This window comes from Rhodococcus sp. IEGM 1341 (genome assembly GCF_030056895.1).
In the GTDB taxonomy this organism is placed as follows: Bacteria; Actinomycetota; Actinomycetes; order Mycobacteriales; family Mycobacteriaceae; genus Rhodococcoides.
Genome location: NZ_JASHKV010000001.1, coordinates 461372 through 518209, shown reverse-complemented (window position 1 = coordinate 518209; position 56838 = coordinate 461372). Strand labels below are relative to the sequence as shown.

The following is a 56838-nucleotide window of genomic DNA, read 5'->3' as shown; positions in this document are numbered from 1 at the left end:
TGGCACTGGTGGCGCACACCGCGGCCGCGGGAGCCAAGGCGGGCAAGCCCGTCGGAGTCTGCGGTGAGGCCGCGGCCGATCCGCTGCTGGCCTGCGTGCTGGTAGGGCTGGGCATCACCTCGCTCTCGGCTGCGTCGGCTGCCGTCGCGCACGTGGGGTCGAAACTGGCAACGGTCACACTCGCTCAGTGCAAGGAAGCGGCAGCGGCCGCGCTGAAAACGGACAGCACCGCCGCTGCCCGCGAGGCAGTGAGCGCGATTCTCGGCTGATCCAATAGTGTTGCCTTCCATCATGAGAACTCTCGGTTGGACGCTGCACGGAAACGGAAAGACCGTCGACGCCGGGGCGGTGGTCTCGCCCGATGAGCGATTGACGTGGCCCCGCACCATCGGTATCGGAATGCAGCATGTGGTCGCGATGTTCGGCGCGACCCTGTTGGTTCCGACGATCACCGGATTTCCGGTGTCGACGACACTGCTGTTCTCGGGCATAGGGACGGCGCTGTTCCTGGTCATCACCCGAGGCCGGGTGCCCAGCTACCTGGGTTCCTCCTTCGCGTTTCTGGCCCCGCTCGGTGCCACCCAAGCCGACGGACCTGCCGCCCAGCTCGGAGCCGTGCTGTGTGTGGGCGTCGTACTGGCAGCAGTGGGCTTCGTGGTGAAGTTCGCAGGGCAGCGGGTACTCGACGCGGCGATGCCGCCCGTCGTGACCGGTGCCGTCGTGGTACTCATCGGGCTGAACCTGGCACCGGCCGCCACCACGTCGTTCGAGGCACAGCCGCTGATCGCAGCCATCACCCTGGTCGCGATTCTGTTGGCGACAGCGGTAGGACCTGGCCTGATCGGGCGACTGGGAATCCTGCTCGGCGTCGTCGTGGGTTGGGTGTTCGCCGCAGTCACCGGAGGGATCGCGCAACCGCGGCTCGACGCATTGAGCGCTGCGAGCTGGATCGGTCTGCCCGAGTTTCGTGGACCGTCGTTCGAGCTGTCGGTGATCCTCGTGGCGCTGCCGGTGGTGATCGTCCTGGTCGCCGAGAATGTGGGGCACGTCAAAGCCGTCGCCGCGATGACCGGCAAGAACCTCGACGATGTGGCCGGCGACGCCTTGATCGCCGACGGGCTGGCGACCACGCTGGCCGGAGCGGGCGGCGGTTCGGGAACCACCACCTACGCGGAGAACATCGGCGTCATGGCGGCCACTCGTGTCTACTCGACCGCCGCGTACTGGGTCGCATCGATCACCGCGACGGTGCTCGCGTTCTCGCCCAAGTTCGGTGCACTGATCTTCACCGTGCCCGACGGGGTCATCGGCGGCGCAACCCTGGTTCTGTACGGCCTCATCGGGCTGCTGGGCGTACGCATCTGGACCGACGCCAAGGTCGACTTCACCGATCCGGTCAATCTCATGGTCGTCGCTGCCGCGCTCGTCGCCGGAATCGGTGACCTGACGCTGTCCGTCGGATCGGTCGAGCTCGGCGGTATCGCGTGGGGTTCCGTCGGCATCCTTCTCGGGTACCCGATCGTCTCGGCGCTCGCGAGAAGGGCGGGCAAACGCGCACGGTAGCGGGGTCGGTCACGAATCGCGCGCGTTTTGGTCATCGACCTCCGTGACGTCCCGAACGTACTGTTGGAGCGTGACGTCAGTCGTACCGACGACCGCGAATGACACCGTTCACAGGTCGATGTCGGTATGCACCGAACAAGGAGATCTGCGTGGAACGCACACTTTTCGAGCCCGAGCACGAGTTGTTCCGGGAGTCGTACCGGAAATTTCTCGATCAGCACGTAGCGCCGAACCATGCGAAGTGGGAAGAGCAGAACATCGTCGACCGCGACGTCTGGGTCGAGGCCGGTAAGCAGGGCTTCCTCGGAACGGCAGCGCCCGAGGAATTCGGTGGCGGCGGAGTCAAGGACTTCCGCTACAACGCCATCGTCACCGAGGAAACCACCCGCGGCGGATACAGCGGTATCGGCTTCACCCTGCACAACGACGTCGTCGCGCCGTATTTCATCGACCTTGCCAACGACGAGCAGAAGCAGCGCTGGCTCCCCGGATTCTGCTCCGGCGAACTGATCACCGCGATCGCGATGACCGAGCCCGGCACCGGAAGCGACCTGCAGGGCATCAAGACCAAGGCTGTCCGTGACGGCGACGACTGGGTGCTCAACGGCTCGAAGACGTTCATCACCAACGGAATCAACGCCGACCTGATCATCGTCGTGGCCTGCACCGACCCCGAGAAGGGCGCACAGGGCTTCAGTCTGCTGGTCGTCGAACGCGACATGCCCGGATTCGAGCGCGGCCGCAACCTCGACAAGATCGGCATGAAGGCTCAGGACACCGCCGAACTCAGCTTCACCGACGTGCGCGTGCCCGCCGCCAACCTGCTGGGCGAGGAAGGCATGGGCTTCATCTACCTCATGCAGAATCTGCCCCAGGAACGCCTGTCGATCGCCGTCGTCGCGGCCGCCGCGATGGAATCCGCGCTCGAGATGACGATCCAGTACTGCCGCGACCGCAAGGCCTTCGGGAAGTCGATCGGCAAGTTCCAGAACACCCGATTCGTGTTGGCGGAGTTGGCCACCGAGACCACCGCCACCCGCATCATGGTGGACAAGTTCATCGAACTGCTCAACGAAGACAAGCTGACCGTGCAAGAAGCTGCCATGGCGAAATGGTGGACCACCGAGAATCAGGTCAAACTGATCGACCGGTGCCTGCAGTTGCACGGTGGCTACGGCTACATGAAGGAATACCCGATCGCCAAGGCGTACATGGACTCCCGTGTGCAGACCATCTACGGCGGCACCACCGAGATCATGAAGGAGATCATCGGCCGCGGATTGAATCTGTGATCCGCTGATCCGAAGCACGCTAAGGGCCGCAGCACATGTGCTGCGGCCCTTAGCATGTCACTGCCGTGACGATCTCTACAGCTTGCGCATCACGGTCACGACCTTGCCGAGGATCGCGGCGTTGTTGCCCGGAATGGGCTCGAACAGCGGATTGTGCGGCAGCAGCCACACCTCGCCCTTGGACCGCTTGAACGTCTTGACGGTGGCCTCCCCGTCGATCATCGCAGCGACGATGTCACCGTTGTCGGCCACGGACTGCTGACGAACCACCACCCAGTCGCCGTCGCAGATGGCCGCGTCGATCATCGACTCGCCGACCACTTTGAGCAGAAACAGTGAACCCTGACCTACCAACTCGCGGGGGAGCGGGAACACGTCCTCGACGGCCTCTTCGGCCAGGATCGGACCGCCGGCGGCGATCCGGCCCAGCACCGGCACGAACGTCGGGGTCGGCAACCGATCCTGTTCCTCGGACGCGGGCGAACCGTCGACCGCGGCGGCAGCCTGGTCGGCCTGCACCTCGTCGAGACCCCGGACGTCGACGGCACGGGGACGGTTGGCGTCGCGCCGGAGGAAGCCCTTGCGCTCGAGGGTGCGCAGCTGGTGAGCAACGGAAGAGGTCGATGTCAGACCGACCGCATCGCCGATCTCGCGGATGCTGGGCGGGTAGCCGCGCTCGGTGACCGACGCGCGAATGACCTCGAGTACCTTCCGCTGCCGCTCGGTCAGACCCGCACTGATGTCGGTGCCGACCTCCATTGCCTTGGACGTGGGTTCCGCGGCCGGCTTTCCTGCTGCGGCCTTGGTGGCGGTGGCCTTGGCTCCGGTCGTCCTGGAACGCGTCGTCGTGGAACGCGTGGTCGACCTCGTCGAGGTCTCGTCCTTCATGCTGTCGGCCTCCTGCTGGTGTCCTGGGATCCGGTCTGCGGGGTAGGTCTGCGCGGACTGGAGTTGATGGTGTCGACTCGTGTGGCGTGTGGTTTCTGACACGAATCTAGCGTGTATCAGCTGTTGAATCAAACATCTGTTCGACTCGTGTCGCGTTTTCTGCAGACTTTGTCGGAGGCTCGTGATAGAACTTCGAACAAGCGTCCATCGAACGCCTGATCGAACAATCGATCCAACGAGCGAAGTCGAGGTTCCGATGACCATCATCACCGATCGCCCCACCGCCGCCGGTGTCCGTGCCCGGTCCACCGTCGTCGAGCGTCGTCGCCGGGCCCGTCCCGTTCTGCGGAGTCCCCTCGGGATGCACGGCGTCACCACGGTGCCCCGCACACAGAGCGCACCGTGCCTTCCGGTCCTCGACCCGTCGTGGACCGACGTCACCGACCGCGAGGATGCCGATCGCGAGTTCGACGCGACCTCCGCGCACTTCGCGAGCCAGCCGGTTCGACTGCGATCGCTGGTGTTGTGGATGCTCGCAGTGGTCGTCGTGGCCGGTGGTCTGATCGGCATCGCGAACCTGCGAGCAGTTGCACCCGATGCAGGTGTGCAGCCGGCCGGTGTGGTCGAAGTGCACGACGGGGCTCTCGTCGAGTACACGACCGGCAGATGACCACCGCCCCCGTCGGGTTCGAGAAGGCTGAGTATCCTCGGTGGACTGCCCCGATGTGCGTGCTCGTCGTCGGAGCATCGGCTACGACGGAGGGTCCCTCATGCATTGCCCGTTCTGCAGGCATCCCGACTCACGCGTGGTCGACTCGCGTGAGATGGACGAGGGACAGGCAATCCGGCGGCGTCGCTCCTGCCCGGAGTGCGGTCGTCGTTTCACGACCGTCGAGGCAGCAGTGCTTGCAGTCGTGAAGCGCAGCGGCGTGACCGAGCCGTTCAGCCGCGAGAAGGTCGTCAAGGGAGTTCGACGCGCGTGCCAGGGCAGAGATGTCGACAACGATGCGCTGAACCTGCTGGCACAGCAGGTCGAGGACGCAATCCGTGCAGCGGGATCAGCGGAGATCCCCAGCAACGAAGTGGGATTGGCCATTCTCGGTCCGCTCCGTGATCTGGACGAAGTGGCGTACCTGCGCTTCGCTTCCGTGTACCGCTCGTTCAGTTCGGCCGAGGACTTCGAGAAGGAAATCCACGAACTGCGTAAGCACCGCGAGTCCGCCGACATCGACTGACAGTTCCGCCCGTCAGCGGCTCTGGTCCGAGATCGCCTTCTCGATGCGCTTCTCGGAGACCGGATACGCCGTACGAATCCCTTGGGCGAACAGTCCCACGCGCAGCTCCTCGATCATCCAGAACAACTCCTGCACCCCGGAACTGTTCTTTCTGCTCTCCGGAAGCGAATCCAGCAGTCGTCCGTACGACGCGTACACCCGATCGAGTACATCCATCGCCGCCGCGTCACGGCCTGCGCTGCTCGGCAGAGTGGCCAACCGCTTCGTCGCCGCCGCGAGATAGCGCGGCAGGTCCGCCAATCTGCGAGAACCGAACTCGGTGACGAATCCGCGAAAGATCAAGCCGTCGAGCTGCTCCCGAACATCGTCTGCCGGCTCACCCGAGGCTGATTGTAGTTGCGCCGACAAAGCCAGGGCAGCGGTCAGCACAGGACGAACCAGGGCGAGGACCGCGGCGGTACGCTGCGGAACCTCCGCGTGCACGAGCGCCCTGAGCTTGTCGAAAGCCTCGGGATCTCGTACCGGTCCACCGTGCGCGTCCATTGCTTCCTCGACCGCGAGAACCCGGCATTCCTCGAGCAGTGCATCGACTCCGCCGTACGGATTCTGGCCGAGGGCAAGCCGTTCCGCCGTCGGTAATCCGGCCAACAGTGCTTTGGTGCCCTTCGGCGCAGTCGACAGCAGCAGAGCCCTGGTTCCGGAACGCATCGCTGCCCGCTGCTGAGCAGGGGTGCTCAGGACTCGAACCGCCACGCCCGGTCCTTCCGGCACCAAAGCCGGATAGCCGGTGACCTTCTGGCCTCCCACATCTCGGGTGACGGTCGACTCCAACCGTCCCAGCGTGCTCGAGGTCCACGCCAGCGAGGGCGCACGCTCGGCGTCACCCACCGCGCTGGCCACCTGACGGCCGACCTCACCGGACAAACCGGTACGCAGAGCGGTCAGATCCTTGTTGCTGCCCAACACCTTTCCGGACGGATCGACGGCCGCGAACGTCATTCTCAGGTGCTCGGGGAGTGCCGCAACATCGAAGTCCTTCGCTGTGATGTGGCACTGGGCCGCCCGCGAGAGCTCACGGGCCAGTGCCGTCACCAACGTTTCGGCGCGGGGCCGCATGACCGCCAACGCCGCGGCTGCGAAGTCGGGGGCCGGTACGACATTGCGGCGCAACGCTTTCGGAAGCGTCTTGATCAGCGCGGTCACCAACTCGCCGCGCATCCCCGGGACCAGCCAGTCGAAGCCCACCGGCTGTACCTGAGCGAGCAGAGCGATCGGAATTCGTGCGGTGACGCCGTCGGCCGCCGTGCCCGGCTCGAACTGGTAGGTCAGGGGAAACTGGATCTCGCCCTGTCGCCATGCGTCGGGATACGCGCCGGTCAGTACCGAGGCCGCGTCGGAGTTGACGACGGTGTCGGTGGTGAAGTCGAGCAGCGCCGGGTCCTGTCTGCGGGCCTTCTTCCACCAGGTGTCGAAGTGCCGTGCCGACACCGCCTCCGGGGCGATGCGGGCGTCGTAGAAGTCGAACAGAGCGTCGTCGTCGACGACGATGTCGCGCCGTCGGGCGCGATGTTCGAGTTCACCCACGTCGTCGAGCAGCGCCCTGTTCTTGTGGAAGAACGCGTGCTGGGTCTTCCATTCGCCCTCTACCAGCGCATGTCTGATGAACAGCTCTCGGGACGCCTCGGGGTCGATACGGTGATAGTTCACCGGACGTTGCGTCACCAACGGAATGCCGTACAGCGTCACCCGCTCGTAGGCCATCGCGGATTCACGCTTGATCGACCAATGCGGTTCCGAGTACGTCCGCTTGACCAGGTGCGGTGCGAGTCGCTCGGCCCATTCCGGTTCGATGCGGGCGACCATGCGGCCCCACAGGCGTCCGGTCTCGACCAGTTCGGCGGCCATGACCCACCGCGGGGGCTTCTTGAACAGACCCGAACCCGGGAAGATCGCGAAGTGAGCTCCGCGCGCGCCGAGGAACTCGCGCTTGTCGCCCTCCCTGAGCCCGACGTGCGAGAGCAGTCCGGACAGCAGCGACTGATGCAGGGCGGTCTCGGTGGAATCGGCGTCGGGCACCGTCCACCCGAGTCCACGGGTGATCTGACGTAGTTGGCCGTGCAGATCCTGCCACTCCCGAATACGTAGGTAGTGCAGGAACTCGGTGCGGCACATACGTCGGAACTGGTTGGAGGACAGTTCGTTTCGTTGCTCGCGCAGATACGTCCAGAGTTTCACGTACGCCAGGAAGTCGGAGTTCTCCACTGCGAAGCGTGCATGCTTCTCGTCCGCTGCCTGCTGATGCTCGGCGGGCCGCTCACGAACGTCCTGAATCGACAGGGCCGCCACAACCACCAACGCGTCGCGAAGAGAGCCGTTGCCGTTGGCCTCGACGAGCATCCGAGCCATCCGAGGATCGACCGGCAGTGCCGAGAGTTCCCGGCCGATCGGGGTCAGCTCTGCAGTGCCGTCCTTGGTGGCCGGCTTCAGCGCCCCGAGTTCCTCGAGCAGTCCGATTCCGTCCCTGATACTGCGCGGATCGGGCGGTTCGACGAACGGGAACGCGTCGATCTTGCCCAGCCCGAGTGCGGTCATCTGCAGGATGACCGACGCCAGGTTGGTGCGCAGTATCTCCGGCTCGGTGAACTGTGGACGCGACTCGAAATCCTCTTCGGAATACAGCCGGATGCAGATGCCGTCGGCGACGCGGCCACAGCGGCCGGCCCGCTGCCGCGCCGACGCCTGGGAGATCGGCTCGATGGGGAGTCGTTGCACCTTGGTGCGCAACGAATATCGCGAGATTCGAGCGGTACCGGGGTCGACCACGTAGCGGATGCCGGGGACCGTCAGCGATGTTTCCGCGACGTTCGTCGAGAGCACCACGCGTCGGCCCGAGTGCGGGGAGAACACTCGGTGTTGTTCGGCCGCAGAGAGTCTCGCATACAAAGGAACGATCTCGGTGTTGCGGAGATTGCGATCGTTCAGGGCGTCGGCGGTGTCGCGAATCTCGCGTTCACCGGACAGGAACACCAGAATGTCGCCGTCGCCCTCGGCCATCAGCTCGTCGACGGCCTGACAGGTCGCGTCGACGGGGTCGAGATCGATCGTGGTGTCCCCGGCGTCGACGGTCAGTGGCCGATAGCGCATCTCGACCGGGAACGTGCGACCGGAGACCTCGATGATCGGGGCAGGCACGCCGTCCCGCGCGAAGTGCTGGGCGAACCGTTCGGGGTCGATCGTCGCCGAGGTGATGACGATCTTGAGGTCGGGACGCCGGGGGAGAAGCTGCGCCAGGTAACCCAGGATGAAGTCGATGTTGAGGCTGCGCTCGTGCGCTTCGTCGATGATCAGGGTGTCGTACTGTCGCAGCAGTCTGTCTCGCTGGATCTCCGCCAGCAGGATGCCGTCTGTCATCAGCTTGACGAGGGTCGAATCCGAGGACTGGTCGGTGAATCTCACCTTGTAGCCGATGGATTCACCCAGGGGCTCGCCCACCTCCTCGGCGATGCGTTCGGCCACCGTGCGGGCAGCGAGGCGTCGAGGCTGAGTGTGGCCGATCGAACCGCGAATTCCGCGGCCCAGTGCGAGAGCGATCTTGGGAATCTGAGTGGTCTTACCCGAACCGGTCTCACCGGCGACGATGACGACCTGGTGTTCGGCGATGGCGGCTGCGATGTCGTCCTTGCGGAGACTGACCGGAAGCGACTCGGGGAACTCGAGGGTCGGCACCGCCGCCCGGCGATTGGCCACTACCGTCTCGGCGCGGGCGACATCGCGTTCGAGAGCGGCGAACGCGTCGTCGGTACGAGCCTTGTCCAGTCGCCGCCGCAGCCGGTTCTCGTCCCGGATCGTGACGTCTGCCAGACGTGTGGCGAGAGATTTTCGCTGACCGGACAAATTCGAGTTAGACATACTCTGTCCAGGATATCCGCATCGACGCAACCGCCGTGAATGCCGGCCGAGACTGTGCCAGGATCGCCGTATGAGCATCGTGCACGATGTCACTGCCGAACCGCGTACGCCGGTACCGATCAGGACGCTGCGGGTGCTGTTCGCCGCGCTCACCGCCGCAGCGCTCGTCTCGATCGTTCTGGACGGACTTGCCGCCCCGACGTTCTCGTTGGTCAACTACTTCAGCTACTTCACCGTGATCAGCAACGTCCTGACGGTGCTCGTCCTCACGATCGGCGGCGTGATCGATCCGCGGACTTCGGGATGGCAGCTCTTTCGCGGAGCGGTGACGCTCTACATGGTGATCACCGGGATCATCTACGCGGTGTTGCTTGCGAACATCGATGTCGGTGTCGCGGATCCGTGGACCAACAACGTGGTGCATCGAATCATGCCCGTGGTCCTTCTGCTCGACTGGATTCTCGCTCCACCGCGTCGGCAGATCTCCGAGTCACGCAGCCTGACGTGGTTGCTCTTCCCGCTGGTCTACGGGATCTACACCCTGATCCGTGGACCCGTCGTCGACTGGTACCCCTATCCCTTCCTCGATCCGAGGGAACGGGGATACCCCGCGCTTGCCGTCGGGCTGGTGGTGTTGACCGTCGCCTTCGCGCTCATGGCGCTGGCAGTGAATGCTCTCGGACGGCTCGCGGGACGGTGGAGGCACGGATCGGTCTCGAGCGAAACGGACTCCACTACTGTGTAGCGCATGTCTTCCGACCTCGATCCAGCGGCCACCACACACTCCTCCGCGCTGTGGCACGGCTTCGCCGACATGGGCAACGTCACCGCCAGCGGGCCGTTCGTCGTCTCGCGAGGCGAGGGTGCGTACATCTTCGACAACAAGGGAACGAAGTATCTCGACGCGACCGCCGGTCTGTGGTTCACCAACGTCGGTCACGGCCGACGCGAGATCGCCGATGCCGTTGCCACACAGCTGAGCTCGATCGCCCACTACTCGAACTTCGGCGACTTCGTACCCGAGACCACGCTGGCCTTGGCCGATCGTCTCGCTGCCATCGCACCGGTTCCGGGCAGCAAGATCTTCTTCACCTCCGGTGGCTCGGACTCCATCGACACCGCCGCGAAGCTCGCGCGCCGCTACTGGGTCGAAATGGGGCAACCGGCCAAGAAGATCATCGTCGGACGGCAGAAGGCCTATCACGGCATGCACGTCGCCGGCACCGCGCTGGCCGGTATCCCGGTCAACAAGGAGAACTACGGTGAACTGATGCCCGACGCCAGGACAGTGGCGTGGGACGACGCGAAGTCGCTGCTGGCGCTGATCGAGGAGGTCGGTGCCGAGAACGTGGCCGCCTTCTTCTGCGAGCCGGTCATCGGTGCCGGCGGAATCTACCTACCGCCGGAGGGCTACCTGCGCGAGGTGCGGCAGATCTGTCGCGACAACGACGTGCTGTTCGTCGCGGACGAGGTCGTCACCGGGTTCGGTCGGATCGGCGGCAGCTGGTTCGCCTCCACCCGGTTCGAGCTGGAACCCGACCTGATGACGACCGCCAAGGGGTTGACGTCCGGGTACGTACCGATGGGTGCTGTCTTCATCGCCCCGATGATCGCCGAGCCGTTCTTCGCGGGCGGCGTGTGGTGGCGACACGGGTACACCTACGGCGGCCACGCCGGAGCGGCGGCGGCAGCGATGGCCAACCTCGACATCATCGAGCGCGAAGAGCTGCTCTCGCACTCCAAGCGCATCGAGGCGGCCCTGCACACCCACCTCGCGCCACTGGCCGCACACGAACGAGTATCGGAGATCCGCAGCGGAATCGGTGCTGTTGCCGCCGTGCAGCTCGCCGACCCGGCCGAAGCATTGCCTTTCGTCAAAACGCTTCGGGCACACGGGGTCTCCGGCCGCGCCGCCGGCCAGGGTGCGATGCAGATCTCGCCCGCATTCGTCATGACCGACGCCGAGATCGAAGAGCTGGCCGCGCGGATCCTCAGCGCGCTCGGCTGAACCGAAGTCTGCCGAGCAGCTGCTTCCCTCGCGACAGCGGGGGAGCGGGTGCCGGTGTCGGCTCGTCGGAGACAGCCGCGAAACGACGGTGCAGCTGCTCGCGCACTTCCTCGGGCGCGTAGGCACGACGCTTGCGCTCGGATCGAACCACCAACGCCCCGGTGGCCGCGACACCGACCATCCCGGCGAGACCGACAGCCTTCCACACGTTCATCCGGCCACCGTACCGTCACGAGATCTAGGGTGTGGACCATGAATCCGTCGCGAATCAGCCTCGATACCGCAGTCGAGGCCACCAGAACGGGGGACATCTGGATCTTCCGCGGACAGTCGAACGCCGATCGCGCAATCCAGGCACTGACCAACAGTCCGGTCAATCACGTCGGCATGTCCGTCGTGATCGACGACCTGCCTCCGCTGATGTGGCACGCCGAACTGGGGAAGTCGTTGCAGGACATGTGGACCGGCAACTTCCAGCGCGGAGTGCAGCTGCACGATCTGCGAGCGGCCGTGACCCAGTGGGCCACGAAGTACGAACAGCGGTGCTGGCTGCGACAATTGGACGGATACGCGGGTCGTTCTGCAGGCTACACCCCGTCCGTGACGAAAGAGCAGGAGGACGCCCTGCTTCGCACCATCGCCCGCTTGGACGGCACAGCCTTTCCGACCACCGCCTCGCTCGCCGGTCGTTGGTTCCGGGGCCGAGTCCCCACACTGCGTCGCAGCCAACGCGAGGGAGCAGCCCTCGAAACCGCCTACTGCGCAGAGGTGGTGGCCATGACCTACGACGCGATGGGTCTGCTCACCGGCAACAAGAAAGCCAACTGGTTCGACCCAGGAAAGTTCTGGAGCGGCGATCGACTCCCACTCGCCGACGGTGTTCGTCTGGGCGAGGAAATCGAGGTGGACGTACCCGTCAGAGGCTGATCGACGCGTCCGCCGCGGTACGTCCGCCCAGCTCCACCCATCCGGCTTCGAAGGTGGTGTGCAATCGAGATCCGGCTCCCTGCAGGATGTTCAGGCTCCGGCCGAGTTCACCGGTCAGCCGGACGGCGGCAGCGCCGGTCGCTTCGTCCTCGGCGATACCCATCATCGGTGCGAACATGCGTGATCGCAGCGCGCCGTGCTCCTCGTCGGTCCAGGCCCAGACGTAGTGGTGCCCGCTGTCGTACGCACTCGGGTCCGCTGCCGTCACCTCGGCCGCGTCCTGGACCTGATGAAAGGTGAAGTGCGGAGTCCAGTCGGCTCGGGCCCGAACCCAGGTGTGCTCGCCCTCGTAGCGGATGTTCAGCGGCGCGGCAGGAACTGTGAGCACATCGATCGGGTGTCCCTGCTCGCGAAGCCACCACGAGAGTCCGACCGTGGGATGCCCGGCGAAGGGCAATTCCACGGCGGGCGTGTAGATGGTGGCCGAGGCTGTACCGGAGTCGGTGCGATCGACGAACACCGTCTCGCTGAAGCCGAGCTCGGTGGCGAACTGCTGTCGGTCCGCCTCGGCGACGTCATCCGCAGCCACGATGCCGAGGGGGTTGCCGAACCTGCCGTCGGCATCGGTGAACACTCGGACGACGGACACGTCGGTAGCCATGCCCGGACGGTACCAAACGCCGAACGAGGGACCCGCGGTCGCGGATCCCTCGTTCGGTGATCAGGTCGGGTCGACGCTCAGACGGCGGCACCGTCGAGGATTCGCCCTGCTTCGATCGCTTGCGCGACACCCGCGACGATCGACGCGGCGCGGATGGCCTCGAAGATCTTCTCGCGGTCGACGCCCTCGGCGCGCAGCGTCTTCTCGTGTGCCTCCAGACAGTGGTTGCACCCGTTGACGGCCGAGACCGCGAGCGACCACAGCTCGAAGTCGGCCTTCTCCACACCGGGGTTGCCGATGATGTTCATGCGCAGACCGGCGCGCAAATCGTCGTACTTGCCGTCCAGGTATCCCTTGGTTCGGTAGAAGACGTTGTTCATGCCCATGATCGACGCGGCACCGAGGGCGGCGTTGTACGCCTCGGCCGACAGTGAATCGGCTGCGTCCTCGGCAATCTCCTTCAACGTCGTCGCGGACTTCGACGCTGCGGCCACCGACAGCAGGGTGCCCCACAGCTGCTGCTCGCTGAGCACCGTGGAGCGGGCGATGGAACCGAGATTGAGCTTGAGGTCCTTGGCGTACTCGGGGACGGCGTTCTTGAGGTTGTCGATCGTCATGTCAGACGCTCGCCGTCAGCAGTTCGCCTGCGTCGATGGTGGGATCACCCTTCTTCCAGTTGCAGGCGCACAGCTCATCGGACTGCAAGGCGTCGAGAACTCGCAGGACCTCGTCCACGTTGCGCCCCACCGAGCCTGCCGTGACCGACACGAACTGGATCTCGTTGTTGGGGTCGACGATGAAGGTGGCACGGTCGGCCACACCGTCGGCATTGAGAACACCGGTGGCAGCAGCCAATTCGCGCTTGAGGTCCGACAGCATGGGGAAGGGAAGCGTCTTGAGCTCGTCGTGCTGTGCCCGCCACTGGAAGTGAACGAACTCGTTGTCGACCGACGCGCCGAGGACCTGTGCGTCGCGGTCCTCGAACTCCTCGTTCAGCTTGCCGAACGCGGCGATCTCGGTGGGGCACACGAACGTGAAGTCCTTGGGCCAGAAGAAGACGATGCGCCACTTGCCCGCGTGATCGTCACTGGTGACGGTGGTGAAGTAGTCGTCGGGCTGCTGGGCGTTCACCTTGGAGAGGTCTCCGCCGATGACGGCGGTGAGGTTGTATGAAGGGAACTGGTCGCCAATTGTCAACAGTGCCATGTGGTCTCCTCGTGTCGAATGATCGCGTCGGTTCCGTATGTGGGCGGTTCGGATCGGTGGCGTGAATGCAGCCGTACGAGCCCGGCCGACCGGTACGAGTGTGCCAAAAATGTGGTGAAAGGTAAACGTGATGAGTGGCACTAGACTGATAGGCGTGACCGATCGAAGCTATCAGCCGACCCTGTCGCATCTGCGTGCCTTCGTCGCGGTCGCCCGACATCGCCATTTCGGCAGTGCAGCAACGCAACTGAACATCACTCAACCGTCTCTGTCGCAGGCTCTCGCCACGCTGGAGCAGGGGCTGGGGGTGCAGTTGATCGAGCGCAGCACCCGCAGGGTCTTGCTGACGTCGGCCGGTGGTCAGTTACTCGGTCGGGCGACTGCGGCACTCGACGCCGTGGACGGATTGGTCGCTACCGCAGCAGGATTGGGCGGTCGGCTGACCGGTGGTATGCGGCTCGGGATCATTCCCACCGTGGCGCCCTACGTGCTGCCCGCAGTGCTCCCGGCCGTGCGCGTCGAGTACCCCGACCTCGTACCGAGAATAGTGGAGGATCACACCGCTCGACTGCTCGACGGACTCCGGTCCGGTGCACTCGACGTCGCCGTTCTCGCGCTGCCCCTCGCCGATCCGGGTTTGATCGAAACGGCCATGTACACCGAGGATTTCGTGCTCGCGCTCCCCGCCGAGCACCCTCTCGCGGGGCGTCGGGATCTGACGGTCGCCGACCTCCGCGGTCTCCCACTGCTCCTCCTCGACGAGGGGCACTGCCTGCGCGAGCAGACCCTGGATCTGTGCCGCTCGGTCGACACCGCACCCGATGCGAGCGATACCCGGGCAACGTCGCTGACCACGGTGGTGCAGTGCGTTGCAGGAGGGCTCGGCCTGACGCTGCTGCCGCGCAGCGCCGTCGAGGTCGAGGTCGCTCGTGCGGGCTTGTCCACCGCAGAGTTCGCCCACCCTGCTCCCGGCCGCACCATCGGTCTCGTGCACCGAGCTTCGAGTGCGCGCGCCGCCGAATACAGTGCGCTCGCAGGTCTTCTCGCCGCAGAAGTCCTCGCCGACAACACACGTGGACTCAGCCGGGCGTGATCACGATCTCGTCGAACACGATCTCGCCTGCCGCATCGGACTCCGGCACATCGACGACGGCGTCGAGCGACCAGCCGTGGTCACCGTCGGGATCCTCCAACACCTGACGCACCGTGGTGGACTCCGCACCGACGTTCAGCGTGAACAGCGCGGGGCCGCGGGCCGATGGTCCGGTTCCGATCGAGTCGTACTCGGCGAAGAACGGTTCCAGTTCCGTCTCCCAGTCCGGGCCGTCGTCGAGGTCGTCGAGGGCGTTCCACTGTCGGCGCGCCGCCAGATCGACTCGGCGGAAGATCGCATTCCGCGCGAGAATTCGGAAGGCCCGCGGGTTGGCCGAGATCGGACGCGGCACATCGGATCCGTACGCCTCGACGAGCGCCTCCGGCTCGGCACCCGGGTCCGTCAGGTTCTCCCATTCGTCGAGCAAGCTCGAATCCACCTGCCGCACGAGTTCACCCAGCCACTCGGTGATGTCCTGTACCTCTTCGGTTCGAGACTCCGGCGGAACCGTCTGGCGCAGTGTGCGATAGGCGTCGGCGAGATAGCGGAGGACGAGCCCCTCGGACCGCATCAGACCGTAGTGGCTGATCAATTCTGCGAACGTCATCGCGCGCTCGACCATGTCGCGGACCACGGACTTGGGGGACAGGCCGACCTCGGAGAGCCACGGATGCGTGCCGCGATAGATCTCGAATGCCGGAACGAGCAGCTCTGCAAGAGGTTTCGGCCACGTGACCTCCTCGAGCAGTTCCATTCGCTCGTCGTACTCGATTCCGTCGGCCTTCATCTGCGAGACCGCTTCGCCGCGCGCCGCGTGCTGCTGGGCCATCAGGATCTGACGCGGATCGTCGAGGGTCGATTCGATGATCGAGACGACGTCGAGGGCATGGGTCGGTGATTCGGCGTCGAGCAGATCGAACGACGCGACCGCGAACGTCGACAGCGGCTGATTGAGCGCGAAGTCCGGCTGCAGGTCCACGGTCAGTCGAGCGTGTCGACCGTCGGCATCCGGCTCGTCGAGTTGTTCGACGATGCCCGCATCGACCAGACCGCGGTAGAGCGAGAGTGCCCGCAGAATGTGCTTGCGCTGAGCGGGCCGGGTCTCGTGATTGTCCTCGAGCAGGTGACGCATGGCATGGAAGCAATTGCCCGGCCGGGCAATGACATTGAGCAGCATGGCGTTGCTCACCGAGAACCGTGAGGTGAGCGGCTCAGGACTTGCTGTGATGATCCGTTCGAACGTCGGCTCGCCCCACGAGACGAAACCGTCGGGTGCCTTCTTGCGCTGTACGCGTTTGAGCTTCTTCGGATCGTCGCCGGCCTTGGCCACCAGACGGGCGTTCTCGATGTCGTGCTCGGGGGCCTCGACCACGACGGTGCCGAGGGTGTCGTATCCGGCTCGCCCCGCGCGGCCCGCGATCTGATGGAACTCGCGGGCTCGGAGCTTGCGGGTGCGGACGCCGTCGTACTTGGTCAGTCCGGTGAACAACACGGTGCGAATGGGGACGTTGATGCCCACACCGAGGGTGTCCGTTCCGCAGATCACCTTGAGCAGCCCGTCCTGCGCCAACTTCTCGACCAACCGTCGATACTTGGGCAGCATGCCTGCGTGATGCACCCCGATGCCGTGCCGAACCAACCTCGACAGCGTCTTGCCGAACCCGGTGGTGAAGCGGAAGGCACCGATGGCCTCGGCTATCTCGGCCTTCTCCTGCTTGGACGCAACGTTCACGCTCGTCAATGCCTGAGCGCGTTCGAGTGCCGAAGCCTGGGTGAAGTGCACGACGTAGACCGGCGCGAGGTGCGTCTGCACCAACTCTTCGATGGTTTCGCTGATCGGGGTGGTGACGTAGGAGAACATCAAGGGAACCGGACGCTCGGTGCCCGAGACCACGGTGGTCGTGCGTCCGGTGCGTCGGGTCAGATCGTCCCGGAAGAACGAGACGTCGCCGAGAGTCGCCGACATCAACAAAAACTGAGCGTTCGGCAGCTCGATCAACGGAACCTGCCAGGCCCACCCCCGATCGGGCTCGGAGTAGTAGTGGAACTCGTCCATGATCACCTGGCCGATGTCGGAGTCGGCACCCTGGCGCAGAGCGAGGTTCGCGACGATCTCGGCGGTGGCGCAGATGATCGGAGCACCGGAATTGACCGACGCGTCGCCGGTCATCATGCCGACGTTCTGAGCGCCGAAGATCTCGCACAGGGCGAAGAACTTCTCGCTGACGAGTGCCTTGATCGGCGCGGTGTAGAAACTCCGAACGCCTGCGGCCATCGCGGCGTAGTGGGCTCCGATGGCCACCATCGATTTGCCCGATCCGGTCGGCGTGGCCAGGATGACGTTGGAGCCGGAGACCAGCTCGATGAGAGCTTCCTCCTGCGCGGGATACAGGGTCAGACCGCGATCGGCAGTCCAGGTGGTGAACGTGTCGAACAGGACGTCCGGGTCGACGCCGTCGGACCGAGCGGCGGCGGCATCGGGAATCAGTTCGGTGAGAAGCACCTCTACAGGCTATGTGGGATCGACGGCCGAACCCGCATCGACACCGAGCGGCCGTCGCGACGCCTCAGGTCGCGCTGCGCTCGTCGGAACCCATCGCACCGAGAACGGCCATCCGAGTGCTGGCGCTTCCGGTGATCATGTCCTCACCGACACCGGTGATGAGCAGGTTGCGCCACCGCACCTCGTCGAAAGTCAGCGACGGGGTGGAATCGATGAAGTCCTCGACGACCTGCAGAAAGCGCATCGGATCGTCCCGGAACGGGAAGTGTCCGGAATTCTCGAACACCTCCAACGTGGAACCGGGCATGGCCGAGTGCGCGAGGCGCGCATGACTGACCGGAATCACCGAGTCCTGATCACCCCACACGAGCAGAACGGGAAGGTTCTCGGTGAGATAACAGCGGTCCAGCATCGTGACCACCTGGCCGCGCCAGTCCACGACGGCGCGCAGGGTCCGCAGATACGCCTCGTACGTCGTCGGGGCCGGGAGCTCGCTCAGCACGCGGATCAGATCCGGAGTGTCGTGCAGGAGCGATCCGGGTCGCAGGGGAGAGCTGTGCAGTTTGCTCAGCAGGCCGCCCGCCAGCTTCACCGCCGGGATCGCGCCGGGCAGGCGGAGCAGTTTGACGGCCTCGCTCAGAAACGGCATGGACGCCAGTCGAAGAATGGGATGTACGTCCTTGGTGACGCCGCCGGAGGACACCAGAGCCAACCTGTCGACCATGCCCGGGAACTGGTACGCGAACTGCATGGCGACGCCGCCGCCCAGTGAGTGCCCGACGACGGTGACGTGCTCGATGCCCAGCACCGAGAGCAAATCGCGCATGCCGTTGGCGTACGCGGCGACGGAGTAATCCGCACGCGGCTTGTCCGAGCGACCGTGACCGAGCAGATCCGGAGCGATGACGGTGTAGTTCTTCGCGAGGTGCGGGATGACTTCGTTCCACGTCTCGGAGTTGTCACCGATACCGTGGATCAACAGCAGCACCGGACCTTCGCCGGCCATGCGGAATGCCCGCCGGTATCCGTGAATGGTCCGGAAGATCAGCCGTGGTTCTTCGTCGGGAACCGGACGGAGCTTGCGACTGCGCGGATTGGTGCTCATCTGCGCCTCCTGAAATTCCCTGGTGCACCGCGCGATGCGGCACAGAACGGCGACGCCGTGCACGAGTGTGTGGACGTACGTACCGGAGTACGTGTTGCTACGACTCTCGCACGAGATGACGCTCGGGGCAGAACATCGAGCGTATTTGCGGTTACAGGTATGTTCCGATCGGCCCGGACTGTCCTATATGCCCGCCGAATCGATCATCTTCTGTGACCACTCACACTGTCACTGCTCGGTGTTGCCCTCACCCTCGTCGAGATTTGCCTGCTCGGCCAGGAAGCGCTCGAACTCGGCCCCGAGTTCGTCGCCGCTCGGCAGTGGCTCGTCACTGGCCAACAACGTCGACTGCTGCTCCTGCGCGGCGACATACGTGTCGTACTGACGCTCCAGCGCCTGCACCACCGATTGGACCTCTTCGTTCCCGGTGATGTGCTCGTTCACCTGTTCCCGAACTCGCGCCGCGGCCTCACCCAGGGCGGCAAGCGGCAGATCCAGGTCGGCGGCCTCACCGACGTTCTCGAGCAACGTCTCGGCCGCACCGGGGTAGTCCGTCTGTGCGAGGTAGTGCGGGACGTGCACAGAGAAGCCCATGGACTCGTGACCGTGCTGCGCCATCCGAAGCTCGAGCAGGGACGAGGCGCTGCCCGGCACCTGCAGATCACCTGCCCAGCTGTTGCCCTCCTTGACCAGCTCCTTGTCGCTGGCGTGAGCCGTCACACCGAGTGGCCGGGTGTGCGGAATGGCCATCGGGATCGAGCCGAGACCGATGGTGCGGCGCACACCGAGCTGTTCGGCGAGGAGCCTGACAGCGGTGGTGAACTTCTCCCATCGCAAATCCGGTTCCATACCGGCGAGCAGCAGGAACGGAGTCCCCGACTTGTCATTGACGGCATAGAGGTTCAGCTCGGGAGCGTCGTAGTCCGAGAAATGATCGGACTTGAACGTCATCGTCGGCCGCCGGGACCGGTAGTCGATCAACTCGTCGACGTCGAACGACGCGACCAGCTCCGACTCCAGACTCTCGCGCAGGTGGGTGGTGGCCAACTTCACCGCGTGACCCGCGTCGGAGAAACCCTCCAGGCCGTGCACCAGGACGGGTCCGACGCCGTCGTTGGAGAAGATTTGCGGTGCCGGAAACTCCAGCTCGTACATCTTCGACTGTTCGGTCATGGCCTGGCCCCTTTCGGATCGACTCGTCGGTACCTCGACGCGAGATTCGAGCCAGAATACGCCGACCCTCGGCTCGCGCCGTGTACGCGCCGACGTCGAACGTGGCGAATCACTACCGACAAGAACAACCGGTTGCCCGCCGTTCATTCCCGGACGGTCGCCGATTCTGCGCCGAGGGGCTCTCGGTGACTCGAGCCGATCAGCGGTCGAAGTTGGCCAGTGCACGAATCTTGTTGGTGACGTCGAGGGCTGCGACCTTGTACGCCTCGGACAGCGTCGGGTAGTTGAACACGGCATCGACGAGATAGTCGACGGTGCCGCCGCACCCCATCACCGCCTGCCCGATGTGCACCAGATCCGTCGCACCCGAACCGAAGATGTGCACGCCCAGAATCGACCGATCCTCGGTGGAGACGAGCAACTTCAACATCCCGTACGAGTCGCCGGCGATCTGACCCCGGGCGAGTTCGCGGTATCTCGATACACCGACCTCGTAGGGGATCGATCCCTTCGTCAGGTCGACCTCGGTGGCTCCGACGTACGAGACCTCGGGGATGGAGTAGATGCCGATGGGCTGAACGTCGGTCAACTTCGCGTCGGACTCGCCGAACGCGTGATACGCGGCCAACCTGCCCTGATCCATCGACGTCGCGGCCAACGCCGGGAACCCGATGACATCGCCGACGGCATAGATGTGATCGACCTTGGTCTGGAAATGCTCGTCGACGAAGATCCGCCCTCGGGCGTCCGCCTCGAGACCTGCGTTCTCGAGATCCAGCGCCGTGGTCAGCCCCTGCCGACCGGCCGAGTACATCACCGTCTCCGCCGGGATGCGCTTACCGCTCGCCAGCGTGGTCACGGTCCCGTTCGGCCCGACGTCGACCGCGGTCACCGCCTCGCCGAATCGGAACGTCACCGCGAGATCGCGGAGGTGGAACTGCAACGACTCGATGATCTCTCGATCGCAGAAGTCGAGCATCGAATCCCGCTTCTCGACGACGGTGACCTTCGTTCCCAGGGCAGCGAACATCGACGCGTACTCGATTCCGATGACGCCGGCCCCGACGACGACCATCGACGCCGGAATGAACTCGAGATTGAGGATTCCGTCCGAGTCGAGCACTCGATAGTCGTCGAACGCGACGTCGGCCGGACGGGCAGGAGCGGTGCCGGTGGCGATCACCACGTTGGCGGCCGCGACAGTGATGCGCTCACCCCGCGTCTCGTCCTCCACGACGATGGTGTGCGCGTCGAGAAACTTGCCGACGCCGGTGATCAACTCGATGCGGTTCCGGAGCAGCTGCGAACGCACCACCTCGATCTCCTTGCCGATCACGTGCTGGGTTCGGGCCAACAGATCGGCAGGAGTGATATCGGCCTTCACCCGGTAACTCGCCCCGTACAGCTCCCGTTGATTCATGCCCGTGAGATACAGAACGGCCTCGCGCAGCGTCTTGGACGGAATGGTCCCGGTGTTGACGCAGACCCCGCCGAGCATGTGGCCCTTCTCCACGATCGCCACCCGCTTGCCGAGCTTCGCAGCCGCAATGGCCGCCTTCTGCCCACCGGGGCCGGAGCCGATGACCACCAGGTCGTACTGCATGGGTTCAGACATTCGTCATAGTTACCGCTCGCACGCAAAGACTGCGTGCCCACCCGGTCACAACCTTGTGAACTCCACGATTCGGTGCGTCGAACCCATGCAGATGTCGCCACGTGCTGATGCGTTGTGCGAGGCTGAACAGAGCACGAAACACCCGATTTTCAGTGGAGGAACACATGCCGCAGCAGGTCCGCGCCGTCGTCGCCAAGAGCAAGGGCGAGCCCGTCTCCATCGAGACGATCACCATCCCCGATCCCGGGCCCAACGAGGTCGTCGTGAAGATCCAGGCCTGCGGGGTGTGTCACACCGACCTGCACTACCGCGAAGGCGGCATCAACGACGAATTCCCGTTTCTGCTCGGACACGAGGCGGCCGGAATCGTCGAGACCATCGGCGACCGCGTCGAGCACGTCGAGGTCGGAGACTTCGTCGTACTGAACTGGCGCGCCGTGTGCGGCGAATGTCGAGCCTGCAAGCGCGGCACTCCGTGGTACTGCTTCGACACCCACAACGCAGCACAGAAGATGACCCTCGAGGACGGTACCGAGTTGACCCCGGCGCTGGGCATCGGCGCATTCGCCGAGAAGACCCTGGTCCACGAGGGCCAGTGCACCAAAGTCGCCGCAGACGCCGATCCCGCCGTGGTCGGACTGCTCGGCTGTGGCGTGATGGCCGGTCTGGGAGCGGCGATGAACACCGGCAACGTCTCGCGCGGAGACTCGGTGGCCGTGATCGGCTGCGGCGGTGTGGGCGATGCCGCGATCGCCGGAGCACGCCTGGCCGGCGCGTCGACGATCATCGCGGTCGATCGTGACCCCGGCAAGCTCGAATGGGCACTGGGCCTCGGAGCCACCCACACCGTCGACTCGTCGGTGGTCGACGCCGTCGAAGCAGTCCAGGAGCTCACCGGAGGCTTCGGTGCCGACGTGGTCATCGACGCCGTCGGTCGCCCGGAGACCTGGAAGCAGGCGTTCTACGCCCGCGACCTCGCCGGAACCGTGGTGCTCGTCGGCGTGCCGACACCCGAGATGACCCTCGAGATGCCGCTGATCGACTTCTTCTCCCGCGGCGGATCGCTCAAGTCCTCCTGGTACGGAGACTGCCTGCCCGAGCGCGACTTCCCGCAGTTGGTCGATCTGTATCAGCAGGGCCGTCTGCCGCTCGAGAAGTTCGTCACCGAACGCATCACCATCGACGACGTCGAAGCCGCCTTCGAGAAGATGCATCAGGGCACCGTCCTGCGTTCGGTGGTCGTCCTGTGAGCGGGCAGTTCCGCGTCCAGAACGTCGTCACCTCGGGCACGTTCAGCCTCGACGGTGGCACCTGGGACGTCGACAACAACATCTGGCTGATCGGCGACGACGACGAGGTGGTGATCGTCGACGCAGCGCACACCGCGGCGCCGATCGTCGACGCGGTTGCCGGCCGGACGGTGAAGGCCGTCATCTGCACCCACGGCCACAACGACCACGTGACCGTGGCACCGGAACTGGCCGAGACCTTGGACGCGCCGATTCTGCTGCACCCCGCCGACGACATGCTGTGGGAGCAGACGCACCCTGGCGTCGGGCACTCGACCCTCGAGGACGGTCAGCGCATCACCGTGGCCGGAACCGACATCCTGGCGCTGCACACGCCCGGGCACTCACCCGGGTCGACGTGCCTGTACCTACCGGAAGCGGGGGAGTTGTTCAGCGGCGACACCCTCTTCTCCGGCGGCCCGGGTGCCACCGGACGGTCGTACTCGGATTTCCCGACCATCATCGGGTCCATCCGAGATCGGCTCTTCGCCCTGCCTGTCGACACCCGAGTCAACACCGGCCACGGTGACGGCACACGCATCGGCGACGAAGCACCGCACCTCGAGGAGTGGATCGCCCGCGGCAGCTGAATTCGCGACACTGCGGTAGGTCGCCTGCCGCGTTCGAGGTGGTCGGAATGAGACAGTGGTGGGACGCCGGAGCGTGTGCTTCGGCGTCCCATCGACCCGAAGAGGACGTCTTGTGAGCCCCGCCGCACGCAGAACCCGCCTGTCCATCGCCGTGACCTCGGCGGCGAGCGCAGCTCTCGTGCTGGCCGGCTGCAGCTCGACCGTCACCGGCTCTCCCGAGCCCAGTGCAGGTGCCACCACCTCGTCGCCGCAGTCCGGCGTGGATCTGAACACGCTGCTGATCGACCCGTCCAGCTTCCCGGCACCGTACGACGCCCTGGTGCTGCCCCAGCAGGCGATCTCGCAAGCCGCACCCGATCTCAGCGGAATTCCTGCCGGTGCCGAGGTCAGCCCGGCGGGATGCAAGCCCGCCGACCAAGATTTCGGCCCGACGGGCACGGCCATGATCGTCGGCACCGACAACGACAGCCGGTCCACCATCTCGATCGAGTTGACCGCGGTGGACGAACCGCTCTCGGCGCGCAAGGAGCAGCTCGAACAGTGCGGCGAGGTGACCGCAACCAAGTCCGGCGCGACCTCGACGGTGACCTCCACTCTGACGCCTGCACCGACCATCGATGCGGACGACACATTGGCCGTCCGGCAGACCGTCGCATCGGGAGCAGGCGGCGACGCCGTCACCCAGTCGATGCTGACACTGATGGCCCAGGTCGACGGAGTGCGAGTATCGGCCACGTTCATGTCGTTCGGCTCGGGCACGCCCGATGCGATGACCCTCGACGAGCTGTTCACCGCGGCAGTCCAGAAAGTCGGCCAGAGCTGACGCAGCACTAGCAGACGGCACCGACACGAATCGGTCGGACACAGCGCCGGCGTCGCGATTCATCCACAGCGCGGCAGTTCTCCACAGGGCAGTGCGAAAGCCCAGGTCGAGACTTTTTCGATCGTCGGGACCCCGGCCAGGATTCTCCGGTATGTACACACCGACGAACTCTCACGGCAACTTCGACTCCCGCCATCGCGTACGGCTCGGTCACCCGAGCGACCTGATCACAGCGGTACCGGCCATGCTCGGGTTCCACCCGCACCGATCGATGGTGCTCATCGCGGTCAAGGACGGCGGTGCGAGCGTCGGACCCACGATGCGTCACGACCTCGTCCTGGCCGGCGATCACATCGATCGGCGCGCGGGCAGTCACACCCGCGCGACCCCGGAGATGCTCGACGTCATCGCCTACCTGGCCGGCTACTGCGCGATGGAGAACATTCCCGCGGTCATGGCGGTGTTCGTCGACGACAGGCTCGATCGAACCGTCCGGACACCGCATCTACTCGACGTGGAAGCACTGGTGACCGAACTCGACGCCACACTCGCCTCGTTCGGAGTGCAGCTCGGTGAGGCCCTTGCGGCGTCGGAGATCGCCGAATCAGCCGACTGGTGGACGTTGCGCGGACCACAGCGGCACGGCCTGATGTCCGATCCGTCGGCGTCGCCGATGACCGTGGCCCGCGTGCTCGACGGCTACTCCGTCCGACGATCCAGGTCCGAGCTGGCCGAGACCATCGTGCCGGGCCCCGACGCGATCGTGCGGGCCGTTGCCGCCGAGATCGCGCGACAACGACGGGACGGGGTTCGATCTCGTACCGACGAGCTGACGTCGGTGCTGTCGTACGTCGCGCGAGCGCCGTACGACAGCGAATTGGATCCGACCGACATCGCTCGGATCGCACTCGCGATCGGTCATGTCCAGGTGCGAGACGCACTGCTGGCCCTGACTCTCGGTGACGACGCGGGATTCGTCGAAGAGTTCTGGGCGAGGATGTCCTGCGTCCTGCCGAAGGACGAACGAGCCATCGCCGCAACACTTCTGGCCTTCAGCGCGTACGTCCGCGGAGACGGACCGATGGCCCGCATCGCGATCGATGCGGCACTGGAAGCCGACGAGAACTACTCGCTGGCGCGACTGTTGGACCGGTCGCTCAGCGCCGGCGCAGGTCCCGAGCTCGTTCGGGAAGTGGCCGAGAGCGGCTTCGCGTGTGCTCGCGCCTGCGGAGTTCGGCTCCCCGGCGACCCCTTCGGGCGACGGTGACAGCAGTCGAGCACATCGACGATCGGCAGGCGAGTGGGTCAGCGCGCCGCGTGCGACCGATCGCCGAGCTGTTGCAGGAATGTCCACGCATCGGCCACGATCCGATCGAGATCGGTCAGCTCCGGCGTCCACTTCAACTCCTCGACTGCGCGCGAGCTCGAGGCGATCAAGACGGCAGGGTCACCGGCACGACGGGGAGCATGTTCGACGGCGATGGGCAGACCGGTGACGCGCTCGCAGGACGAGATGACCTCGTGCACGGAGAATCCGGTACCGCTGCCGAGGTTGTAGATGGTGTGCTCGCCCGGTTGTGCGGCATCGACAGCGAGTATGTGCGCCTCGGCGAGATCGGCAACGTGGATGTAGTCGCGAACAGCCGTACCGTCCGGAGTGGGCCAGTCGGTGCCGAACACCGAGATCTTCTCGCGCTGCCCGAGTGCGACCTGGAGCACGAGCGGAATCAGGTGGGTCTCGACGACGCGATTCTCTCCGAAACCGTTGTAGGCACCGGCGACGTTGAAGTACCGAAGGCTCGTGGCGGCGAGGCCGTAGGCCGCGGCGTACGACGTGATCGCGTGATCTATCGCGAGTTTGGTGGCACCGTAAGGGTTGGTGGGGCGGGTGGGTGCGTCCTCGGTGATGGGGGTCTTCTCGGGCTCGCCGTACGTGGCGGCGGTCGAGGAGAACACCAGCTTCGCGGTACCGGATGCTCGAATGGCATCGAGCAACGCCAGCGAGGTGACGACGTTTCCGCTCCAGTACTTGTCGGGCGAGACCACCGACTCGCCGACGAGAGATTGCGCGGCGAAGTGCAGGACAGCGTCGAACCCACCGCCGATCAGTACGTCCGCAGCGACGTCCTTGATGTCGCCTTCCACGAATGTGGCACCACCGGGCACGGCTTCCCGGTTACCGGTGGACAGGTTGTCCACGACCACGACCTCGTGACCGCGCTCGACGAGCACAGCCGCGCAGACGCTGCCGACGTAACCGGCACCACCGGTAACCAGAAGCTTCACTGTTCGTTCTCCCTCACACGCTTCCGACGCCGTCGTCGGTGTGAGGTCAGACCTTCTTCACCTGGACGGCGTGCGCCATTTCCTCGGATATGTCGACACCACTGTGTCCTGGCACCGTGATCGTGACCGACCCGGGCTTGGCTTCGACTGTAACCCGAGCATCGGGGACCACGCCTGCTTCGCGAAGCTGAGCGATGACCTCCGGGTCGGACTGAACGTGCTCGGCGAGGCGTCGCACGACGACAGCGGTCGGCTGGCCGACGGGCACATCCGTGAGGCGGATGAGAGCTTCCGGTGCCAGAGTCGACTGGCCGAGACCTAGTTCCTCCAGACCGGGGATCGGGTTGCCGTACGGCGAAGTGGTCGGGTTGTTCAGGACGGTGACCAGACGTCGCTCGACCTCCTCGCTCATCACGTGTTCCCAACGGCACGCCTCGGCGTGCACGTCTTCCCAGCGCAGACCGATGATGTCCACGAGCAGACGCTCGGCCAGACGGTGTTTGCGCATGACTGCGACCGCCAGGCTTCGGCCCTTCTCGGTCAGCTCGAGGTGTCGATCGCCTGCGACGGACAACAGCCCGTCTCGCTCCATCCGAGCAACGGTTTGGCTGACGGTGGGACCACTCTGTTCGAGCCGTTCGGCGATTCTCGCGCGGAGCGGAATCACGCCCTCTTCTTCCAAATCGTAGATCGTCCGGAGGTACATCTCCGTGGTGTCGACCAGATCCTTCACACTCAACCCCTTCGTCGGGCTCGATCCTACCGTCAGCGCCCCGAAATGAGCGCTGCACCCAGCCGCAGCGGGCGCGGCGCACCACAACGGCGTACGCCGTTTCCCATGGCTTCTCACAAGGGGACTGTGGGGACAACACCGGAACCCGGCAACACCATCCCGTCCGACAACGTAGTTTTGTCCGTATGTCTGATCAGGCGACACGCGCCGCCGCGTCCATCCCGAACCGCCCCGAGGACATCGTCGTGTGGAGCGCGGATTACCTCGGCTACCGGTGGAGCGACGACCACCCGATGAATCCGACTCGACTCGATCTGACAATGGCACTCGCCACCGACATCGGCCTGCTCGCGGGCGTCGAACTCGTCGAGCCCACTGCCGCGCCGGATTCCGAGCTCCTCCGATTTCACACCAGCGCCTACATCGAGGCCGTCAAACAGGCACCGTCGCAGGGCCCGGCTCTGCGTGATCCCGACGACGTCGTCCACGGACTGGGTTCCGACGACAACCCGGTGTTTCCGCAGATGCACGAGGCGAGCGCAATGCTCGCCGGTGGCTCTCTGGCCGCCGCCCGCGAAATCGCGTCGGGACGTGCTCGACGCGCGGTGAGCATCGGCGGCGGCATGCACCACGCGATGGCCGACTGGGCCTCCGGCTTCTGCGTCTACAACGACGCCGCGATCGCTATCTCGTGGTTGCTGGACAACGGGTTCGACCGGATCGCCTACATCGACGTCGACGCTCATCACGGGGACGGCGTTCAGGCGGCATTCCTCGGTGACCCGCGGGTGCTCACCGTCTCGTTGCACCAACATCCGGCGACGCTGTGGCCGAACACCGGATGGTCGACCGAGGTGGGAGCCGAACGCGGTGAGGGAACCTCGATCAACGTTCCATTGTTGCCCGGCACCGCGGATCGGTTGTGGCTGCGCGCGTTCCACGCGATCGTGCCGGGTGCGATCGCCGCGTTCGCGCCTCAGATCATCGTCAGCCAGTGCGGTGTCGACAGCCACCGCGAGGATCCCCTCGCGGACCTGGCCCTGACCGTCGACGGCCAGAATGCGGCATTCCTGGCCATGCGTGATCTGGCGGACAAACATTCCGAGGGTCGGTGGTTGGCCGTCGGCGGCGGAGGGTACGGCTTGGTGCGCGTCGTTCCACGGGCCTGGACCTACCTCATCGCTGCCGCGCTCGGTCGCGACATCGACCCGATGTCGGCGTTGCCGGACACGTGGCGGGAGCGAGTACGGACCATGGCACCGAGTGTCGACCTCCCGCAGACGATGGGTGACGGGGGAGACGTCGACTATCCCGCCTGGGACGGACCCGGGGGATCCCTCGCCGGGACCGACGGCACCGACAGGGCGCTCGAACGCGTCGACTCGGCCATCATCGCCACCCGTCGAGCAGTGTTTCCACTGCTCGGACTCGATCCGGAGGACCCGCGTGACTGATCCGACCGACAGCCCCTCGGACGAGGAGCCGGCCGTTGCGGCGTCGGACCCGAGTGACAAGGAACCGCGTGACCAGGAACCGAGCGACCAGGAACCGAGCGACCAGGAACCGAGCGACCAGGAACCGAGCGACAAGGACCTGGCCAGGGAGCGAGCGGAAACATCCTTTCCGCGGCACTGGGTTGCCGACGTCCTGACCTCCGACGGCGGTGTGGTGCACCTGCGTCCCATCGTCCCGTCGGACTCCGAACGGATCGTCGCATTCCACGGCCGGTTGTCCGAGCGGACGAGATACCTGCGGTATTTCGGCCCGTACCCCACGATGCCGCAGCGTGACGTGCTCAACTTCACCACGGTCGATCACCACGACCGGGTGGCGTTCGTCGCAGTGCTCGGTGACGACATCATCGCGGTCGGCCGCTACGAGCGACTGCCCGAGGGGGACGGCAACTCCGCCGAGGTGGCTTTCGTCGTCGCCGACGCGCACCAGGGCCGCGGGCTGGGTCCGATCCTGCTCGAACACCTCGCGGGAGCGGCCGCCGAGAACGGGGTGAACATGTTCGTCGCCGAGGTGCTCGCCGAGAACCGGAACATGGTCACCGTCTTCCGGGAGGCGGGGTACCAGGTCAGCAGGTCCTTCGAGGGTGGTGTGCTGCGACTGGAGTTCGCCATCGACCCCAGCGAAGCTCTGCTGTCGGTGCGCAATTCCCGTGAGCGTGCCGCCGAGGCCCGCAGTGTGCGCAACGTACTGAGCCCACGATCGGTGGCCGTGATCGGAGCGTCGACGGACAGCTCGAAGGTGGGCAACGCCGTTCTCGCGAATCTGCTGGCGGGCAACTTCACCGGGCCCGTCTATCCCGTCAACGCCGACCATCGTTCGGTTCGCGGGGTCCGCGCCTACGCCACGGTGCACGACATCCCGGATCCGGTCGATCTTGCGATCGCCGCGGTACCGGCCGATGCGATCGACGCGGTACTCGACGACTGCCTCGACAAGGGCGTCAAAGCGTTGCTGGTGGTGTCAGGTGGATTCGGTGAGACCGGACCTGCGGGGCAGGAGAGCGAGCGACGGCTGGTGCTCGCGGCGAGGGCGCACGGAATGCGGTTGATCGGGCCCAACGCGCTCGGTGTGGCGAACACCGATCCCGAGTTCGGTCTGAACGCCACTCTGGCTCCGCATCTGCCCACTCCGGGCAACGTCGGGTTCTTCTGTCAGTCCGGTGCCCTCGGCATCGCGATTCTGGACGAGGCCGCCAACCGCAGGCTCGGACTGTCGACCTTCGTCTCGGCCGGAAACCGCGCCGATGTGTCCGGTAACGATCTATTGCAGTACTGGGATTCGGACCCGGCCACCGAGGTGATCCTGCTGTACCTCGAGAGCTTCGGTAATCCCAGGAAGTTCACCAGGATCGCCCGACGGGTGGCGCGCAGCAAGCCCATCATCGCGGTCAAGAGCGGACGCGGGGCCGTGCCGCCCGCACACGCGATCGGTGCCGACATCGACGACTCGATCGTGCGCGCACTGTTCGCTCAGGCCGGAGTCATCCAGGTCGACACCATCTCGGAACTCTTCGATTGCGCGGTGCTCTTCGGAAACCAGCCGCTGCCCGTCGGACCGAGGGTTGCCGTGGTGGGAAACTCGACTGCGCTCGGCGTGTTGGCGGTCGATGCTGCGCGGGCCAAGGGCTTGCATGCGAGCAGCCCGATCGATGTCGGTCCGCAGGCCGGTCCCGAGGATTTCGCCGCGGCGGTGTCGTCGGCACTGGCCGCGTCGGACATCGACGCTGTCATCGTCGTGTTCGTACCCCCGGTGGCGGTGGAGGTGGAGCCGTTCGCGACCGCGCTCGGCAACGCCGTCCGTGGATCCGACAAGCCCGTACTCTCGACGTTCCTCGCTACCGAGGGCATTCCGGACGTCCTGGCGGTCCGCGGGCCGGGTGGATACCCCATTCGCGGTTCGGTGCCCTCGTACTCGAGCCCGGAGCGAGCGGTTGCTGCCCTCGCCGCCGCGTGGCGCTACTCCGCGTGGCGGTCGCGACCGGTGTCGAACCTGGTCCGCCCCAAGAGCATCGACTCCGAACGCGCCAAGCAGCTGGTCGAGGGCTGGCGTTCGGCAGGCAGTCACGGACGGTGGCTCTCCGATTTCGAAACCGCCGAGTTGTTGGGCTGCTACGGCCTCGACGTCGTTGCTTTCAGGACGGTGACCGACGAGGACGAGGCCGTCGCAGCGGCAGACGAACTCGGCTACCCGGTGGCGGTCAAGGCGACCGGTGAACGGTGGCGGCACCGGCCGGATCTCGGCGGAGTGCGACTGGACATGGCGGACGCGTCCGCGGTGCGGGTGGCGTATCGCAATCTGGCGGCAGACTCGGGCGAGCCGTTGTTGCACGTCCAGCGCATGGCGGTCAAGGGAATCGGCTGCGTCGTACGCGTACAGGACGACCCGTCGTTCGGATCGCTCATCTCGTTCGGTCTGGCCGGCGTCATCTCGGACCTGCTGGGCGACCGTGCCTATCGGGTACTTCCGCTGACCGAGGACGAGGCCGCGCAGCTGATCGACGCGCCCAAGGCGGCTCCGCTGCTGTCCGGATATCGCAATGCGGTGCCCGTCAACAAGAACGCATTGATCGACCTCGTACAGCGAGTATCTGCACTGGCAGAAGACATCGCCGACATTCGTGAGATCTCCTGCGAGCCGGTTCTGGCGTCCGCCGACGGCGCACAGATCACCGATGCTCGCGTCCGCATCGGTCCGGAACCGACCAAGGCCGATCTGGGCCCGCGTCGATTGCGCTGACCGAGACCGGCTTCGAAAAGGCAGAAGCCGAGTCGACGTCCCAGGGGGAGAGGACGTCGACTCGGCTACCGCACGAGGTGACGCGAGCGGGGATGATCACCGCTGCGCCACCGGTCGGTGGTGACGTTCAGCTGGCGTAGGACCGCAGCTTCTCGGCGCGGTCGCCCTGCCGAAGCTTCACCATCACCTCGCGCTCGATCTGACGGACACGCTCACGGGAGAGGCCGAAGAGCTTGCCGATCTGATCGAGGGTGCGGGGCTGTCCGTCGTCCAGGCCGTAACGGAGACGGATGACCTGCTGCTCCCGCTCGTCGAGAGTGCCGAGAACGACGCGAACGTCGCTGTGCAACAGTCCGGCGATGACGGCATTCTCCGCGGACGTCGCCTCGGAGTCCTCGATGAAGTCGCCGAGGGGTGCTTCCTCGTCGCTGCCCACCGGCATGTCCAGGCTCACCGGGTCGCGACTGTGGTCGAGCAGGTCGGCGATCTTCTCCACCGCGATACCCGATTCGCTCGACAGCTCCTCGTCCGTTGCCTCGCGGCCGAGCTGCTGATGCAGTTCACGCTTGATCCTGGCCAGCTTGTTGACCTGTTCGACCAGGTGGACAGGCAGCCGGATCGTGCGGCTCTGATCTGCCATTCCGCGGGTGATGGCCTGACGAATCCACCAGGTCGCGTAGGTCGAGAACTTGAAGCCCTTGGCGTAGTCGAACTTCTCCATCGCGCGGATGAGTCCGAGGTTGCCCTCCTGGATCAGGTCGAGCAAGGGCATACCGCGCCCGGTGTAGCGCTTGGCAAGAGACACGACCAGGCGAAGGTTCGCTTCGAGGAGATGGCTGCGGGCGGCACTGCCGTCGCGAACGATGATGGCGAGGTTGCGCTTCTTGACCGCGCTCAACCTCTTCGTGTTCTCGAGAACCTGCTTCGCATACAGACCAGCCTCGATCCTCTTGGCCAGATCTACTTCCTCGGCAGCCGTCAGCAACGCGGTGCGGCCGATTCCGTTGAGGTACACGCGAACGAGATCGGCTGCTGGGCTCTGGGCGTCCAGATCGGCGTCGGTCGGCCGTGGACGAATCGTGGTGCTGGGGCTGGTCATGACTTGCCTCCTGGTCGGTGGTGTCTCACAGGGTTCAACGCTCGGGAGACTCCGATAAGTTCCCACGCCGATCCGGTGGATACCCGCGTGACCAGGGATTACGTCATGTTCGTCCTGAGAAGTTGCTGAGAAGTGAAACCGCCGGGAACGGTCGCTCTCGTGGGGTGACGTCCGGGACTCATCGGGCCGGCAGAACCAGGCCGTGCCGGACGAGCCCCTGCATCATCGTCACCGCATGCTGTGCCAGTTCCTCTGCGTCCTCGTCGTGCGCAGCAGCGAGCAACTCCACCAGTTCACCGACCGGTAGGCCATCGGGTCGCAGCCCGGCGAGCAGAGCCGCACCGAGTTCGTCGACGTCGTGCTGCCACTGCGGGCCGTTTCCGCGATGGACTCGCACCGCTACCGGAGCCCAGCCCTCGTCGCCGGGGAGATATACCCGTTCGAGTGCGGTGTTCGGTTCCAGAGTCAGCACCGAGTCGAGGATGTCGTGCTCTCGCAGCCAGTCCAGCCGCGCGAAGTACTCGATCGCTTCGTTGCCCAGCGGGTCGGAGAAGCCGTGCGTGAGCTCCTCGGCCAGAAGGTCGGTCGGCGCATCGGTACTGCGGAGATAGACGAACCCGAAACCGATTCCTTCCACGTCGGCGGCAGCGAAGTGATCGAGCCAGGACTGTGCCACCGCGGCCGCGTCGGGATCGCGGGGATCGAGTCCGCCGTCGCGCATCCACGTGCCCACGTACAGCGCGGGATCGGCGACGTCGCGCTCGACGACCCAGGCGTCGATCCCGTGCGCGGGAAGCCACGACGCCACGCGAGCACGCCAGTCCTCGCCGCGGACGTGCACCCACGAGGCCAGGATGGCAGCGGTACCACCGAGCGTCAGGTGGTCCGGGGCCCGGCCGATCATCAGAGCGCTCGCGCCGTCGAGATCGAGGCCGGAATCGCGGTACGAATGCAGCACTTCGGCGCGGCCGACGACGAACGGCGGGTTGGCGACGATGCGATCGAATCGACGCCCGGTAACCGGCTCGAACCACGAACCGTGCAGAAACTCGACGTCGAGGCCGTTGAGCGCCATTGTCGCCGCCGCGAGGTCCATCGACCGCGGACTGATGTCCGTTGCGGTCACCTGCGCCGCATAGTCGCAGGCGTGGACGGCCTGGATGCCGCAGCCGGTGCCGACGTCGAGAACACTGGTCACCGGCGACGTGGGGGTTCCCCTCAGCAGCGACAACGAGGCCTGGCCGACGCCGAGCACGTGGTCGCGAGCAGTCTCCGCGACGCGCATGCTGCCGTCCGGATCCGAGACGATCCATCGGGTTCCGTGGCCGGCGTCGAGCGGTCGAATGTCGAGCAGCGTCCGCACCGTGGACCCGGAACGGGTCAGGATCCCGGCCGAGACGGCGTCGTCGACCGTCAACGGCGCGATGGCGTCGGCGACGTCGGACTCGGCGCAGTCGTCGACGAGAAGGAACAGGCGTACCAGAACACCCAGCGTGCCGCCGTCCCGACTGGCATTGCGGACCGGCACCGGTTCGCTGCGACCGAGGGCAGCATGGGCGTCGTCCCCGAGCAGCGTCAGCACGCCGTCGGCGTCGTACCCCGCCCGCTCGAAGGCATCACGAAGATCGGCGCAGGCGAGGACGAGCGGGGACGTGGAGTTCGGTGCAGTCACGACGCAAGTGTCGCATCGGCGAGAGCCGGTGCGTCAGTCGTCGCCCGCTTCGATCACCCGGTGGTTGCTCGATTCCAATTGCGGCCTGTCGACGGTCCGGTAGTCGTACCGGCTCATCTCGTCCTTGGTGCGGGGCGGCCGATCGTTGGCGATCAGCACAGCCATCCACGGCAGAGGAATGGACGCTCCGACTATTGCCATGGAGATCCACGGGTTCATCCACATCCCGTACGCGATGGCAGCCAACACCAACGCCGGGATGCGGAACGACATGATGAACATGTATTTGCGGACGCGAGCTTTGTGCTGCTCCTCGACCGACTGCTGCGCCTCGGTGATAAGGACGGGCCCATCCGGCGAGTCGCTGTACGCGCTTCCGTCGAACCCTGGGGTTCTCGTCATACCTCCACTGTGGCACTACTGCTCACAGAATGCTTGCAACGAGCTTGTGCAACCGGTTACCCCTCGATGGGGATCCACGGATTAATCTGTGTTCATGAGCACTCAGACGAAGGACCGTCCCGATATCGCACCGGACGAAACCACGGAAGACGACCGGCCGAAGTTCTTTCATTACGTGAAGAAGAACAAGATCGCCGAGAGCGCGGTGATGGGTACGCACGTCGTCGCGCTGTGCGGTGAGGTGTTTCCCGTCACCAAGTCGGCGAAGCCCGGATCACCGGTGTGCCCGGACTGCAAGAAGGTCTACGAGGGCCTGAAGAAAGGCGACTGAGCGCCGTCTCCCGGGTGTCGGTCGGGGGTCGGCTCGGGACGCCCCGAGCGGGCGCGGTCGCCGGACAGTTTGATCGGCCCCGTGGCCAGCCGTCGGGCGACAGCGGTCACCGGCCCCGACGGCTTGTCGTCGGTTGCGGTCTGCGCTGCGATCCACTCGCGCATCTGGTCCATTCGTGTTGCCCGTGCAGGCGAGAACTCCTGGATCGTCGCGTTGAACTCGGCCCCGAGCACGACGGCGAAGCCGAGGAAGAACGTGAACAGCAGAAACGCGATGGGTGTCGCCAGGGCGCCGTAGGTGTACCCGGTGCTCGTCACCCAGCCGAGGTATCGACGCAGGACCGCGCTCGCGATCATGAAGAACACCCCGGCCAGCAGAGCGCCGCCGAGGAGACGATGCCACGGCAGCGAGGTGTGCAGAGCAACCTTGTACAGCGTCGTCAAACCCATTATCAGCAGTAGACCGACGGCCGGATAGTAGAAGAAGTCGACGAGCTCGCTGCCCACCGTGATCCACGAATCCGGCAGGATCTGCTGCACGTACACCGGTCCGAGGGCGACGAGCGGAAGCACGAAGACCGCGATCACCAGGAAACCCACGTAGAGAAGCAGCGCGAAGAACCGCTGCCAGACGGGGTTTCGCGCGTCGGCCTGGCCGTGCGCTTCCACGATGGAATCGACGAACGTCGAGAGTGCCGACGACCCGGCCCACAACGAGAGCAGAAAGCCGACGGACACGATCTCTCCGCTGCCCTGAGCGAGGACGTCCTTGACCGTCGGAGCGATGATCTGGTCCACGACGCTGCCGCTGAACAGGGTGTTGCTGAACGTGATGATCTTGGACTCGATGATCTCGACGGTGTTGGGTCCGAACCATCCGCCGACGAGTCCCAGACTGCCCAGCACACCGAGCAGCAGCGGTGGCAGCGACAGCGTCTGCCAGAACGCGGCCGTTGCAGCCTTGCTGAAGATCGAATCGTCCCACGCTTTGCTCAGAGTGCGCACAGTCACTTTCCACACCGCGTGTAGCGGTTTTCTCGCCGACAATCGTTCCGGTGGTGGAGTTCCGCCTGCAGACTCGCTCATGGTTCCTCCAGCATTCCTGACGAAAGGCGTCTTCGCCTAACAGCCGACTCGCCGTGTCGCATCCGACTCGCCCCAGCGATGCGGGATCGGTCGGTGCGGAGCGATAGGCTCCTCCGCGGACACTGCAGGGCTACCGAGAGCGCGAGGAATTTACATCGATGCCAGGAACCGGCGGCCAGTGAGCGCTGACATGTTCGATCCGACACCACCATCGACCGAGCAGCCCGCCGCTCCCACGAGCGGGGGAGCACCGCTGCGCGCGTGGCAGCGACGGGCGCTGACGAAGTATCTCGTCGCCTCGCCCAAGGACTTTCTCGCGGTCGCAACGCCCGGCGCAGGCAAGACGACGTTCGCCCTTCGGGTGGCTGCCGAACTGCTGGCCCATCGCACCGTCGATCAGGTCACCGTCGTCGCGCCCACCGAGCACCTCAAGCACCAGTGGGCGGAGTCGGCGGCCAGGGTCGGCATCGCATTGGACTCGCGCTTCTCGAACTCGACCGGGCAGACCTCGAGCGACTATCACGGCGTGGTCGTGACGTACGCGCAGATCGCATCGCACCCGTTCAAGCATCGGGTGCGCACCGAATCGCGTAAGACTCTCGTGATTCTCGACGAGATTCACCACGGCGGCGACGCGAAGAGCTGGGGTGAAGGCATTCGCGAAGCGTTCGGAGACGCGACCCGACGGCTCGCACTGACCGGTACGCCGTTCCGCAGCGACGACAGTCCCATTCCGTTCGTCAACTACGAACCGGATCAGGACGGCCTGATGCGGTCCAAGGCCGATCACGCGTACGGCTACTCCGATGCCCTTGCGGACGGCGTCGTCCGCCCGGTCGTGTTTCTCGCGTACTCCGGAGAAGCGCGCTGGCGGGACAGTGCCGGTGAGGAGTACACCGCCCGGCTCGGTGAGCCGCTCAATGCCGAACAGACCGCGAGGGCATGGCGCACCGCACTGGATCCGCAGGGCGACTGGATGCCGGCCGTGCTGCTGGCGGCGAACACGCGTCTCGCGCAACTGCGGGCAGGCGGCATGCCCGATGCAGGCGGTCTGGTGATCGCGACCGATCAGACGGTGGCGCGGGCCTACGCGAAGCTGATCGAGGTGATCACAGGGGAGACACCGGCGATCGTGCTGTCCGACGACCCCACGTCCTCGGCTCGCATCGCCGAGTTCGGAAAGAGCGATCAGCGTTGGATGGTCGCGGTTCGCATGGTGTCCGAGGGCGTCGACGTTCCGCGACTGGCCGTCGGTGTCTACGCGACGAGCGCGTCGACCCCGCTGTATTTCGCGCAGGCCATCGGCCGCTTCGTGCGGTCTCGGCGCAAGGGGGAGACCGCGAGCGTCTTCCTGCCGTCGGTACCGGTGCTGTTGGATCTCGCGTCTCAGCTCGAGGCGCAGCGCGATCACATTCTCGGAAAACCGCACCGGGAGAAAGACGGTTTCGACGACGAGCTGTTGGCCGACGCCAACAAGCAGAAGGACGAACTGGGCGAGGAAGAGAAGGCGTACACCTCGCTGGGTGCGGATGCGGAACTGGACCAGGTGATCTATGACGGCTCCTCGTTCGGTACCGCGACGTTCTCGGGCAGCGACGAGGAAGCCGACTATCTCGGTCTGCCCGGCTTGCTCGACGCGAAGCAGATGCGCGACCTGTTGCGTCAGCGTCAGCAAGAGCAGATCGACAAGCCTGCTGCGGGCCCTGCGGTGCCGGCTCCTGCCGTCGTCAACGACAGGGCCACCAGTGCGGGCCAGTTGGCCGGCCTGCGGCGTGAATTGAACAGTTTGGTCGCGGTGTACCACCACCGCACCGGGAAGCCGCACGGGGTGATTCACGGCGATCTGCGTCGTATCTGCGGCGGCCCGCCGACGGCGATGGCGTCGGCCGATCAGTTGGGTGAGCGAATCGCGCAGTTGCGGAAGATGTAGCGCCTCGGGCGGAACCGGGCACGAAAAAGACGGACGGTCTGATGACCGTCCGTCTTCTTCGTGTTCGTCGATCGTGGCGAACCTGTTTCCCCCGACACAAAAGGTGGGTTACACCGTGGAGTCCGATTCGGTCATCACCGTTGCGTTCACTTCACGCAAACGGGCTTCGTGCTCGGTGGCGTGGTGACCGCAGAAGAGAAGTTCTCCACCGGTCGAGAGCACGACACGCGCGCGAGCCCCTGCACCGCACCGGTCGCACCGGTCCGCTGCTGTCAATTGTGGGCTGGTCAATGTTCCGGGCATGACTCCTCCGTACTGGCTTGCGGGTTGTCCCGTTCGCCTGGGGCCGGTCCGCCGCGTCGGTATGGCGCGGTTCGTTCACTCTGTCAGACGTATGGCGGTCACGCGTTGTTCCCGAGCGCGTTTCTTTGTGTTGTCACTAACACGAAACATGTCCCACGAGCAGGAACATCTCCCAGAGTGTTCGCTGAGAGCTGATACCGGTTCACGCGAGCCACGGCAGTAGGGTCGCCGATGTGTCTTCGACTTCCACTTCGCTCTCCGGCGCATCGAAGCTCGGTATTCCATCCCTGTTCGTCATCGGCGCGGTGTGTATGTACGTCGGTGCGGCGATCGGTGTGTTCCTGTTCGACGTCGTCGATCCGGCCGCGGTGGCGTGGCTGCGCGGCTTCGGTGCGGCGCTGGTGCTGGTGCTCTGGCGACGGCCGTGGCGGCGTAGGGCGGGCACCGGCGGGGCGTGGACCGTGCGACGGGTGATCACGGCTGCCGCGTTCGGCGGTGCGACGATCGGCATGAACGCGATGTTCTACGAGGCGATCGCCAGGCTGCCACTCGGCGCGGCGGTGGCCATCGAGTTTCTCGGGCCGATTGCGGTCGCTGCTGCCGGGTCCAGAAAGCCTGCCGATGTGTGCGCGCTGCTCCTGGTGGTGGCCGGCGTCGGTGCCATCGCTTCCGCGCAGTTCGAGGGCGGCGAGGTGGGCCTCGTAGGAATCGCATTCGCGCTGGGCTCGGCGGCCTTGTGGGCCGCCTACATCGTGCTGGGTAAGTCCGTTGCCGACGCAGGCCAGGGGCTCGACGACATGGCTGCCGGGTTCGCAATCGCGTCCGTTCTACTGGCCGTTCCGCTGTTCGGACCGTTCGCGGCCGCGCACTCGGATGCATTGGGAGACTGGCGGATCTGGGTTCTCGGATTGGGCGTCGGGCTGTTGTCGAGTGTTGTTCCCTACGTTCTCGATCAGTACGTCCTGGTGCGAGTGGGCCGGGCCCGCTTCGCGTTGCTGCTGGCTCTGCTCCCGGCGACGGCGACGGTGGTCGGTGCCGTGGTGCTGACCCAGATTCCGACGGCCCTCGAGGCTCTCGGAATCGTGGCCGTCATCGCGGCCGTGGTGGTCGGCGGCCTGCCGGCGCGCAGAGATCGCGGCGTTGCCGACATTCCACCGCCCTGACGCGCACTCGACACTGCAGAATGGAACTGTGACCAGCAAGCAGGACGACCTCGTTCACATCTGTACGGCAGGGGAGTGGCTCGCGATGCGTGGTCGGGCCGACTACACCCCCGACTCGTACGATTCCGTGGGGTTCGTGCACCTGTCCACACCCGAACAAGTGCACTTGCCCGCGAATCGGCTCTTCTCCGGCCGCACCGATCTGGTGTTGCTGCGCGTGGATCCGGCTCGTCTGACCGCACCCGTTCGGTGGGAGCCCGGGGTGCCGACCGATCCGGAGTCCATGCTCTTCCCACATCTGTACGGACCGCTGCCGATCGCGGCCGTGACCGCGGTCGTCGACTATCGGCCGGGGCCGGACGGAACGTTCGGGGTGCCGCAGGTGTGACGGCATCCACGCCGCAAAAAGCAACGACCGCCGATCGGAATGATCGGCGGTCGTTGTTCCAGGTGGATCGAACGAATCAGTCCAGGTAGTCGCGCAGTACCTGCGAACGCGACGGGTGACGCAGCTTGGACATGGTCTTGGACTCGATCTGACGGATCCGCTCGCGCGTGACGCCGTAGACCTGTCCGATCTCGTCGAGGGTGCGGGGTTGACCGTCCGTCAGGCCGAAGCGCAGACGAACAACGCCTGCTTCGCGCTCGGACAGCGTCTCGAGGACCGACTGCAGCTGATCCTGGAGCAGCGTGAACGACACGGCGTCCACGGCAACGACGGCTTCGGAGTCCTCGATGAAGTCACCGAGCTGGCTGTCGCCTTCGTCACCGATGGTCTGGTCGAGCGAGATGGGCTCACGCGCGTACTGCTGGATTTCCAGCACCTTCTCCGGCGTGATGTCCATTTCCTTCGCGAGCTCTTCGGGAGTGGGTTCGCGACCCAGATCCTGGAGGAGCTCACGCTGGATGCGTCCGAGCTTGTTGATGACCTCGACCATGTGCACCGGGATGCGGATGGTGCGGGCCTGGTCGGCCATGGCCCGGGTGATCGCCTGACGGATCCACCACGTGGCGTACGTGGAGAACTTGTAGCCCTTGGTGTAGTCGAACTTCTCGACCGCGCGAATCAGACCGAGGTTGCCCTCCTGGATGAGGTCGAGGAACGCCATGCCACGGCCGGTGTAGCGCTTGGCCAGGGAGACGACGAGTCGAAGGTTCGCCTCGAGGAGGTGGTTCTTGGCGCGGTTGCCGTCACGGCAGATCCACGTCATGTCGCGACGCTGCGCAACGGGGAGCTTTTCGCCCTTCTCCGCGGACTCACGCATCTTCTCGACCGCGAACAGGCCTGCCTCGATACGCTTGGCCAGTTCGACTTCCTCTTCGGCGTTGAGGAGGGCGACCTTACCGATCTGCTTGAGGTACGCGCGGACGGAGTCGGCGGACGCGGTGAGCTCGGCGTCCTTGCGGGCCTGACGCAGCGCCTCGGATTCCTCTTCGTCCCAGACGAAGTCGCCGGACGCCTTGTCCTCGGCAGTCGGCTCGGCGGTGGCGTCTTCCTCGGTGTCGTCACCGGCGGCGACCACCTCGACGACATCGTTGGCGGCAGCGGCGAGGTCGCCCTCGGAGATGTCGATGTCCTCGATCCCGGGAGTGCTCTCGTCGGCGTCGTCGGAAGCCGGAGCAGCTGCTGTCTTCTTCGCTGCGGCCTTCTTCGCCGGGGCCTTCTTGGCTGCGGCACGCTTGGCCGGTGCCTTTTTGGCCGGTGCCTTCGCAGCGGGTGCCTTGACAGCAGGTGCAGGTGTCGCAGACTCGGTTTCGGAATCTACGGTCTGACGGATATCGGTGGCTGCCACGTACGCCCTTTCGTGACGAAGTCGTGCGGCGTCACGCCAGAGTTGTTTCCGGCGGAGAGGTCTTCGGATTCGGCCGGCTGCGTACCGGCACACACCATTGTAACGACCTCTCAGGAGTTTGTTACCGACCCTCGCCCTACGCAGGTGGCAACCCGCGTGTCAGCCCAGCGATCCCGCGGACGTACCGGTCTCGGCGGACGGTACGGCGGAGTCCGCTGCGAGTGCGGCACCGACGATCCCGGCAGTGTTCAGCAGGGTTGCCGGAACCACGGGTGTGCGATTGGTCAGGTGCGGAATCCACTTCTCGCTCTTGCGGCTGATGCCGCCGCCGGCGATGAAAAGATCCGGCCACAGCAGCGCCTCGAACGTCTCGAGAACCTTCGAGACCTCCTTGGCCCACTCCTTGTAGGACAGGCCCTGGTTCTCCTTCACCGACGACGCCGCACGATGCTCGGCCTCCTTGCCGTCGATCTCCATGTGGCCGAATTCGGTGTTGGGAAGCAGAACGCCGTTGTGCAGCACGGCCGAACCTATCCCGGTGCCGAACGTCAACAGCACGACGACGCCGTCCCTGCCCTTGCCGCCGCCGTACTTGTCCTCGGCCACTCCGGCTGCATCCGCATCGTTGAGCACGGTGACGTTCTCGGTGCCGATGGCCTTCGCGAACAGCGCGCGGGCGTCGGTGTCGATCCAGGACTTGTCGATGTTGGCGGCCGAGCGAGCGACACCGTTGGTCACCACCGCGGGCAGGGTGACGCCCACCGAGCCGGTCCACTCGAAGTGCGCGACGATCTCGGCCACGGTGCGCGCGACGGCATCGGGGGTCGACGGTTGCGGCGTCTCGATCTTGTAGCGGTCGCCGACGAGCTCACCGGTGCTCAAGTCCACGATTCCGCCCTTGATGCCGCTGCCGCCGACGTCGACGCCGAACCCGTGGCGCGCTGCCGCAGCGGTGGTGTTGTCCGAACCTGCCTGTGTCATGTGGATGCCGCTCCTGGCGTGATCGAATCCGTGTGATGCCGTCGGTTCCGAACAATAGTGTGTTTCGGCGTTCGCGGGACGGTGACGTCACCGGCGGTCGCTGCGGTGGTGCTCGAACGTCGGTGTGTGTTGCGATGTACGTGTGCCGAAACCAGACCGATCGCAGACCGACACCGCCAGTACACAATTGCCGGAAGAGCAGGTGGCAGCAGAGGGATCGAACACCCGCGAGGTGGACGTGCTGCGCGAGGTCGCCGTACGGGTCGCGACGCGAGCCGCCGAGCACGTCAGGCGACGCCGCCCGGAGGTCTTCGGCTGCGAACCGATCGAGGGTGACGGCGCGGTGCAGTCGAAGAGCACGCCGACCGATCCGGTGACGATCGTGGACACCGAAACCGAGAGCGTCCTCCGCGATCTGCTGGCGCGGCTTCGGCCGCAGGATGCCATTCTCGGCGAGGAGGAAGGCAGCGAGAACGACTCGCTCGACGGCGCGCGGTGGGTGCTCGACCCGATCGACGGAACCGTGAACTTCATGTACGGAATTCCGGCGTACGCGGTGTCGGTCGCGGTTCAGATCGACGGTGTCAGTGTTGCGGGGGCCGTGGTCGACGTCGCCCGCGAGCTCGTCTACTCGGCCGCTCTCGGGCGCGGGGCGACCGTGGAGCGAGCCGACGGTACCCAGGAGCAGCTGCACTGTTCGGGAGTCACCGATGTGTCGATGACGTTGTTGGCCACCGGATTCGGCTACGGATCCGGTCGTCGCGCGGTGCAGGGCGCGATCATTTCCGAACTGCTGCCTCAGGTGCGTGACATCCGCCGGATCGGTTCGGCTGCGCTCGATCTGTGCATGGTCGCGTCCGGAGTTGTCGACGCACACTTCGAGCACGGGCTCAGTCCGTGGGATTGGGCGGCGGGTGGGCTGATCGCAGCCGAGGCAGGCGCGACGGTCAGGCTGCCTGCTGCCGACAGCACCAGCGCTCAGGGTGCGGTGACGGTGGCCGCTGCCCCAGGGGTCTCGAACGCCTTCCTGGCGGTACTGCGCAGCGCGGGTGCACTCGATCCGATCCCCGGCTGACGCGCCGCCGGTCGGTCAGCAGCGCGATTCGCGTGCTGCCGAGAGCAGATCGGCGTCGAGTGGCGCAGGGGCGGCACCGGGTGCGGTACCGGCGAGCGTGCGCAACACTTCCTCGGCGTCGTCGTTGGGCTGGATCTCGCTGAAGTAGGTACCGAGAGCCAGATCGACCGAGTCGTCGGCGCGGGCATCCTGAATCAGTTCGGCGCACGGCGCGACCAGTGACACGGCACTGGCTGCCGCCAGGCCGGCCGGGCCGAACCGAATCTGGCCCTGGCACTGCATGTTCTGATCGACGTAGACCGGATCGTTGCCGACCTGGACGTCCGGTGCGCTGGCGAAACCGTAATCGATGAGCTGGGCGGCGACGAGAGCTGCCTGTCCGCGCTCACCGTTCGCGTTGAAGACGCGCACTTTCGACGCGGACAGGGCGGCAGGCTCGACGTCGAGCAGTGTCGTCGGGTCCACTTCTTCGCCGAGAGGTGCCGGCTGCGTCCCGTCCGTCGCGGCGGTGGTGGTGGGCACGTTGCATTCGGCCGTTGCGGAGGCGGCTTCGGAGGTGGTGAACACCTTGACCCACACGAGCACTCCGAGCAGGGCCAGCACGGCGAAGACCGCGATCATCGGAAACGCGCGGCGTCGACGGAACGGACGACCTCGACCGTCGACCGAATGGCCTTCGGTGATCAGAGAAACCACGGTGATCTTCGCCTTTCCGTCGGCAGTTGCCGAGACCGGTCCACAGAGTCGGTTCACACCGACGCGGTGCCTACTGTAGATGCCCGCGGTCGGTGGGGGCGGCACACTCGGCCGGCACCTACTCCGATCCCGTGCGCGACGCCCGATTCGGAGCCCGAAACCGGCGGCGAGAAGTGTTCTGCGATGCAAGGAATGAAGCCGCCCATCCCGGTGTTGATGCGGCGTGCAGCCAGGTGAAGGACCAGTCGGCGATTCGGTTTCTGCTTTGCGACCGGCTTCGGCTATTGTCTGGCGGCCGCGGTGCTTCAAGAATCGGACACCGGTGCACGATCGATCAGGTGAGCGAGGTCTCGATCGGGTTTCAACCGGCGAGTTCTGGGAACTACCCGGTGTAGTTTCGGGCACCGCGCGACGACGAACGGTTTGAACAGATACGAACATCGGTGGGAGCGAGCAAGCGCCCTCTTCACAGCCGACGGCCACAAGCCGACCACATCGGCAGCTTTCACCACACACACGCACGAAGATGAGGGGTACGAAGACAATGGCAACCGACTACGACGCACCGAGAAGAACAGAATCCGACGATGTGTCGGAGGACTCGCTGGAAGAACTGAAGGCCCGACGCAACGAGGCTCAGTCCGCCGTGGTGGACGTGGACGAATCCGACACCGCGGAGTCGTTCGAGCTGCCGGGTGCAGATCTGTCCGGCGAGGAGCTGTCGGTTCGGGTCGTTCCCAAGCAGGCCGACGAGTTCACCTGCTCGAGCTGCTTCCTGGTCCATCACCGCAGCCGGCTGGCCAGTGACGCCAACGGTGTACTGATGTGCCGCGACTGCGCGGCGTGACCTTTTCCACACAGACCTGATCCAGCGGGTCAGGTCTGTGTCGACGGTTCCGACCGTCGATCGACGGATGGATCAGCGCGCTTCGACGCCGTGCGCGTTCAGGACTGCCAGCAGCTCTTCGGGGCGCTTGGTACTGACGAGCCAGTAGGGCGTCGGATCGTCCGGGTCGTCGAGGACCACGATCACCATCTGTTTCACCCAGGTGCGGTGCTGCACGAAGGCCAATGGATCGAGTTGCCTTCCCAGCGCCGCACTTTTTGCTGTCGCGGGAACGATCGCGGCCTTGGATGCCACATCGAGTGGCAGATGAGCAGACCCGACGCGTAGCTCGGTGCCGGTCGCACCGGTGCCCACCTCGACGCGCAGCCTGCTGAAGGCGAACAACGCCCAGGCGATCAGCGGGAGCAACACGACGTAGGGCAGCCAGGCCCGGATGCCCGGTGCCCCCATGTGGATCTCCGCAGCCAGCAAGACCGCCACGGCCGCACCCGCCGCCCACCACCAGATCGGCACCCAGAGTCGCTCCGAGTACAGCACGGAGTTCGCGGGTGCTGAGGAACCCGTGTGGGGAGTGGAGTCGCCGGACTCCGACGCGTGTTCGGCCTGTCGATCTGCAGTCACGAGTCCCAGGGTAGTCGCCACACCGAGACGGAAGCCGGCCAGCGTAGTCTCGTACGACGTGAGCGACGAAGTCACCGAGTCCGGCAGCGAACCATCCGTCGATCGACCCACCATCCCGCGCCTGCCTTCCGATCCGGTGTCCGAGGTCCTGGTACGCCGGCTCGATCCCGAGCTTCCGGTGCCGACGCGTGCGCACGACGGTGATGCGGGCGTGGATCTGCGAATCACGGCTCCGGTGACCATCGCACCGGGCGAACGCGTCCTGGTGGGGACCGGAATCGCGATCGCTCTCCCGTTGGGAACCGTCGGGCTGGTGCATCCGCGATCGGGGTTGGCGGCGAAGTCGGGCCTGTCGGTGGTCAACACCCCGGGCACCATCGATGCCGGCTATCGCGGGGAGATCAAGGTCTGTCTGATCAACCACGACCTGCACACTCCGATCGAACTCGAGCGGGGCGACCGCGTCGCCCAACTGATCGTGCAGCGAGTCGAGTTGGTGACGTTCGTCGAGGTGGACGAGTTGGACGACACCGTTCGAGGGGCCGGTGGTCACGGTTCGACCGGTGGCCATGCGAGTCTGAAGCAGTGAGTTCCGCCACGACGTTCACCGGTGGCAGGCACAGTGGAAGCAACCGAGAAGAAGAGAGCTGAACATGTTCGGACGGCGTAAGAAGAACGACGCCGGCAGTGCCTCCGCGCCCGGTGCGGAGCCATTCGTCGACAGCGTCGAAGACGAAGACGACGATGTCGAGGCCGCGGACACGACCGCAGACGGACCCCACGATCTCGAGGACCTCGACGACGATCGCGAGACCGTCGCCAAGACGCGACTCGATCTCGGCTCGGTGCTGATTCCGCTGCCGGAGGGCGGTCAACTCCAGGTCGAGATGTCGCAGGCCGGTAGCCCGCAGGCAGTGCACATCGTGACGCAGTTCGGGCGCATCACCATCGCTGCCTACGCGGCACCCAAGTCGCCCGGTCAATGGCGCGAAGTGGCTGCCGATCTGGCGTCGTCTCTGCGCAACGACAAGGCCGAGACGACAGTCGAGACGGGTCCGTGGGGACGCGAACTCCTCGGTGTCACGGCCAACGCCGACCTGCGCTTCATCGGAGTCGACGGCTATCGCTGGATGGTCCGCTGCGTGCTGGCGGGTCCGTCGGGTGCGGTGGGAGAGGGCCAACCGCTCGTGCGGCTGGCGCACACGATCCTTCGGCAGACCGTGGTGGATCGGGGTACCGAGCCGCATCCCGTTCGGACCCCGTTGCCGGTGGTGTTGCCGCAGGTACTGGCCGAGCAACTTGCTGCAGCCGCGCAGCAGCAGGCGGCAGCTCAGCAGAACGCTGCGCAACAGGCCGCGCAGCCCCAGGCCGCGGTACCCACCGCCGAACCTGTTGTGCCGCAGCAGGGTTCGACGCCGCAGCCGACCGCCGCCGAGCGTGACCGCGCGCCGCGTCGGGGCGCGTCGGGATCGGCGATTCAGCAGCTGGGCGGCTGAGCCTGCGGACCGTCGAGACCGTCGACCGCCGCTCGGCCGAGGCATCCTGGGTCGCTGCCGATGTCGTCCAGGGTCACGATGCGCAGCGCGCAGTTCGGTAGCGCCCGCGCCCACTGTCGAGCCACCTCGATCGGATGGACCGCGTCGTCCACTGCTCCCACGACGACGGCAGGCAGCTCCAGCCGAGCGAGCTCGTGGAGTTCGGGGCTGCGGTGCCGAGCCGCCTCGTCCAGCGCGTCCGGAAGCGCGGGCCACTGGGAAGCCCATGACCTCCGCAGCGTGCGCGCGAGCCACGGCGGGCTCGACGCTGCCATTGCCGCGGTGACGGCGTCGAGCCCCTGTTCACGCAGGGATCGAGCGGTGAATTCCGCGCTCAGGGCCGCGGGGGATCCGGCCGGGTCTCCGGTCCACGCCGGGAGCGCGAGTGCAACAGCCGCAGTGTTCGATGCGTTGGTCGCGGCCCAGCGAACCGCTACCGCGGCCCCGAGGGATATCCCCGCGATCACGACGCGTCCGTGTCGGTGCGCGGCGTCGTCGAGGGCGGTCAGGTAGCTCTCGACCACCGCGGCCGGGTCGGGTTCGACCGCGATGGTGGTCAATCCCACACTCTCGAATGCGGCCGAGAACGCGTCGGCGGCGAACCGGGCATCGGACCCCGTTCCCGGTAGAACGATCGCAGTGCGGGTGTCGAATCGGCTGTGCACGACACGATTGTGCACGCCTTCCGACACCTCCGTAGCGGCGGTTGGTCAGCGTGACACTTGGGGTCTACAGTGGCGAAGTACCCACCCTGACGAGGGAACGACCCCCACCGCTGGAGCGCACAATGGCACCCGCTGCCGCAGGATACTTTCGCCGCCTGACGCGGAAGTTGACAGAGGACATCGATCAACTCGATGCCGAGGAGATGGCCGAAACCTCCGAAGCCTCCGGGGCTCGGCGAGCGTGCGACTGCTTGCGAGGCGAGGAAGTGACCATGCTCGGTCGGTTGCGCAGCGTCGAAGCCTGTTCGAAGGCGGCCAATGCGAACATCGAAGCCGAGTTCTTCGACGGCACCGACACGGTGACGCTGCTCTGGATCGGGCGCCGCAAGATCGCCGGTATCGAACCCGGCAAGACTCTGCTCGTGCGCGGACGTGTCGGCGAACGCGACGGACGCAAGATCGTCTACAACCCCTATTACGAACTGCGCGACGACAGCTGATCGTCGCCGGTATGGCACTCTCGTTGTCGTGACCAACAGTGACGATTCCGTGCCGCCCACGCCGACATCGAACACGCCGGAACTCACAACCGACGCGTCGACCACGGACCGCGTCGAGAAGGTGGCTCCCACCGTCCTCGAACAGCTCGGCGGTCTGAGCGGGCTCGTCTACTCCACCTTGCCCGTCGTCGTCTTCGTTCCTGTGAACAGCTACGTCAACCTGTCGGTCGCCCTCTGGTCCGCTCTGGGAGTTGCCGCCGCGGTGTTGGTGTGGCGGTTGGTTCGTCGCAGCCCCATTCAACCCGCCATCTCGGGATTCTTCGGAGTCGGGATCTGCGCGTTCATCGCATACCGGACGGGAGATGCCAAGGGCTACTTCCTGTTCGGCATCTACACTTCGCTCGCCTACGGTGCGGCTTTCGTGTTGTCGGTGCTCGCGCGCTGGCCGTTGGTCGGCATCATCTGGGGATACCTCAACGGCAAGGGAACGTCGTGGCGTGGCCACCGGTCGGCTGTGCGCTACTACGACGTGGCCACCATCGCCTGGGCATCGGTGTTCGGCGCTCGATACATCGTTCAGTCGCAGCTCTACGACTCCGACCAGACGGGCTGGCTCGCCGTTGCCCGCATCGGCATGGGCTGGCCGCTGACAGGGGTGGCGCTGTTGGTCACGCTCTGGGCCGTGCGTGCTGCCGATCGCGCGCTCGACGCTGCGTCGAGCGCGGACCGCAGTCGGGATCGGCTGTCGTCAGATCAGGCCGACAGCGGAGCGTAGTTCGTTCTCCACCTCTTTGGCCGCGACGAACAGCAGCTCGTCGCCGCCTTCGAGCGGATCGTCGTGCTGTGGAACGATCACTCGACCGCCGCGCAGAATCGTCACCAACGCTGCGTCCCTGGGCAATTGGAGCTTGCGGACCGGCTTTCCTGCCAGGGGAGTGTTCTCCGGCAGCGTGATCTCGACGAGGTTCGCCTGACCCTTGCGGAACGTCATCAGGTGAACGAGGTCGCCTACCGACACGGCTTCTTCGACCAGGGATGCGAGCATTCGCGGCGTCGACACCGCGACGTCGACGCCCCAGGCGGCATCGAACAGCCATTCGTTGCGTGGATCGTTGACCCTGGCCACCACGCGATTGACGCCGAACTCGGTCTTGGCCAGCAGGCTGAGCACCAGGTTCGCCTTGTCGTCACCGGTGGCAGCGATCACCACGTCGTAATTCTCTAGGTGGGCGGCTTCGAGCAGACTCAACTCGCACGCGTCGGCCAGCACCCATTCCGCTTCCGGGATGGCGGCCTGATCGACGTGGTCGAGTTTGCGTTCGAGGAGCATCACATCGTGTTCGCTGCGGATCAATTCGCGTGCGATGGATCGGCCGACTGCGCCGGCTCCGGCGATAGCGACTTTCATGGCTTCCCGTTCGGGTCGATGGGGGAGGTGGGGAATGTGCGCGCGTGCATCAGTCGTCCGACGGCGGCGGGTTGCCCGCCAGTGCAATCGCTTCGGCGACGGTTCCCGAGACCGCGGCGACGTACACCTCGTCACCGGCTTGGATCACGGTTCGCTTGTCCGGTAGCAGTCCGCTGCCGAACCGGATGACGAACGCGGCCCGCGAGTTGGTGGCTTCCTCGAGTACCGAGAGCTTCTTGCCTATCCAGGCGTCGTGGAAGTCGAGCAGGACGACGGCGACGCTGCCCGACGGATCGCGCCACTTGGTGGTGGGGTCGTCGCGCAGCAGGTTGTGCAGAAAACGATCGGTGGCCCAGGGGACGGTGGCGACGGTCGGGATGCCGAGGCGTTCGTAGACGGCGGCGCGCTTGGCGTCGTAGATCCTCGCGACCACTTTGTCGACGCCGAACGTCTCTCGTGCGACGCGGGCGGAGATGATGTTGGAGTTGTCGCCGGAAGACACGGCCGCGAAGGCCTCGGCTTTCTCGATTCCCGCGCTCACCAACACATCTCGGTCGAACCCCATGCCGACGACGCGATGTCCGGCGAAGTCGGGTTCCAGACGCAGAAAGGCTGTTTCGTCGCGGTCGATGATCGCTACCTCGTGTCCGATGCGTTCGAGCGCCCCGGCCAGCGATGCGCCGACGCGGCCACATCCCATCACAACTACGTACAACGCCCAGCTCCGTCCCGATCTCGATGGTCGACCACTGCCGACCGACACTGCCATGACCGGCAGGCGTGCACCAACGTATCGGGGGATCGGCCACCGTACGGATCGAGGGTGCGCTCCGACGCAGTTTCGGGCGCGTGGTTGAGACGCCCGTGGGAGGACGGCCTACGCTTCTGTGCGTGTCCAAGGTCTCGACTGCCGCCAAGCGGCTAGTGCTCGGTAAGCCGTTCCGCAGCGACAAGCTCGGTCATACGTTGCTTCCCAAGCGGATCGCGTTGCCGGTGTTCGCCTCGGACGCCATGTCGTCGGTTGCGTATGCACCCGAGGAGATCTTTCTGGTGCTGTCGGTCGCGGGCATCTCGGCAGTCGCGTTCACCCCTTGGATCGGTCTCGCCGTCTGCGTGGTGATGGCCGTCGTCGTGGCCAGCTACCGACAGAACGTGCATGCCTATCCCTCCGGCGGTGGTGACTACGAGGTCGCGACCACCAACCTGGGCCCCGCAGCCGGATTGACGGTCGGCAGCGCACTGTTGGTCGACTACGTGTTGACCGTGGCCGTGTCCATTTCGGCGGCCGCGTCGAACATCGGGTCAGCGGTGCCGTTCGTGGCCCAGCACAAGGTGCTGTTCGCTGTCGTGGCAATCGTCCTGGTCACCTCCGTCAATCTCCGCGGCATCCGGGAGTCCGGAACTGCGTTCGCCATCCCGACGTACGCCTTCATGGGTGGCATGGTCCTGATGCTGGGGTGGGGCCTGTTCCGGGTCTACGTTCTCGGCGACGACATCCATGCCGAGTCGGCGGCCTTCGATCTGCGGGCCGAGGATTCCCACCTGTACGGCATCGCGTTCGCCTTCCTCATTGCGCGAGCGTTCTCGTCCGGTTGTGCGGCACTGACCGGGGTGGAGGCGATCAGCAACGGGGTACCGGCATTCGAGAAGCCGAAGTCGCGCAACGCCGCGACGACGCTGCTGCTGCTCGGAGTCATCGGGATCACACTGCTGATGGGCATCATCCTGCTCGCGCAGAAGATCGGCATCAAATACGCGATGGATCCCGAATACCAACTCGTCGGAGCGCCGGAGGGCTACCAACAGAAGACGCTCATCGCGCAGTTGGCGGAGGCGGTCTTCAGCGGATTCCCCATCGGGTTCTTCTTCATCACCACCGTCACGGCCCTCATCCTCGTTCTTGCGGCCAACACTGCGTTCAACGGTTTCCCGGTGCTCGGTTCGGTGCTGGCACAGGATCGGTATCTGCCGCGCCAGCTGCACACTCGCGGTGACCGCTTGGCCTTCAGCAACGGCATCCTCTTCCTGTCCGGTGCCGCGATCGCCTTCGTCGTCGTGTTCGGCGCCGAGGTCACCAAACTCATTCAGCTCTACATCGTCGGTGTGTTCGTCTCGTTCACCCTCAGTCAGACCGGCATGGTTCGGCACTGGACGCGGCTGTTGGCCACCGAGACCGATCCCGAGCAACGCCGGCGCATGCAGCGCTCGCGGGTGGTCAACGGGGTCGGTCTCGGCATGACCGGAACGGTGCTGGTCATCGTGTTGATCACCAAGTTCGCCGCCGGTGCGTGGATCGCGATCGTGGCGATGGTGGCGATCTTCGTCCTGATGCGCATGATCAGAAAGCACTACGACACCGTGGCCCGCGAACTCGAGAACGAGGAATGGGACGGAGTGCTGCCCAGCCGGACGCACTCGATCGTGTTGGTCTCGAAGCTGCACATGCCGACCCTGCGCGCGTTGGCGTACGCCAGGGCGACCAGGCCCGACACGCTCGAGGCGGTGACCGTCAACGTCGACGAAGCCGACACGCGCGCGCTGGTCAGGGAGTGGGAGGCGAGTGACGTCACGGTGCCGCTCAAGGTCGTCGAGTCGCCGTACCGAGAGGTCACCAAACCGGTTCTCGATTACGTCAAGCGAGTTCGCCGCGATTCGCCTCGGGACGTCGTCACGGTCTTCATCCCCGAGTACGTGGTCGGTCACTGGTGGGAGCAGGTTCTGCACAATCAGAGCGCGCTGCGACTCAAATCCCGACTGCTGTTCCAGCCGGGCGTGATGGTCACCAGCGTGCCGTGGCAGCTTCGGTCGTCCGAGAAGGCCAAGCGTGAGGTGCTCGGCAATGCGCCCGGTGCGTCGCGTCGCGGCTACGAGCCTCCGGCCGGCAAGTGAGCGAGAGTTGGTTCGGGCTGCTGCTCGAGGTCGAATTGGGCGCGCCAGGGCACGGCGGGTTCTGTGTGGCCCGCCACGACGGCCGGGTGATGTTCGTGCGTCACGGATTGCCCGGTGAACGGGTCCTGGCCAAGGTGACCGAGGACCGGGGCGGATCGTTCTGTCGCGCCGATGCCGTGGAGATTCTGTCTGCCTCTCCGGACCGGGTGGACGCGCGCTGTCCCATCTCCGGACCCGGCGGCTCGGGCTGTTGCGATTACTCCCACGCGAGTGCCGATGCCGGACGGCGACTGAAGTCCTTCGTCGTCGCCGAACAACTTCGCCGCGTCGCCGGAATCGAGCGTGAGGTGCAGGTGGAGGAACTACCGGGGTCCGGCGACGGCACCGGGTGGCGAACCCGTGTGCGACTCGCCGTGGATTCCGGCGGACGGCCCGGCTATCACCGCTATCGCAGTAGTTCGATCGTCACCGAACTCACGTGTCCGCAAATGGATTCCGCGGCCTTCGAGGGTCTGGCGGATCAGCAATGGCGGCCGGGTGCCGAGCTGCAGGTGGTGCTCGACGGGGAAGGTGAGCGGCACGTGGTGGAGATCGCGCCTGCGCAGCTCTCGCCCACCGGACGCCGATCGCCGGGGCGTCGTGGCGCGGCCGCGCGTCGGGCTGCGTCGTCGCGGTCCCGGCCGGAGAAGGCCGTGATCGGATCGGGTCGGGTCACCGAACACGTCTCGAACAGGGCGTGGACCCTCGACGCCACCGGATTCTGGCAGGCCCACAGCGGCGCGCCTCAGGTGTACACCGACGTTGTGGGGGACTGGGCGGACGCCACAGCCGGTGACGGTGCGTGGGATCTGTACGGCGGTGTCGGTGTGTTCGCCGCCGCGCTGGCCGATCGGGTGGGTCCGAGCGGCCGAGTCACAAGCGTCGAATTCTCCCGTCGCGCCGCCGAGGACGGCCGTTCGGCGCTGCAGGATCTACCGCAGGTCTCGTTCGTGCCGGGTCGGGTCGAGCGGTCGTTCGAGACGTTGACCGAGCCGGCGGCGGTTGCGGTGCTCGATCCACCTCGGGCGGGTGCCGGACGGGACGTGATCGACGCCCTCGCCGTCAGGTCTCCGCGTTCGGTGGTGCACATCGGATGTGATCCGGCCTCGTTCGCACGGGATGTGAGCTTGTATCGAGCTGCGGGATACGAATTGATCGACATGCGCGCATTCGACGCCTTTCCTTCGACCAGCCACGTCGAATGCATCGGCCGCTTCGTTCGTCGGTGAGGGCGGCGACCGATCAGGCCCGGTACGCAACTTCGGCGACCGGGGCGAAGGTGTGCGAGGGAACGGTCACGATGCGCTGTGCGCCGCATGTGCACCCCTGATATCCGACGAGTCCCTCGCTCGTGTCGTGAGTGGAGTGGGTGGTCCAGGTGTGTGTGGTGTGTTCGGTGTGCATGCGTCCATCGTGATGTAATGGTCTTGTGCACATCAACCCTTACGGCGAATATGCGGTGAAACTCGGTATCGACCTGCTCAATTCACCGCCCACGTCGGCGACCGAACTGGGCAACCGCTGCGTCGACGCCGGCCTCGTACCGGACTGGACAGCAACCGACGCCGATCTTCTCGACACCCTCGAGTTCCTGCGTGACTGGGCCCGTGTGGTGGACGCAACCACCGAGAACGATCGGGCCGACGAGCTCAATGCGCTGTTGGCACAGGCGTCGGCGTACCCGCGGCTGACCAACCATGCCGACGACGGCTGGCACATGCACTATCGCGATCCCAACATCGCACTCGGCGGCGTCATCAGGGCCTTGGTCAGCGTCGGCACAGCGTTGCATCTGACCGGACGCGGAATGTCTCGCCTCGATCGCTGCGCCGCCGCCGACTGCACGCTCGCGTTCGCCGACACCTCGAGGACAGGCAGGCAACGCTACTGCGGAACGGTGTGCTCCAATCGCGACGCGGTCCGCAGGCATCGAGCACGCGCGGCCTCGTGATCGAGGCGATGCGCACCGTGTTCGCTAGGACTTTCGGTTGTACAAGCGCATCGTGATGGGCCCGAACACTGCCAGCAACACCGCGCACAGCATCAGCGTCACTCCCAGCCGACCGGTGTCCACATCGCCCTGCATCAGTCCGCGCAGTGACGTGACGAGGAAGCTGACCGGGTTGACGTCGACGAACGCGCGCAGCCAACCGGGCATCGTGCTGGGGTCGACGAAGATGTTGCTCGCGAAGGTGAGCGGAAACAGGATGAACATCGACACGCCCATGACCGCGGCCTCGGTGCGCACGATCATCGCGATCATGGTCCAGATCCAGGACAGGCAGAACGAGAACACCAGCAGCAGAGCGATGGACGCCACGACGCCGAAGACACCACCTTGCGGCCTGAAGCCGAGGACCAACCCGAGGATCAGCACGATCACCGAGGCCAGTGTGTAGCGAACGACGTCACCGAGCAGCGCACCGACCAGGGGCGACGGACGCCAGATGGGCAGCGAACGGAATCGATCGAACACGCCCTTCTCGATGTCCTTGTTCATGGTCACGCCGGTGTACATCGTGATCATCACCACGGTCTGCACGAGGATGCCGGGGAGCAGGAACTGGATGTACGCCTCGGTCGACCCGGCCAGTGCGCCACCGAACAGGTAGGTGAAGAGCAACGTGAACATGATGGGAAAGGCCGTCACGTCGAACAATTGCTCGGGTACGTGCTTGATCTTGAGCAGCGCACGCCACCCGAAGCTCAACGACGTCGACAACGACGACGGACGCGGCGGACGAGGCCCGGCGGCACCGAGCACGTCGATGATGGTCGACGCCTGTGGCGTCGACTGCTGGGCTTCGGTCGTCATGACGCAACCTCCCGGTCGGATTCGACTGTGGTGCCGGCGTCATGGCCGGTGAGGGCGAGAAACACCTCGTCCAAGCTCGGTTGCCCCAGCGTGAACGACGCGATGGGGATGCCTGCGGTCTCGAGTGCAGGCAGCACGGGCGCGGCCTGTGCCGGATTGTCCAAACGTGCGGTCACGGTGAACGGATCCGGGTCCTCGGTGACGTTGTCGCCGAGCAGATCTCGCAGGATCCGTGCAGCGGCCGTTCGCTGGGACGTTTCGAGAACTCGCAGGTGCAGTGAATTCGATCCCACCGATGCCTTCAGCTCGCCCGTCGTACCTTCGGCGATGACCTTGCCTCGATCGATGACTGCGACACGCCCGGCCAGTTGATCGGCCTCGTCCAGATACTGTGTCGTCAGTAACACCGTCGTTCCGCCCGCGACCAACGCACGGACGATCTCCCACACGTGATTTCGGCTGCGGGGGTCGAGTCCCGTGGTGGGCTCGTCGAGGAAGATCAGTTCGGGAGTGACGATGATGCTGGCGGCGATGTCGATGCGACGGCGCATTCCGCCGGAGTAGGTCTTGACCTGCCGCGGTCCGGCATCGGCGATGTCGAACGCCGTCAGCAACTGCTCGGCTCGTGATCGGGCGGCAGGCCGTGAGTAGCCGAGCAGTCGAGCGAGCAGCACCAGATTCTCCGTACCGGTGAGATCCTCGTCCAGAGAAGCGAATTGTCCTGTCAGAGCTACCTTCTGCCGTACGGCCTCGGGTTCGTTCGCGACGTCGTGACCCAGGACCCGGGCACTGCCTCCGTCGATCGGAAGCAGGGTGGCCAGCATCCGGATGGTCGTCGTCTTCCCCGCGCCGTTGGGCCCGAGCACGCCGTAGACACCACCGGACGGGATGGACAGGTCGACTCCGTCGACAGCGATGTTCGTGCCGAAACGTTTGATCAGACCGTGTGTCTCGATCGCCGCCATGTCTCTCGTTCCCTCCGGTGGGCCGGTCGCCCGATTCCCCGCGATTGTCCGATTCTCCACCAAGGATGAAACGCGGTCCACAACTCCGCAAACGAATTTCGGTTCCGAACCATCCTCCGGTCGGTTTGTTCCGAATATGTACTGCGGCGGGAAAACGCGGAGGTTTCGATATGAGAGCGATATGACCACTAGTGTCGTGATCGATGAACTCGATCATGAACCCGTCTGTTGGGACGACCTTCCGATGAGCGCGCCGTTGTCGGATGCGTCCGGATCGTCGGATACCGGCCGTGACCGGCCGACGTCCGATGCCTCGGAGAACTACGCGGCAGAGGATGCGGTGTGCGCTGTTCCCAGTCCACAGCTCAAGAACCTGCGTGCCGACGAAACGGATCGTCTCCGTCGGTTGATGGCGTCGGTCGCACAGGGCGATCGGGCGGCGTTCGCCGAGTTGTACGACGCGACGTCGTCGCGGGTGTACGGCATGGTGCTGCGGGTGCTTCGCGACCCGGGGTACAGCGAGGAGACCGCACAGGAGGTCTTCCTTCAGATCTGGCGTGCGGCACCGAACTACGACCCGAACCAGGGCAGTCCACTGGCCTGGATCATGACGCTGGCGCACCGTCGCGCCGTCGATCGCGTTCGGAGCGAGCAGTCGGGTACCGACCGTGAGGCCGCGTACGGCGCAGTCAGTCACACACCGGAGCACGACGAGGTACTCGAGACGGTGACGCAGCGGCTCGAATCCGAGGCCGTGGTTGCCTGTCTCGATACTTTGACCGATACGCAGAGCGAGTCGGTCCGAATGGCTTATTACAGCGGTTACACCTATCGCGAAGTTGCGGAGCGGCTCGGGGTCGCGGTTCCTACCATC

At 65.6% G+C, this 56838-nt stretch carries 56 protein-coding genes (2 of these 56 only partly in view); 29 read left to right on the top strand and 27 right to left on the bottom strand.

What is annotated here, in order from left to right:
• The 3 genes from ptsP to QM615_RS02170 form a co-directional block, all read left to right on the top strand.
• Positions 1 to 269: the final stretch of a phosphoenolpyruvate--protein phosphotransferase gene (gene ptsP, locus QM615_RS02180; protein ID WP_283346947.1), read on the top strand. Its footprint begins 1462 nt before the window's first position; 269 of the gene's 1731 nt are visible here — the last part of the coding sequence; the start codon falls outside the window, past its left edge; the stop codon is at positions 267 to 269.
• A 22-nt stretch (positions 270 to 291) separates the two neighbouring features.
• The gene (locus tag QM615_RS02175) at positions 292 to 1563 is read left to right on the top strand and encodes a uracil-xanthine permease family protein (protein ID WP_283346946.1); all 1272 of its coding nucleotides are present in this window, start codon (positions 292 to 294) and stop codon (positions 1561 to 1563) included.
• Positions 1564 to 1712: 149 nt separating this feature from the next.
• On the top strand, positions 1713 to 2855 hold the full coding sequence (locus tag QM615_RS02170; RefSeq protein ID WP_068050674.1) for an acyl-CoA dehydrogenase family protein: 1143 nt from the start codon (positions 1713 to 1715) through the stop codon (positions 2853 to 2855).
• 75 nt (positions 2856 to 2930) lie between these two features.
• On the opposite strand, the gene lexA is transcribed toward QM615_RS02170, so the two are convergent.
• A complete protein-coding gene (lexA, locus tag QM615_RS02165; RefSeq protein ID WP_149406047.1) occupies positions 2931 to 3614 on the bottom strand; it encodes a transcriptional repressor LexA in 684 nt (227 codons plus the stop codon).
• A 385-nt stretch (positions 3615 to 3999) separates the two neighbouring features.
• Here lexA and QM615_RS02160 point away from each other — a divergent pair, with 385 nt between their 5' ends.
• Positions 4000 to 4413, top strand: a complete 414-nt coding sequence (locus tag QM615_RS02160) for a hypothetical protein (RefSeq protein WP_068050673.1) — start codon at positions 4000 to 4002, stop codon at positions 4411 to 4413.
• A gap of 100 nt (positions 4414 to 4513) precedes the next feature.
• Entirely contained in the window at positions 4514 to 4978 is a 465-nt protein-coding gene (nrdR, locus tag QM615_RS02155) for a transcriptional regulator NrdR (RefSeq protein ID WP_008716872.1), read from the top strand.
• A 12-nt stretch (positions 4979 to 4990) separates the two neighbouring features.
• On the opposite strand, the gene hrpA is transcribed toward nrdR, so the two are convergent.
• The gene (hrpA, locus tag QM615_RS02150; protein WP_149405911.1) at positions 4991 to 8887 is read right to left on the bottom strand and encodes an ATP-dependent RNA helicase HrpA; all 3897 of its coding nucleotides are present in this window, start codon (positions 8885 to 8887) and stop codon (positions 4991 to 4993) included.
• A 70-nt stretch (positions 8888 to 8957) separates the two neighbouring features.
• On the opposite strand from hrpA, the gene QM615_RS02145 reads away from it, so the two are divergent.
• Both QM615_RS02145 and QM615_RS02140 read left to right on the top strand, forming a co-directional pair.
• Positions 8958 to 9632 carry a Pr6Pr family membrane protein gene (locus QM615_RS02145; protein ID WP_149405910.1) on the top strand — a complete coding sequence of 225 codons (675 nt, stop codon included), beginning with the start codon at positions 8958 to 8960 and terminating at the stop codon, positions 9630 to 9632.
• A 3-nt stretch (positions 9633 to 9635) separates the two neighbouring features.
• A complete protein-coding gene (locus tag QM615_RS02140) occupies positions 9636 to 10895 on the top strand; it encodes an aminotransferase family protein (RefSeq protein ID WP_149405909.1) in 1260 nt (419 codons plus the stop codon).
• Here QM615_RS02140 and QM615_RS02135 read toward each other — a convergent pair.
• Positions 10879 to 11109, bottom strand: a complete 231-nt coding sequence (locus tag QM615_RS02135) for a hypothetical protein (RefSeq protein WP_068050670.1) — start codon at positions 11107 to 11109, stop codon at positions 10879 to 10881. The two genes, QM615_RS02140 and QM615_RS02135, sit on opposite strands and share 17 nt — an antisense overlap.
• Positions 11110 to 11147: 38 nt before the next feature.
• Here QM615_RS02135 and QM615_RS02130 point away from each other — a divergent pair, with 38 nt between their 5' ends.
• Positions 11148 to 11822, top strand: a complete 675-nt coding sequence (locus tag QM615_RS02130) for a hypothetical protein (protein ID WP_149405908.1) — start codon at positions 11148 to 11150, stop codon at positions 11820 to 11822.
• Here the strand turns inward: QM615_RS02130 and QM615_RS02125 are convergent.
• From QM615_RS02125 to QM615_RS02115, 3 genes are all read right to left on the bottom strand, one after another.
• The gene (locus QM615_RS02125) at positions 11812 to 12483 is read right to left on the bottom strand and encodes a PhzF family phenazine biosynthesis protein (protein WP_149405907.1); all 672 of its coding nucleotides are present in this window, start codon (positions 12481 to 12483) and stop codon (positions 11812 to 11814) included. The two genes, QM615_RS02130 and QM615_RS02125, sit on opposite strands and share 11 nt — an antisense overlap.
• Before the next feature lie 77 nt (positions 12484 to 12560).
• Positions 12561 to 13100: an alkylhydroperoxidase, AhpD family gene (gene ahpD, locus QM615_RS02120; RefSeq protein ID WP_094642035.1), complete on the bottom strand. Its 540-nt coding sequence runs from the start codon at positions 13098 to 13100 to the stop codon at positions 12561 to 12563.
• A gap of 1 nt (position 13101) precedes the next feature.
• Positions 13102 to 13689, bottom strand: a complete 588-nt coding sequence (locus QM615_RS02115) for a peroxiredoxin (protein ID WP_032397906.1) — start codon at positions 13687 to 13689, stop codon at positions 13102 to 13104.
• A gap of 154 nt (positions 13690 to 13843) precedes the next feature.
• On the opposite strand from QM615_RS02115, the gene QM615_RS02110 reads away from it, so the two are divergent.
• The gene (locus tag QM615_RS02110; protein WP_149405906.1) at positions 13844 to 14782 is read left to right on the top strand and encodes a hydrogen peroxide-inducible genes activator; all 939 of its coding nucleotides are present in this window, start codon (positions 13844 to 13846) and stop codon (positions 14780 to 14782) included.
• Here QM615_RS02110 and QM615_RS02105 read toward each other — a convergent pair.
• The 4 genes from QM615_RS02105 to sthA all read right to left on the bottom strand — a co-directional run bounded on the left by QM615_RS02105 (position 14769) and on the right by sthA (position 21178).
• On the bottom strand, positions 14769 to 17285 hold the full coding sequence (locus QM615_RS02105; RefSeq protein WP_149405905.1) for a DEAD/DEAH box helicase: 2517 nt from the start codon (positions 17283 to 17285) through the stop codon (positions 14769 to 14771). The two genes, QM615_RS02110 and QM615_RS02105, sit on opposite strands and share 14 nt — an antisense overlap.
• 64 nt (positions 17286 to 17349) lie before the next feature.
• Positions 17350 to 18390 carry an alpha/beta fold hydrolase gene (locus tag QM615_RS02100; protein WP_037190102.1) on the bottom strand — a complete coding sequence of 347 codons (1041 nt, stop codon included), beginning with the start codon at positions 18388 to 18390 and terminating at the stop codon, positions 17350 to 17352.
• Positions 18391 to 18618: 228 nt separating this feature from the next.
• Entirely contained in the window at positions 18619 to 19563 is a 945-nt protein-coding gene (locus QM615_RS02095; protein WP_283346945.1) for a proteasome assembly chaperone family protein, read from the bottom strand.
• A 199-nt stretch (positions 19564 to 19762) separates the two neighbouring features.
• Positions 19763 to 21178 (bottom strand): Si-specific NAD(P)(+) transhydrogenase, encoded by a 1416-nt coding sequence (gene sthA, locus QM615_RS02090; RefSeq protein WP_149405903.1) that lies wholly within the window; start codon positions 21176 to 21178, stop codon positions 19763 to 19765.
• A gap of 164 nt (positions 21179 to 21342) precedes the next feature.
• Between sthA and QM615_RS02085 the strand changes: the two genes are divergently transcribed.
• From QM615_RS02085 to QM615_RS02070, 4 genes are all read left to right on the top strand, one after another.
• Positions 21343 to 22428 carry an S-(hydroxymethyl)mycothiol dehydrogenase gene (locus tag QM615_RS02085; RefSeq protein ID WP_068050661.1) on the top strand — a complete coding sequence of 362 codons (1086 nt, stop codon included), beginning with the start codon at positions 21343 to 21345 and terminating at the stop codon, positions 22426 to 22428.
• The gene (locus tag QM615_RS02080; RefSeq protein ID WP_149405902.1) at positions 22425 to 23057 is read left to right on the top strand and encodes an MBL fold metallo-hydrolase; all 633 of its coding nucleotides are present in this window, start codon (positions 22425 to 22427) and stop codon (positions 23055 to 23057) included. Before QM615_RS02085 ends, QM615_RS02080 begins: the two co-directional genes overlap by 4 nt.
• A 112-nt stretch (positions 23058 to 23169) precedes the next feature.
• Positions 23170 to 23880, top strand: a complete 711-nt coding sequence (locus QM615_RS02075) for a DUF5642 family protein (RefSeq protein WP_149405901.1) — start codon at positions 23170 to 23172, stop codon at positions 23878 to 23880.
• 151 nt (positions 23881 to 24031) lie between these two features.
• Positions 24032 to 25147 carry a DUF4192 domain-containing protein gene (locus QM615_RS02070; RefSeq protein ID WP_149405900.1) on the top strand — a complete coding sequence of 372 codons (1116 nt, stop codon included), beginning with the start codon at positions 24032 to 24034 and terminating at the stop codon, positions 25145 to 25147.
• A 38-nt stretch (positions 25148 to 25185) separates the two neighbouring features.
• Here the strand turns inward: QM615_RS02070 and galE are convergent, their stop codons facing one another.
• Both galE and QM615_RS02060 read right to left on the bottom strand, forming a co-directional pair.
• A complete protein-coding gene (gene galE, locus QM615_RS02065; protein ID WP_149405899.1) occupies positions 25186 to 26166 on the bottom strand; it encodes a UDP-glucose 4-epimerase GalE in 981 nt (326 codons plus the stop codon).
• A 46-nt stretch (positions 26167 to 26212) separates the two neighbouring features.
• A complete protein-coding gene (locus tag QM615_RS02060) occupies positions 26213 to 26899 on the bottom strand; it encodes an iron-dependent transcriptional repressor DtxR (protein ID WP_068050657.1) in 687 nt (228 codons plus the stop codon).
• Between the two features lie 185 nt (positions 26900 to 27084).
• Between QM615_RS02060 and QM615_RS02055 the strand changes: the two genes are divergently transcribed.
• Complete coding sequence (locus tag QM615_RS02055; protein ID WP_149405898.1) at positions 27085 to 28353, top strand: acetoin utilization protein AcuC; 1269 nt, start codon at positions 27085 to 27087, stop codon at positions 28351 to 28353.
• Between the two features lie 139 nt (positions 28354 to 28492).
• A complete protein-coding gene (locus QM615_RS02050; protein ID WP_149406046.1) occupies positions 28493 to 31150 on the top strand; it encodes a bifunctional acetate--CoA ligase family protein/GNAT family N-acetyltransferase in 2658 nt (885 codons plus the stop codon).
• A gap of 127 nt (positions 31151 to 31277) precedes the next feature.
• Here QM615_RS02050 and QM615_RS02045 read toward each other — a convergent pair whose 3' ends face one another.
• From QM615_RS02045 to QM615_RS02035, 3 genes are all read right to left on the bottom strand, one after another.
• Positions 31278 to 32249, bottom strand: coding sequence for a sigma-70 family RNA polymerase sigma factor (locus QM615_RS02045; protein ID WP_032377730.1), 972 nt, complete (start codon positions 32247 to 32249; stop codon positions 31278 to 31280).
• Positions 32250 to 32427: 178 nt separating this feature from the next.
• Complete coding sequence (locus QM615_RS02040) at positions 32428 to 33921, bottom strand: DUF7782 domain-containing protein (RefSeq protein ID WP_149405897.1); 1494 nt, start codon at positions 33919 to 33921, stop codon at positions 32428 to 32430.
• 33 nt (positions 33922 to 33954) lie between these two features.
• Positions 33955 to 34323 carry a DUF3099 domain-containing protein gene (locus tag QM615_RS02035; RefSeq protein ID WP_068050653.1) on the bottom strand — a complete coding sequence of 123 codons (369 nt, stop codon included), beginning with the start codon at positions 34321 to 34323 and terminating at the stop codon, positions 33955 to 33957.
• A gap of 94 nt (positions 34324 to 34417) precedes the next feature.
• Here QM615_RS02035 and QM615_RS02030 point away from each other — a divergent pair, with 94 nt between their 5' ends.
• A complete protein-coding gene (locus QM615_RS02030) occupies positions 34418 to 34654 on the top strand; it encodes a DUF3039 domain-containing protein (RefSeq protein WP_068050652.1) in 237 nt (78 codons plus the stop codon).
• Here the strand turns inward: QM615_RS02030 and QM615_RS02025 are convergent.
• Positions 34627 to 35739 (bottom strand): YihY/virulence factor BrkB family protein, encoded by a 1113-nt coding sequence (locus QM615_RS02025; RefSeq protein WP_262498341.1) that lies wholly within the window; start codon positions 35737 to 35739, stop codon positions 34627 to 34629. The two genes, QM615_RS02030 and QM615_RS02025, sit on opposite strands and share 28 nt — an antisense overlap.
• Before the next feature lie 190 nt (positions 35740 to 35929).
• Here QM615_RS02025 and QM615_RS02020 point away from each other — a divergent pair, with 190 nt between their 5' ends.
• Positions 35930 to 37669, top strand: coding sequence for a DEAD/DEAH box helicase (locus QM615_RS02020; RefSeq protein ID WP_094642023.1), 1740 nt, complete (start codon positions 35930 to 35932; stop codon positions 37667 to 37669).
• A gap of 108 nt (positions 37670 to 37777) precedes the next feature.
• Here the strand turns inward: QM615_RS02020 and QM615_RS02015 are convergent, their stop codons facing one another.
• On the bottom strand, positions 37778 to 37972 hold the full coding sequence (locus QM615_RS02015; protein WP_027496884.1) for a DUF7455 domain-containing protein: 195 nt from the start codon (positions 37970 to 37972) through the stop codon (positions 37778 to 37780).
• 233 nt (positions 37973 to 38205) lie between these two features.
• On the opposite strand from QM615_RS02015, the gene QM615_RS02010 reads away from it, so the two are divergent.
• Entirely contained in the window at positions 38206 to 39135 is a 930-nt protein-coding gene (locus tag QM615_RS02010) for an EamA family transporter (protein WP_149405896.1), read from the top strand.
• A gap of 28 nt (positions 39136 to 39163) precedes the next feature.
• Complete coding sequence (locus QM615_RS02005) at positions 39164 to 39523, top strand: DUF952 domain-containing protein (protein WP_149405895.1); 360 nt, start codon at positions 39164 to 39166, stop codon at positions 39521 to 39523.
• 76 nt (positions 39524 to 39599) lie between these two features.
• Here QM615_RS02005 and QM615_RS02000 read toward each other — a convergent pair whose 3' ends face one another.
• Together QM615_RS02000 and ppgK are read right to left on the bottom strand one after the other, a co-directional pair.
• Positions 39600 to 40928, bottom strand: coding sequence for an RNA polymerase sigma factor (locus QM615_RS02000; protein ID WP_068050647.1), 1329 nt, complete (start codon positions 40926 to 40928; stop codon positions 39600 to 39602).
• A gap of 159 nt (positions 40929 to 41087) precedes the next feature.
• Complete coding sequence (gene ppgK / locus QM615_RS01995; RefSeq protein ID WP_149405894.1) at positions 41088 to 41909, bottom strand: polyphosphate--glucose phosphotransferase; 822 nt, start codon at positions 41907 to 41909, stop codon at positions 41088 to 41090.
• Positions 41910 to 42096: 187 nt separating this feature from the next.
• Here ppgK and QM615_RS01990 point away from each other — a divergent pair, with 187 nt between their 5' ends.
• Positions 42097 to 42984: an inositol monophosphatase family protein gene (locus tag QM615_RS01990; RefSeq protein ID WP_410482236.1), complete on the top strand. Its 888-nt coding sequence runs from the start codon at positions 42097 to 42099 to the stop codon at positions 42982 to 42984.
• 15 nt (positions 42985 to 42999) lie between these two features.
• Here the strand turns inward: QM615_RS01990 and cei are convergent, their stop codons facing one another.
• Positions 43000 to 43680 (bottom strand): envelope integrity protein Cei, encoded by a 681-nt coding sequence (gene cei, locus QM615_RS01985; RefSeq protein WP_068050645.1) that lies wholly within the window; start codon positions 43678 to 43680, stop codon positions 43000 to 43002.
• Between the two features lie 544 nt (positions 43681 to 44224).
• Between cei and QM615_RS01980 the strand changes: the two genes are divergently transcribed.
• On the top strand, positions 44225 to 44527 hold the full coding sequence (locus QM615_RS01980) for a DUF4193 domain-containing protein (RefSeq protein ID WP_027496891.1): 303 nt from the start codon (positions 44225 to 44227) through the stop codon (positions 44525 to 44527).
• 72 nt (positions 44528 to 44599) lie between these two features.
• Here QM615_RS01980 and QM615_RS01975 read toward each other — a convergent pair whose 3' ends face one another.
• Positions 44600 to 45064: a DUF3093 domain-containing protein gene (locus QM615_RS01975; protein WP_149406043.1), complete on the bottom strand. Its 465-nt coding sequence runs from the start codon at positions 45062 to 45064 to the stop codon at positions 44600 to 44602.
• A gap of 220 nt (positions 45065 to 45284) precedes the next feature.
• Here QM615_RS01975 and dut point away from each other — a divergent pair, with 220 nt between their 5' ends.
• Together dut and QM615_RS01965 are read left to right on the top strand one after the other, a co-directional pair.
• Positions 45285 to 45737, top strand: a complete 453-nt coding sequence (gene dut / locus QM615_RS01970) for a dUTP diphosphatase (RefSeq protein WP_094642394.1) — start codon at positions 45285 to 45287, stop codon at positions 45735 to 45737.
• A 64-nt stretch (positions 45738 to 45801) separates the two neighbouring features.
• Positions 45802 to 46644 (top strand): DUF3710 domain-containing protein, encoded by an 843-nt coding sequence (locus QM615_RS01965; RefSeq protein WP_149405893.1) that lies wholly within the window; start codon positions 45802 to 45804, stop codon positions 46642 to 46644.
• Here QM615_RS01965 and QM615_RS01960 read toward each other — a convergent pair.
• Complete coding sequence (locus QM615_RS01960) at positions 46626 to 47348, bottom strand: alpha/beta fold hydrolase (RefSeq protein ID WP_262498340.1); 723 nt, start codon at positions 47346 to 47348, stop codon at positions 46626 to 46628. The two genes, QM615_RS01965 and QM615_RS01960, sit on opposite strands and share 19 nt — an antisense overlap.
• A gap of 122 nt (positions 47349 to 47470) precedes the next feature.
• Between QM615_RS01960 and QM615_RS01955 the strand changes: the two genes are divergently transcribed.
• The gene (locus QM615_RS01955; protein ID WP_068050637.1) at positions 47471 to 47848 is read left to right on the top strand and encodes an OB-fold nucleic acid binding domain-containing protein; all 378 of its coding nucleotides are present in this window, start codon (positions 47471 to 47473) and stop codon (positions 47846 to 47848) included.
• A gap of 121 nt (positions 47849 to 47969) precedes the next feature.
• Positions 47970 to 48623: a DUF3159 domain-containing protein gene (locus tag QM615_RS01950; protein WP_068050641.1), complete on the top strand. Its 654-nt coding sequence runs from the start codon at positions 47970 to 47972 to the stop codon at positions 48621 to 48623.
• Here the strand turns inward: QM615_RS01950 and QM615_RS01945 are convergent.
• Together QM615_RS01945 and QM615_RS01940 are read right to left on the bottom strand one after the other, a co-directional pair.
• Positions 48597 to 49256: a potassium channel family protein gene (locus QM615_RS01945; RefSeq protein ID WP_068050636.1), complete on the bottom strand. Its 660-nt coding sequence runs from the start codon at positions 49254 to 49256 to the stop codon at positions 48597 to 48599. The two genes, QM615_RS01950 and QM615_RS01945, sit on opposite strands and share 27 nt — an antisense overlap.
• A 49-nt stretch (positions 49257 to 49305) precedes the next feature.
• On the bottom strand, positions 49306 to 49971 hold the full coding sequence (locus QM615_RS01940) for a potassium channel family protein (RefSeq protein WP_188078627.1): 666 nt from the start codon (positions 49969 to 49971) through the stop codon (positions 49306 to 49308).
• Between the two features lie 176 nt (positions 49972 to 50147).
• Here QM615_RS01940 and QM615_RS01935 point away from each other — a divergent pair, with 176 nt between their 5' ends.
• Together QM615_RS01935 and QM615_RS01930 are read left to right on the top strand one after the other, a co-directional pair.
• Positions 50148 to 52145 (top strand): APC family permease, encoded by a 1998-nt coding sequence (locus QM615_RS01935; protein WP_068050635.1) that lies wholly within the window; start codon positions 50148 to 50150, stop codon positions 52143 to 52145.
• A complete protein-coding gene (locus QM615_RS01930; protein ID WP_149405891.1) occupies positions 52142 to 53413 on the top strand; it encodes a class I SAM-dependent RNA methyltransferase in 1272 nt (423 codons plus the stop codon). Before QM615_RS01935 ends, QM615_RS01930 begins: the two co-directional genes overlap by 4 nt.
• A gap of 13 nt (positions 53414 to 53426) precedes the next feature.
• Here QM615_RS01930 and QM615_RS01925 read toward each other — a convergent pair whose 3' ends face one another.
• The gene (locus QM615_RS01925) at positions 53427 to 53588 is read right to left on the bottom strand and encodes a hypothetical protein (protein WP_188078626.1); all 162 of its coding nucleotides are present in this window, start codon (positions 53586 to 53588) and stop codon (positions 53427 to 53429) included.
• 25 nt (positions 53589 to 53613) lie between these two features.
• On the opposite strand from QM615_RS01925, the gene QM615_RS01920 reads away from it, so the two are divergent.
• A complete protein-coding gene (locus QM615_RS01920) occupies positions 53614 to 54135 on the top strand; it encodes a CGNR zinc finger domain-containing protein (RefSeq protein ID WP_188078625.1) in 522 nt (173 codons plus the stop codon).
• 24 nt (positions 54136 to 54159) lie between these two features.
• Here QM615_RS01920 and QM615_RS01915 read toward each other — a convergent pair whose 3' ends face one another.
• Complete coding sequence (locus QM615_RS01915; protein WP_149405890.1) at positions 54160 to 54999, bottom strand: ABC transporter permease; 840 nt, start codon at positions 54997 to 54999, stop codon at positions 54160 to 54162.
• On the bottom strand, positions 54996 to 55964 hold the full coding sequence (locus tag QM615_RS01910) for an ATP-binding cassette domain-containing protein (protein WP_149405889.1): 969 nt from the start codon (positions 55962 to 55964) through the stop codon (positions 54996 to 54998). Before QM615_RS01910 ends, QM615_RS01915 begins: the two co-directional genes overlap by 4 nt.
• 181 nt (positions 55965 to 56145) lie before the next feature.
• Between QM615_RS01910 and QM615_RS01905 the strand changes: the two genes are divergently transcribed.
• On the top strand, positions 56146 to 56838 hold the 5' portion of the coding sequence (locus tag QM615_RS01905; protein WP_149405888.1) for a sigma-70 family RNA polymerase sigma factor. The gene runs 63 nt beyond the window's last position; the window shows 693 of its 756 coding nt (coding positions 1-693); the start codon lies at positions 56146 to 56148; its stop codon lies beyond the right edge, outside the window.

What these genes read in the sequence shown, in the direction of transcription:
- sthA (WP_149405903.1), bottom strand. Translation starts at nt 21,178, where the DNA reads ATGTCTGAACCCATGCAGTACGACCTGGTGGTCATCGGCTCCGGCCCC.
- QM615_RS02115 (WP_032397906.1), bottom strand. Translation starts at nt 13,689, where the DNA reads ATGGCACTGTTGACAATTGGCGACCAGTTCCCTTCATACAACCTCACC.
- QM615_RS02175 (WP_283346946.1), top strand. Translation starts at nt 292, where the DNA reads ATGAGAACTCTCGGTTGGACGCTGCACGGAAACGGAAAGACCGTCGAC.
- QM615_RS02100 (WP_037190102.1), bottom strand. Translation starts at nt 18,390, where the DNA reads ATGAGCACCAATCCGCGCAGTCGCAAGCTCCGTCCGGTTCCCGACGAA.
- QM615_RS02140 (WP_149405909.1), top strand. Translation starts at nt 9,636, where the DNA reads ATGTCTTCCGACCTCGATCCAGCGGCCACCACACACTCCTCCGCGCTG.
- QM615_RS02070 (WP_149405900.1), top strand. Translation starts at nt 24,032, where the DNA reads ATGTACACACCGACGAACTCTCACGGCAACTTCGACTCCCGCCATCGC.
- QM615_RS02035 (WP_068050653.1), bottom strand. Translation starts at nt 34,323, where the DNA reads ATGACGAGAACCCCAGGGTTCGACGGAAGCGCGTACAGCGACTCGCCG.
- QM615_RS02045 (WP_032377730.1), bottom strand. Translation starts at nt 32,249, where the DNA reads ATGACCAGCCCCAGCACCACGATTCGTCCACGGCCGACCGACGCCGAT.
- hrpA (WP_149405911.1), bottom strand. Translation starts at nt 8,887, where the DNA reads ATGTCTAACTCGAATTTGTCCGGTCAGCGAAAATCTCTCGCCACACGT.
- QM615_RS01965 (WP_149405893.1), top strand. Translation starts at nt 45,802, where the DNA reads ATGTTCGGACGGCGTAAGAAGAACGACGCCGGCAGTGCCTCCGCGCCC.
- QM615_RS02030 (WP_068050652.1), top strand. Translation starts at nt 34,418, where the DNA reads ATGAGCACTCAGACGAAGGACCGTCCCGATATCGCACCGGACGAAACC.
- QM615_RS01925 (WP_188078626.1), bottom strand. Translation starts at nt 53,588, where the DNA reads ATGCACACCGAACACACCACACACACCTGGACCACCCACTCCACTCAC.
- ppgK (WP_149405894.1), bottom strand. Translation starts at nt 41,909, where the DNA reads ATGACACAGGCAGGTTCGGACAACACCACCGCTGCGGCAGCGCGCCAC.
- QM615_RS01910 (WP_149405889.1), bottom strand. Translation starts at nt 55,964, where the DNA reads ATGGCGGCGATCGAGACACACGGTCTGATCAAACGTTTCGGCACGAAC.
- QM615_RS01980 (WP_027496891.1), top strand. Translation starts at nt 44,225, where the DNA reads ATGGCAACCGACTACGACGCACCGAGAAGAACAGAATCCGACGATGTG.
- QM615_RS02055 (WP_149405898.1), top strand. Translation starts at nt 27,085, where the DNA reads ATGTCTGATCAGGCGACACGCGCCGCCGCGTCCATCCCGAACCGCCCC.
- nrdR (WP_008716872.1), top strand. Translation starts at nt 4,514, where the DNA reads ATGCATTGCCCGTTCTGCAGGCATCCCGACTCACGCGTGGTCGACTCG.
- QM615_RS02125 (WP_149405907.1), bottom strand. Translation starts at nt 12,483, where the DNA reads ATGGCTACCGACGTGTCCGTCGTCCGAGTGTTCACCGATGCCGACGGC.
- QM615_RS02025 (WP_262498341.1), bottom strand. Translation starts at nt 35,739, where the DNA reads ATGAGCGAGTCTGCAGGCGGAACTCCACCACCGGAACGATTGTCGGCG.
- QM615_RS01955 (WP_068050637.1), top strand. Translation starts at nt 47,471, where the DNA reads ATGGCACCCGCTGCCGCAGGATACTTTCGCCGCCTGACGCGGAAGTTG.
- QM615_RS01915 (WP_149405890.1), bottom strand. Translation starts at nt 54,999, where the DNA reads ATGACGACCGAAGCCCAGCAGTCGACGCCACAGGCGTCGACCATCATC.
- QM615_RS02085 (WP_068050661.1), top strand. Translation starts at nt 21,343, where the DNA reads ATGCCGCAGCAGGTCCGCGCCGTCGTCGCCAAGAGCAAGGGCGAGCCC.
- QM615_RS02160 (WP_068050673.1), top strand. Translation starts at nt 4,000, where the DNA reads ATGACCATCATCACCGATCGCCCCACCGCCGCCGGTGTCCGTGCCCGG.
- QM615_RS01945 (WP_068050636.1), bottom strand. Translation starts at nt 49,256, where the DNA reads ATGAAAGTCGCTATCGCCGGAGCCGGCGCAGTCGGCCGATCCATCGCA.
- ahpD (WP_094642035.1), bottom strand. Translation starts at nt 13,100, where the DNA reads ATGACGATCGACAACCTCAAGAACGCCGTCCCCGAGTACGCCAAGGAC.
- lexA (WP_149406047.1), bottom strand. Translation starts at nt 3,614, where the DNA reads ATGGAGGTCGGCACCGACATCAGTGCGGGTCTGACCGAGCGGCAGCGG.
- QM615_RS02130 (WP_149405908.1), top strand. Translation starts at nt 11,148, where the DNA reads ATGAATCCGTCGCGAATCAGCCTCGATACCGCAGTCGAGGCCACCAGA.
- QM615_RS02095 (WP_283346945.1), bottom strand. Translation starts at nt 19,563, where the DNA reads ATGACCGAACAGTCGAAGATGTACGAGCTGGAGTTTCCGGCACCGCAA.
- QM615_RS02145 (WP_149405910.1), top strand. Translation starts at nt 8,958, where the DNA reads ATGAGCATCGTGCACGATGTCACTGCCGAACCGCGTACGCCGGTACCG.
- QM615_RS02020 (WP_094642023.1), top strand. Translation starts at nt 35,930, where the DNA reads ATGTTCGATCCGACACCACCATCGACCGAGCAGCCCGCCGCTCCCACG.
- QM615_RS02015 (WP_027496884.1), bottom strand. Translation starts at nt 37,972, where the DNA reads ATGCCCGGAACATTGACCAGCCCACAATTGACAGCAGCGGACCGGTGC.
- QM615_RS02135 (WP_068050670.1), bottom strand. Translation starts at nt 11,109, where the DNA reads ATGAACGTGTGGAAGGCTGTCGGTCTCGCCGGGATGGTCGGTGTCGCG.